Source organism: Streptomyces orinoci (genome assembly GCF_003121295.1).
Classification (GTDB): domain Bacteria; phylum Actinomycetota; class Actinomycetes; order Streptomycetales; family Streptomycetaceae; genus Streptomyces; species Streptomyces orinoci.
On sequence record NZ_PHNC01000021.1, the window covers coordinates 1 to 55,244 of the forward strand.

48 protein-coding genes and 1 pseudogene are annotated in these 55,244 nt (G+C 71.1%); 29 read left to right on the forward strand and 20 right to left on the reverse strand.

The window, feature by feature from the left end; all coding sequences use genetic code 11:
* From CV755_RS34675 to CV755_RS14090, 4 genes and pseudogenes are all read left to right on the forward strand, one after another.
* A pseudogene (locus CV755_RS34675) lies at positions 1 to 1,703 on the forward strand (hypothetical protein); the annotation flags it as partial.
* A complete protein-coding gene (locus tag CV755_RS14080) occupies positions 1,700 to 2,173 on the forward strand; it encodes a hypothetical protein (protein WP_109280578.1) in 474 nt (157 codons plus the stop codon). The pseudogene CV755_RS34675 and the gene CV755_RS14080, both read left to right, overlap by 4 nt.
* Before the next feature lie 29 nt (positions 2,174 to 2,202).
* Complete coding sequence (locus tag CV755_RS14085; protein WP_109280579.1) at positions 2,203 to 3,885, forward strand: translocation/assembly module TamB domain-containing protein; 1,683 nt, start codon at positions 2,203 to 2,205, stop codon at positions 3,883 to 3,885.
* Positions 3,886 to 4,291: 406 nt separating this feature from the next.
* Positions 4,292 to 5,512, forward strand: coding sequence for a hypothetical protein (locus CV755_RS14090; RefSeq protein WP_109280580.1), 1,221 nt, complete (start codon positions 4,292 to 4,294; stop codon positions 5,510 to 5,512).
* A gap of 31 nt (positions 5,513 to 5,543) precedes the next feature.
* Here CV755_RS14090 and CV755_RS14095 read toward each other — a convergent pair whose 3' ends face one another.
* The 3 genes from CV755_RS14095 to CV755_RS14105 form a co-directional block, all read right to left on the reverse strand.
* Positions 5,544 to 5,918 (reverse strand): VOC family protein, encoded by a 375-nt coding sequence (locus tag CV755_RS14095; RefSeq protein ID WP_161968693.1) that lies wholly within the window; start codon positions 5,916 to 5,918, stop codon positions 5,544 to 5,546.
* A 153-nt stretch (positions 5,919 to 6,071) separates the two neighbouring features.
* Positions 6,072 to 6,233 (reverse strand): P-loop NTPase family protein, encoded by a 162-nt coding sequence (locus CV755_RS14100; protein WP_338323656.1) that lies wholly within the window; start codon positions 6,231 to 6,233, stop codon positions 6,072 to 6,074.
* Positions 6,234 to 6,380: 147 nt separating this feature from the next.
* The gene (locus CV755_RS14105) at positions 6,381 to 7,004 is read right to left on the reverse strand and encodes a GyrI-like domain-containing protein (RefSeq protein ID WP_109280582.1); all 624 of its coding nucleotides are present in this window, start codon (positions 7,002 to 7,004) and stop codon (positions 6,381 to 6,383) included.
* 1,062 nt (positions 7,005 to 8,066) lie between these two features.
* Here CV755_RS14105 and CV755_RS36705 point away from each other — a divergent pair.
* From CV755_RS36705 to CV755_RS14120, 3 genes are all read left to right on the forward strand, one after another.
* Positions 8,067 to 8,201 carry a hypothetical protein gene (locus CV755_RS36705; RefSeq protein WP_277751811.1) on the forward strand — a complete coding sequence of 45 codons (135 nt, stop codon included), beginning with the start codon at positions 8,067 to 8,069 and terminating at the stop codon, positions 8,199 to 8,201.
* A 118-nt stretch (positions 8,202 to 8,319) separates the two neighbouring features.
* Complete coding sequence (locus CV755_RS14115; protein WP_109280583.1) at positions 8,320 to 9,555, forward strand: serine hydrolase domain-containing protein; 1,236 nt, start codon at positions 8,320 to 8,322, stop codon at positions 9,553 to 9,555.
* Complete coding sequence (locus CV755_RS14120; protein ID WP_193553405.1) at positions 9,552 to 11,159, forward strand: alpha/beta hydrolase; 1,608 nt, start codon at positions 9,552 to 9,554, stop codon at positions 11,157 to 11,159. The genes CV755_RS14115 and CV755_RS14120 overlap by 4 nt, the downstream gene beginning before the upstream one ends.
* 42 nt (positions 11,160 to 11,201) lie before the next feature.
* On the opposite strand, the gene CV755_RS14125 is transcribed toward CV755_RS14120, so the two are convergent.
* The gene (locus tag CV755_RS14125; RefSeq protein WP_109280584.1) at positions 11,202 to 11,636 is read right to left on the reverse strand and encodes a VOC family protein; all 435 of its coding nucleotides are present in this window, start codon (positions 11,634 to 11,636) and stop codon (positions 11,202 to 11,204) included.
* Between the two features lie 512 nt (positions 11,637 to 12,148).
* On the opposite strand from CV755_RS14125, the gene CV755_RS14135 reads away from it, so the two are divergent.
* Positions 12,149 to 13,435, forward strand: coding sequence for an RNA-guided endonuclease InsQ/TnpB family protein (locus CV755_RS14135; RefSeq protein WP_109280585.1), 1,287 nt, complete (start codon positions 12,149 to 12,151; stop codon positions 13,433 to 13,435).
* 445 nt (positions 13,436 to 13,880) lie between these two features.
* Positions 13,881 to 14,258 (forward strand): hypothetical protein, encoded by a 378-nt coding sequence (locus CV755_RS14140; RefSeq protein ID WP_109280586.1) that lies wholly within the window; start codon positions 13,881 to 13,883, stop codon positions 14,256 to 14,258.
* Here the strand turns inward: CV755_RS14140 and CV755_RS14145 are convergent.
* Positions 14,167 to 14,982 (reverse strand): helix-turn-helix transcriptional regulator, encoded by an 816-nt coding sequence (locus tag CV755_RS14145; RefSeq protein ID WP_109280587.1) that lies wholly within the window; start codon positions 14,980 to 14,982, stop codon positions 14,167 to 14,169. The genes CV755_RS14140 and CV755_RS14145 overlap by 92 nt on opposite strands.
* 10 nt (positions 14,983 to 14,992) lie before the next feature.
* Complete coding sequence (locus tag CV755_RS14150) at positions 14,993 to 15,931, reverse strand: alpha/beta hydrolase (RefSeq protein WP_109280619.1); 939 nt, start codon at positions 15,929 to 15,931, stop codon at positions 14,993 to 14,995.
* A 260-nt stretch (positions 15,932 to 16,191) separates the two neighbouring features.
* On the opposite strand from CV755_RS14150, the gene CV755_RS14155 reads away from it, so the two are divergent.
* Positions 16,192 to 16,530 carry a hypothetical protein gene (locus tag CV755_RS14155; RefSeq protein ID WP_109280588.1) on the forward strand — a complete coding sequence of 113 codons (339 nt, stop codon included), beginning with the start codon at positions 16,192 to 16,194 and terminating at the stop codon, positions 16,528 to 16,530.
* Here the strand turns inward: CV755_RS14155 and CV755_RS14160 are convergent.
* A complete protein-coding gene (locus CV755_RS14160; protein WP_109280589.1) occupies positions 16,502 to 17,518 on the reverse strand; it encodes an NAD-dependent epimerase/dehydratase family protein in 1,017 nt (338 codons plus the stop codon). The genes CV755_RS14155 and CV755_RS14160 overlap by 29 nt on opposite strands.
* Complete coding sequence (locus CV755_RS14165) at positions 17,515 to 18,453, reverse strand: alpha/beta fold hydrolase (protein WP_109280590.1); 939 nt, start codon at positions 18,451 to 18,453, stop codon at positions 17,515 to 17,517. Before CV755_RS14165 ends, CV755_RS14160 begins: the two co-directional genes overlap by 4 nt.
* Before the next feature lie 175 nt (positions 18,454 to 18,628).
* Here CV755_RS14165 and CV755_RS14170 point away from each other — a divergent pair, with 175 nt between their 5' ends.
* Positions 18,629 to 20,284 carry an AMP-binding protein gene (locus CV755_RS14170; protein WP_109280591.1) on the forward strand — a complete coding sequence of 552 codons (1,656 nt, stop codon included), beginning with the start codon at positions 18,629 to 18,631 and terminating at the stop codon, positions 20,282 to 20,284.
* Here the strand turns inward: CV755_RS14170 and CV755_RS14175 are convergent.
* A complete protein-coding gene (locus CV755_RS14175) occupies positions 20,267 to 27,661 on the reverse strand; it encodes a type I polyketide synthase (protein ID WP_109280592.1) in 7,395 nt (2,464 codons plus the stop codon). The two genes, CV755_RS14170 and CV755_RS14175, sit on opposite strands and share 18 nt — an antisense overlap.
* A gap of 200 nt (positions 27,662 to 27,861) precedes the next feature.
* Between CV755_RS14175 and CV755_RS14180 the strand changes: the two genes are divergently transcribed.
* From CV755_RS14180 to CV755_RS14215, 8 genes are all read left to right on the forward strand, one after another.
* Entirely contained in the window at positions 27,862 to 28,890 is a 1,029-nt protein-coding gene (locus CV755_RS14180; protein ID WP_109280593.1) for a 3-oxoacyl-ACP synthase III family protein, read from the forward strand.
* A 351-nt stretch (positions 28,891 to 29,241) separates the two neighbouring features.
* Positions 29,242 to 30,081, forward strand: a complete 840-nt coding sequence (gene ppk2, locus CV755_RS14185) for a polyphosphate kinase 2 (RefSeq protein ID WP_109280594.1) — start codon at positions 29,242 to 29,244, stop codon at positions 30,079 to 30,081.
* 226 nt (positions 30,082 to 30,307) lie between these two features.
* Positions 30,308 to 30,991, forward strand: a complete 684-nt coding sequence (locus tag CV755_RS14190) for a DJ-1/PfpI family protein (RefSeq protein ID WP_109280595.1) — start codon at positions 30,308 to 30,310, stop codon at positions 30,989 to 30,991.
* Positions 30,988 to 31,455 carry a hypothetical protein gene (locus CV755_RS14195; RefSeq protein WP_109280596.1) on the forward strand — a complete coding sequence of 156 codons (468 nt, stop codon included), beginning with the start codon at positions 30,988 to 30,990 and terminating at the stop codon, positions 31,453 to 31,455. The genes CV755_RS14190 and CV755_RS14195 overlap by 4 nt, the downstream gene beginning before the upstream one ends.
* A 3-nt stretch (positions 31,456 to 31,458) precedes the next feature.
* Positions 31,459 to 31,776 carry a hypothetical protein gene (locus CV755_RS14200; protein WP_164503290.1) on the forward strand — a complete coding sequence of 106 codons (318 nt, stop codon included), beginning with the start codon at positions 31,459 to 31,461 and terminating at the stop codon, positions 31,774 to 31,776.
* Positions 31,773 to 32,516 carry a DUF3159 domain-containing protein gene (locus CV755_RS14205; protein WP_109280597.1) on the forward strand — a complete coding sequence of 248 codons (744 nt, stop codon included), beginning with the start codon at positions 31,773 to 31,775 and terminating at the stop codon, positions 32,514 to 32,516. Before CV755_RS14200 ends, CV755_RS14205 begins: the two co-directional genes overlap by 4 nt.
* A 231-nt stretch (positions 32,517 to 32,747) precedes the next feature.
* The gene (locus CV755_RS14210) at positions 32,748 to 33,956 is read left to right on the forward strand and encodes a SpoIIE family protein phosphatase (RefSeq protein WP_109280598.1); all 1,209 of its coding nucleotides are present in this window, start codon (positions 32,748 to 32,750) and stop codon (positions 33,954 to 33,956) included.
* A gap of 191 nt (positions 33,957 to 34,147) precedes the next feature.
* Positions 34,148 to 35,038 carry a universal stress protein gene (locus CV755_RS14215; RefSeq protein WP_109280599.1) on the forward strand — a complete coding sequence of 297 codons (891 nt, stop codon included), beginning with the start codon at positions 34,148 to 34,150 and terminating at the stop codon, positions 35,036 to 35,038.
* 49 nt (positions 35,039 to 35,087) lie between these two features.
* On the opposite strand, the gene CV755_RS14220 is transcribed toward CV755_RS14215, so the two are convergent.
* On the reverse strand, positions 35,088 to 35,348 hold the full coding sequence (locus CV755_RS14220) for a hypothetical protein (RefSeq protein ID WP_109280600.1): 261 nt from the start codon (positions 35,346 to 35,348) through the stop codon (positions 35,088 to 35,090).
* The gene (locus tag CV755_RS14225; RefSeq protein ID WP_241561207.1) at positions 35,341 to 35,673 is read right to left on the reverse strand and encodes a DUF6247 family protein; all 333 of its coding nucleotides are present in this window, start codon (positions 35,671 to 35,673) and stop codon (positions 35,341 to 35,343) included. The genes CV755_RS14220 and CV755_RS14225 overlap by 8 nt, the downstream gene beginning before the upstream one ends.
* Before the next feature lie 206 nt (positions 35,674 to 35,879).
* On the opposite strand from CV755_RS14225, the gene CV755_RS14230 reads away from it, so the two are divergent.
* The 3 genes from CV755_RS14230 to CV755_RS14240 all read left to right on the forward strand — a co-directional run bounded on the left by CV755_RS14230 (position 35,880) and on the right by CV755_RS14240 (position 41,064).
* The gene (locus tag CV755_RS14230; protein WP_109280602.1) at positions 35,880 to 36,260 is read left to right on the forward strand and encodes a CU044_2847 family protein; all 381 of its coding nucleotides are present in this window, start codon (positions 35,880 to 35,882) and stop codon (positions 36,258 to 36,260) included.
* A 62-nt stretch (positions 36,261 to 36,322) separates the two neighbouring features.
* Positions 36,323 to 40,540, forward strand: coding sequence for an nSTAND1 domain-containing NTPase (locus CV755_RS14235; protein WP_109280603.1), 4,218 nt, complete (start codon positions 36,323 to 36,325; stop codon positions 40,538 to 40,540).
* Positions 40,522 to 41,064: an LppP/LprE family lipoprotein gene (locus CV755_RS14240; protein WP_109280604.1), complete on the forward strand. Its 543-nt coding sequence runs from the start codon at positions 40,522 to 40,524 to the stop codon at positions 41,062 to 41,064. The genes CV755_RS14235 and CV755_RS14240 overlap by 19 nt, the downstream gene beginning before the upstream one ends.
* A gap of 28 nt (positions 41,065 to 41,092) precedes the next feature.
* Here CV755_RS14240 and CV755_RS14245 read toward each other — a convergent pair whose 3' ends face one another.
* Positions 41,093 to 41,500, reverse strand: coding sequence for a VOC family protein (locus CV755_RS14245; RefSeq protein WP_109280605.1), 408 nt, complete (start codon positions 41,498 to 41,500; stop codon positions 41,093 to 41,095).
* 57 nt (positions 41,501 to 41,557) lie between these two features.
* Between CV755_RS14245 and CV755_RS14250 the strand changes: the two genes are divergently transcribed.
* The 5 genes from CV755_RS14250 (at position 41,558) to CV755_RS14270 (ending at position 45,704) form a co-directional block, all read left to right on the forward strand.
* Complete coding sequence (locus tag CV755_RS14250; protein WP_109280606.1) at positions 41,558 to 42,016, forward strand: MarR family winged helix-turn-helix transcriptional regulator; 459 nt, start codon at positions 41,558 to 41,560, stop codon at positions 42,014 to 42,016.
* A gap of 92 nt (positions 42,017 to 42,108) precedes the next feature.
* A complete protein-coding gene (locus CV755_RS14255; RefSeq protein ID WP_109280607.1) occupies positions 42,109 to 42,738 on the forward strand; it encodes a hypothetical protein in 630 nt (209 codons plus the stop codon).
* 25 nt (positions 42,739 to 42,763) lie between these two features.
* A complete protein-coding gene (locus tag CV755_RS14260; RefSeq protein ID WP_109280608.1) occupies positions 42,764 to 43,204 on the forward strand; it encodes a VOC family protein in 441 nt (146 codons plus the stop codon).
* Positions 43,205 to 43,369: 165 nt separating this feature from the next.
* Positions 43,370 to 44,554, forward strand: a complete 1,185-nt coding sequence (locus CV755_RS14265; RefSeq protein ID WP_109280621.1) for an acyl-CoA dehydrogenase family protein — start codon at positions 43,370 to 43,372, stop codon at positions 44,552 to 44,554.
* 154 nt (positions 44,555 to 44,708) lie between these two features.
* Positions 44,709 to 45,704 carry a PI-PLC domain-containing protein gene (locus CV755_RS14270; protein WP_241561208.1) on the forward strand — a complete coding sequence of 332 codons (996 nt, stop codon included), beginning with the start codon at positions 44,709 to 44,711 and terminating at the stop codon, positions 45,702 to 45,704.
* Between the two features lie 16 nt (positions 45,705 to 45,720).
* On the opposite strand, the gene CV755_RS14275 is transcribed toward CV755_RS14270, so the two are convergent.
* From CV755_RS14275 to CV755_RS14310, 8 genes are all read right to left on the reverse strand, one after another.
* A complete protein-coding gene (locus CV755_RS14275; protein WP_109280610.1) occupies positions 45,721 to 46,980 on the reverse strand; it encodes a Gfo/Idh/MocA family protein in 1,260 nt (419 codons plus the stop codon).
* Positions 46,981 to 47,066: 86 nt separating this feature from the next.
* Entirely contained in the window at positions 47,067 to 47,543 is a 477-nt protein-coding gene (locus CV755_RS14280; protein WP_241561209.1) for a Fur family transcriptional regulator, read from the reverse strand.
* Between the two features lie 44 nt (positions 47,544 to 47,587).
* A complete protein-coding gene (locus tag CV755_RS14285) occupies positions 47,588 to 48,457 on the reverse strand; it encodes a metal ABC transporter permease (RefSeq protein ID WP_109280611.1) in 870 nt (289 codons plus the stop codon).
* Complete coding sequence (locus tag CV755_RS14290; protein ID WP_109280612.1) at positions 48,454 to 49,341, reverse strand: metal ABC transporter permease; 888 nt, start codon at positions 49,339 to 49,341, stop codon at positions 48,454 to 48,456. Before CV755_RS14290 ends, CV755_RS14285 begins: the two co-directional genes overlap by 4 nt.
* Positions 49,325 to 50,191 (reverse strand): metal ABC transporter ATP-binding protein, encoded by an 867-nt coding sequence (locus CV755_RS14295; RefSeq protein WP_109280613.1) that lies wholly within the window; start codon positions 50,189 to 50,191, stop codon positions 49,325 to 49,327. Before CV755_RS14295 ends, CV755_RS14290 begins: the two co-directional genes overlap by 17 nt.
* 8 nt (positions 50,192 to 50,199) lie before the next feature.
* Positions 50,200 to 51,183, reverse strand: a complete 984-nt coding sequence (locus CV755_RS14300; protein WP_109280614.1) for a metal ABC transporter solute-binding protein, Zn/Mn family — start codon at positions 51,181 to 51,183, stop codon at positions 50,200 to 50,202.
* Between the two features lie 143 nt (positions 51,184 to 51,326).
* A complete protein-coding gene (locus CV755_RS14305; protein WP_109280615.1) occupies positions 51,327 to 52,199 on the reverse strand; it encodes an NmrA/HSCARG family protein in 873 nt (290 codons plus the stop codon).
* A 70-nt stretch (positions 52,200 to 52,269) separates the two neighbouring features.
* Entirely contained in the window at positions 52,270 to 53,229 is a 960-nt protein-coding gene (locus CV755_RS14310) for an EamA family transporter (protein WP_109280616.1), read from the reverse strand.
* An 80-nt stretch (positions 53,230 to 53,309) separates the two neighbouring features.
* On the opposite strand from CV755_RS14310, the gene CV755_RS14315 reads away from it, so the two are divergent.
* Together CV755_RS14315 and CV755_RS14320 are read left to right on the forward strand one after the other, a co-directional pair.
* On the forward strand, positions 53,310 to 54,197 hold the full coding sequence (locus CV755_RS14315) for a LysR family transcriptional regulator (RefSeq protein ID WP_109280623.1): 888 nt from the start codon (positions 53,310 to 53,312) through the stop codon (positions 54,195 to 54,197).
* A 296-nt stretch (positions 54,198 to 54,493) separates the two neighbouring features.
* The gene (locus tag CV755_RS14320; protein WP_109280617.1) at positions 54,494 to 55,144 is read left to right on the forward strand and encodes a hypothetical protein; all 651 of its coding nucleotides are present in this window, start codon (positions 54,494 to 54,496) and stop codon (positions 55,142 to 55,144) included.
* The last annotated feature ends 100 nt before the right edge of the window (positions 55,145 to 55,244 follow it).

A 55,244-nucleotide genomic window follows, 5' to 3' on the forward strand; every position in this document is an offset into this window, starting at 1 on the left:
GCGACGGCACGGGCGGCCGGCGCTGGACCGCGTTCGGCGGACGGGCCTTCCTCACCCCGGCCACCCGCCATGTGCTGCGCGAGCAGGCCCGGCGCCTCGCCGACAACGCCCCCGCCGAACTGGCCGCCCCGCTGCGGGCCTTGCGTGGTGCACTGACCGAGGTGGATGTGCTCTCCCAGTCGCTGGACGGCTTCCATGACTGGCTCATCCAGCAGGACGGCGCCGCCCAGGCCGTCACCGACCCGGCCGTGGTGGCCCAGGTGGGCCAGACCAACCATGTGCCCGACGGCGCCGAGGACCGTCGTCGGCAGCGCTTCCAGCCGGTGCGCGGCGGGCAGTTCCACTTCGTCGAGCTGGTCATCATCGACCGCTTCGGCCGCGAGTGCCGTCTGGTGGAACCGGTGGACTCCCAGATCGTCCAGTTCGCCCCGGTCCGGGCGGACAGCGTGCGGCCGGACGCCGAGCTGTACCAGGGCGTGGCGGGCCCGCAGCGGTTCATCCAACTGCCGCCGCGCATCATCCAGCCGGCCAGGCTCCGGCTGGAGACGGTGGCCCCGGCCGCCTCCCAGCCCCCCAGGGGCCTGGAGGCCACCGGCGATCCCGCGGATTCCCCGGTGATCGGCTGGCTGCTGGTCAACCACCTCGACCGCACGCTGCTCGTCCACGGCCCGGACGGCGAACCACTCGGCGAACTACGGGTGATCCATGACGCGCACAACACCCCACGCACCGCCTGGAACCCGCTGCCGCACGCCCCCTTCCCACACCCGGACGACCCCGGCTTCGCCGCCGCCCACCCCCATCTCGTCATGTTCGCCCGCGAGTTGCTCGCCCACGCCCCTGACGCCTTTGAGGCGCTGACCGCCACCATCGACACCGCCCTCGACCACATCGTGGAGCCGTCACCGGCCGAGGACCGCTCCCCGGCCCGGCTCATCGGCCGCCCCCTCGCCCTCATCCGGACCCGGCTGGGCCTGGACCTTCAGGGTGCCCCGCTCACCAACCCCGCCTGGGACCACGCCCTCAACCCGCCCGAGGAGGACTACCCCGACCACCGCTGGACGGTCCGGCTCGGCGACCCCGACCGCCTCGCGGACGGCCTGATCGGCTACTTCGCCGCCGACGACCATGACCAGCCCACCGACTACACCCGTCTGCACGCCGTGGAACCGGCCGGCCCGGCCAGCCCGTACATCACCGCCGTCGGCACCGGCGCCCACCTCACCCTCCCGGCCCGCCCCGCGGACCGGCCCGCCACGCACCACCTCACCCTGCTGGCCTGCCCGCACACCGCCGTCCACGCGACCACCGACATCCTGCCCGTCGCCGAGCTGGCCCTGGACGCCGACGCCACCCACCGCGCCCTCGCCCGCATCCGCGCCTCCTTCCGCCTCAACCCCCTCCTCGCACCGGACGGTTTCCCGGACAAGGAGGAGGCGGGGGCCCGCGCTGGAGTCGCTCCGGTACCACCTGTCGCCATGCCCAGGCCCGCCGCCCGGCACGGCAGTTGGACCTGGGCCGAGCCACTGGCCGTGGCCGGCATCACCGCCGGAGCGCTTCCGGCCTGGACCGAGCACGACATCCAGCAGGCCGACCACCTCTACCACCCGGACGTGCCCGTGCCCGCCGCCCGTTCCGGCTACCTCCAGCTGCACCCGGCCGGCCAGGCGGCCGCCCCCGCCGCCGAAGGAGCCCGGCCATGACCGACCTGCTGCTCCCCTACACCCTGACGACCTCCCCGGCCGCACCGGCGCATACCGGCGAACTGTCGCTGCACCACCTTCAATTGGCGGTCGGCTCCACCACCCGGGACAGCGCCGCGCCAACCGTTCGCTGCTCGCGCCTCACCCTCACCCTGCCCACCGCCCCGGCCGTACGGATGCCCATGGGCGAACCGGTGATCCTGCGTACCAAGGTAGAGGCCGAGCGCGGCCCCCGGCGCGGGCGGCAGTGGACGGCCGAAGCCATCACCACCGACCCGGCCGCCACCGTCATCGTCCTGGAACCCGTCGAGCCCGCCGACTTCGACGGCACCTGGACGCTCACCCTCACGGTGTCCATCAGCACCCCGCTCGACGGCACCGTCCGCATCACGGAGGACACCACCCTCGTCACCGACACCGGCGCCGGGCCGACCCCCCGTACCGGCACCGTCAGTTCCTCCGCAGCCTGAAGCCTTCTCCCCAGGAGACACCACCCGCCATGTCCACCCCCGCCGAACCGGCCTCCTCCGGCATGCTGCTGCTCCCGCAGCTGACCACCAACCCCAATCCGCTGCGGGTTTCGACCTTCGCCAGACCGGAATACGCCGAACTGACCTTCGTCTACGGCAGGTCAAAGGCTCCATCGGTCAACTGGCCTGTCCACTCCCGCAAGTTCGTCATCCGCATCCCCACCGGCCGCCAGGCCACCGCCCTGACCGGCGAGCCCGCGCTGATCCGATATGAGCTCACCGTCCCGGACGGCAAACGCCAATGGGTTGTGCAGGCAGACACCAGGAACCCCAACGAGACCGTCTTCACCTGTGAGCCGGACGACCTGCGCCCCGCCGCCTTCGATGGCACCTGGGGCATCCAACTGCGACTCTGGGGCATCGAGACCAACGGCAGCCCCGGCCCGGTGACCATCGGCTGGGAGGAGGAGACCTCCAACAACGGCGCCGATTTCGTCCTGCGCACGGGGCGCGGCGAGGTCAGCAAGCGCGACGACTCCTTCTACTTCGACAGCTTCCACCCGGCTACCGTGGCCATCGCCCGCAACTCCACCGTGCAGCTCAACTGGAAGGGCACGGAGCAGGCCACCTACCGCATGTACTACCGGGACCAGGACGGCACCGAGAAGAACGTCGCGGTCAGCGGCGGCAGTTGGACCTCGCCCAGGCTCGTGGACAGCACGGATTTCCGGCTCAAGGCCACCTTCGACGGCCGCGATTACTACCTGACCGCTCATGTGCGGGTGAACAAGCCCGATATCGCCGTCACAAGCATCGCCGCACCGAGCGCTGACGGCACCGTTGGCGTCAAGAACACCCTTCAGTTCCAGGACAAGGCGGGCATCGAGATCCCTCGGTACGGCGGCCGGATCACCGTCTACGGCGCGCTCACCGCCCAGGCCGGTGACAACGTCGGCGAGGGGGCACTCACCGCCAACGGCCCCCTGACAGCCAACAAAACCATCACCGCCAAGGGCGAGGTCACCACTGAGGCGGACGTGCCTCTGACCGCCAACGGACCGATCAACGCAAACAAGAACATCTTCGTCGCCGCGGGCCCTGCCGGGACGTACTACGGAGTACACACCGCCCGTATCTGGGCACTGAGCGGAACGTCAGACGGAACCGTGACCCTGAAGAGCAAGCTCACGCTCGAACAACCGCTCACCGCCAACGGCACGATCGACGCCAACAATGACCTCACCGTCGCCGCGACCAAGACTTTCAAAGCGATGTGGATCAACCCGACTACGACCAACGGCACCATCACGGTGCGCGGAGATTTGAGCATGGCCAGCGGCAAGGTCCTCACAGCCGGAACCCTCAACACGGCCGGCATTACCGCAAGTGGGCTCATCTCCGCGAACGGAGGCCTGAACGTGCCAACCGGAAAGTCGCTGAACTACGAGGGCAAACGCGTCCTTCGCACAGGGGACAGCGTGACGCTCAGAACAAGGTGGGCCAACAATGGCTACCTCTGGGACGATGACGGCAACGCCAATAAAGACCGGGGAAATGTCGTGCGCAAGCGGGACAACAATCCCCCTGGCAACTTGCGGTCGTGGTGGACGCTGGGATGGAGAGCATCGAACCAGGCCACCGGCCTGGAAACCGACACTGATCTCAAGGGCTGCGCCGAAGCCGAGGAGCAACCTGGAACAGCCCAGGAATGACCGCATCGAGTGGCCGCGGCAGAGCCGACCCGCCGGACCCGGCGCAATGCTGATTGCTCTCACCCGGCCTTGAAGCCGACGTTCGGCTGGGCCTGTCTGTTCGTATCTCGGGAGTAGGCAGGTCAGCCGGTCGATGTTTATACAGGACCCGTTCCGCAGGGCGGCCTCCAGGGGGGTGGTTGGTAAGCGCGGAACCCGCCCAGGGGAACCAGCGGCTGCTGTCCTTTGCCGCGCCGCAGACCGCCGGGACAACTCCGGCTGAAGCCAGCCCGGTCGGAAGAAGCGGCGCCACGCCATGCGTTCACCGCCAACACTGGCCGACGGTTGAGCCGTCGCCGTGCCGGCACCGTTCTCTACACTGCGCTCGGGCGCCTCCGGCTCCCGGACGCTGAACCCAGGAGCACGGATGGAACGACTGACCGGCCGAGAACTGCTCGCCCTCCGGCGGGCGCTGCGCGATCCCGCCACGCCGGGTCTCGAACGGTGGGAAGCGGCGCGGCGGCTCGGGGCGACCGGGGAGGCGCAGCAGGAGTTCGCGGCGTCGGTGGTTCTGGGCTCCGACTTCCCGATGTCGGTGGCATCGCACATCGCCGAGGCGCTGTCCGGGTTCGCCCCGCGCTACCGGGAGCAGTTGGCCGACCGGCTGCGCGGTCCGGCCGCGATGCCGGGCGAGTTCGACGAGGACCGTATCTGGGCCGCGCAGGCCCTGGCCGCGCTGGGCCCCGAGTACCGGGACGAGGCCGTCGCCGCGCTGCGTGCCACCATCGCGGACCCGCTGCCGGGCCGGTGGCAGCGCTGCCGGGTCGCCCAGCTGCGGTGGATGGCCGCCGTCACCCTGGCGGAGATCGATCCGTCCCTGCGGGAGGAGGCCGCCGAGACCATCCGGCGGGACGACATCTCCAACGACGGCTGGGAGAACGAGCTGGCTCGGGCGAACCACTTGCGTGACATCGGCGGCGAATACGCCGAGGAGGCCACCCGCATGCTGCTGGAACTGCGGGCGGAGGTGGACGAGGAGTTCCGCCACGATGTGGACGAAGCGCTGGGGGATTCGGCCGACGGTATCGACTGCGCCCCGCCCCAAGAAGCTCCCGCCGCAGGCGAGACCGTGCCGCCCGAGGTGCCGCCCGAGGTGCGCTCGGCGCTGGCGGGCCTCGCGCAGCTCGGCATACCGACAAAGCTGGACGAATTCGAGACGGCTCTGGCGACCACCCCGCCCGACCAGGTCGAGGCTCTCGCCGCCCAGTACCGCGCCTACGTCCGGCACGCCACCGCCCCCGAGGCGGTCGCCGCACTGACCATGCCGGTTGACGTTTCGGCCGCCCAACTGCGCCGGAAAATGCCGGAAGGCGGCGGGACCAGGGCGTTCGTCGGCTACTCCGTCCAGGCCGAGCAGCAGCTGCGGGAGCTGAACGCCGACGAGTCGCGAACCGCGTCCGCGATTCACCGCGAGTTGGAGTGGTGGCCACAACTGGGATTGCACCGCCCGAACCGTGACGACCGGACCGAGGACTATGTGCTGGAGTTCTGCCCCGCCGGGGCCGGCCGCCGCCGGCTCACCATGGTCAACCGGTTCCATCCGGAGCTCAACGCCGTATTGGTGACCTGGTTGCTCATCGGGCCCTGACCAACCGCGGGCACCGTCCTGCGCAAGGGCCTCAGTGGAGGCAGAGACAGAACGGATGGCCCGCCGGGTCCGCGTACACCCGCCAGTTGGCCCCCGGGCGGATCCGGTCCGTTCGCTCCAGTACGGTCGCGCCGAGGGCGAGCGCTCGTTTCTCCTCCCCTTCGAGGTCGTCCACGTCGAAGTCCAGGTGCAGCTGCTGCGGGTGCTGCCGGCCCGGCCATTCGGGCGGCCGGTAGCCGTCCACCCGCTGGCAGGCCAGCGGCGTCCCCTCGAACCCATGCACCTCTACCCAGCCAGGATTCTCCGGGTCCGCGACCACCCGGCCGCCGAGCAACTCCGCGTAGAACTCGGCGAGCCGTACCGGATCGGCACAGTCCAGCGCGACCGCCTGCAGCTTTCTAATCACGTCCAACACCCCTCGTTCCTGAGTCACTTCCGCAACGCCCTGGTACGAGAGGGCTCGTACCCGCCGCCGTTGGCGGGCATGCGCGGCCGTACGCCGGCAGACCCTGGCAACGGCTGGTGCGCCCCGGCAGCGGCTCATCGACGGAACCTTCCCTCAAGTCGTCGCACTCCGAATGCCGTTGTCGCGGTCCGCCATGGCAGCGAGCCCGGATTCCCGCATCACCCGCTCCACGGTCTCGGCCAAGGAGCTGTCCGCCGGGATGACGGTCTCGACGCCCCCGGGCAGCAGGTCGTGCGGCCGGTACCAGGAGCGCAATTCCGCTTCTCCGACCTCGGCGGCGGTCGGGCTCGTGAACCGGGCCGCCACCACATGACGTCGTCGGACATCCTCATACCGAACGCCCGAAGCACGTGGTCAGCAACGGCAGGGGGTGCACGGCGTGCCGCACCCGGGCACCAGGGCCTACCTGTCGAGGTCCTCGACTGGCTGGCGCAGGATGGTCTTCAGCTTCTCGGGAGCGGTCTTGCGGGGGTCGCTGAGGTAGATCTCGTGGTGCAGGCCCGTTGGCCGCAGGCCGTTGGCGGAGAGGTAAGTGTGGTGGAGTTCGCGGAGCACGGGTGCCTCGTCGTCGTAGGAGCCGATGTGCAGCACCTGGGCACTGGGGCCTTCGTGAAGGGTGAGGTGCCGGAGCTGGGAGATCGCGGGGTTCTTCTTCTTGGCCAGCGCGGTCTGCTGGGCGTCCTCGATCATCTTCCTGGTGATCCAGGAGGGCATGGTGATGAGCATGGTCCACTTCCAGGTGTCCTTGGCCCGGGTGGTGAAGGCTTCGGGCCGGTCCGCCCACCACAGCCCCTCCAGCGGAGCGACGACGAAGTCGCCGTCCGCCGTGTGCTTGCTGGCGAACTTGAGGGTGTAGGCGACCGCGTAGAGGGCCTCGACCGCGCTGACATAGGCGGGCGCCGTGTTGGGGTTGCCCCTACCGTCGATGGCGATGAACTGCTGTTCGGGAACGTCCACGACGGCCCACGCCGTGTTCTTGGGCGCGTAGAACTCTTTCCGTTCACGCTTGACGTCGTACGGTGCCATGGGTGTCTCACTTCCTAGGAGGTGTGCATCGTTCAGCGACCATGAGGGCCGCATCCCGCTGTCCGGGATCGTGTGGCCGGGCCGAATGCACGACCAGACCTGTGTGCGCAGCGAAGGCATCGCCGAGTAATTCCGTCAGCATCCCGGGGTAAAAGCCGAGGTCGACGATGGCTACCGGAGCCTGGCGAACGAGTTCCCCGATCAGGTCTCCGCCCCGCCGAAGAAGCCCGCCGACGACGCGCCAGCACCGCCCTGGTGCCCGTCCGCAGGACGGCCCGCTGAATCACCCACCAGCCGAACCCCCAGACCAGCCTGCCCTCAACTCAATTGCCCCCAAGATCGTAAGACCGATGTTGGCGCCGCCGGGCCTGTCCGGGTCCTTGAGAAGGACGCGGCGCAGGTGTCCTGTCCGACAATGGCAATGCCGCGGCCATAACGCCGGCGGATGCCTACGGCGGCCGAGGTCTTCCCGGAAACGGAGTGCCTCGCAGTACGATCAGCCGGGTTTCCGCCTTGCCGACCGGGCCGCGGGCGTACCGACCGGCCGTCTGGGGTTGGCTCGTCACCTTGCCGAGGATATCGGGTCGCGGTCGGCCACCGACGCTTGTCCAGCACAACCGGGTTGCCAACTCACCGCCGGGCCAGGGTCCTTGGTGGACCGAATGTCATCGTCCACCGGCCGCCATATGGTGGCCGGCCGCTACGGCGCCCTACGGGCCATGACTCTCCCCTGCTCGTAGCCATTGAAGCGCCACTGCGCAAATGCTGCCGCCACCTGTCCACTCCCGCTTCGTTTAACCGGAGGCAGACAGCACCCCCTCTCCCCTCAAATACAAGGAGTACTCACCGATGAACCTTCGCTCTCTCCCCGCAAAGGCAGGAGCCGCTCTCGCTACCGCCGCTCTCCTTGTACTGGCCGCCCCGGCCGTCTCGCACGCGGAGTCAGCCGACTGCCGTGTCTCCAGGTCGGCCGCCGCACCGTCGAAACTCACGGTGACCTGTGGCTCGCCGGGGCCCGAATTTCCCATCCTCAAGCAGGAAGTGGAGCGGGTTACCCGATTTATGACTCCCGCTCTGCAGAAGCGGCACAGCTGTGGCGAACTCACCCAGCGCGAGGCTTTCCTGCACTTCGAAGCCCGCGACAGATGCCCGGCCACCGCTCATTACCTCACCGTCAACGGTGACTTCTGGCGCTGACCCGGTGGGTGGGCGGGCGGTCGCGCTCCGGGAAGTCCCATGGTGGGGTTTTCCTCACCCCCGATAGACCTGCCAACCCGAGTGATCCACCAGCGGCCCGTCCCTAGCCTGCTGTCACATGCCGACCTTCTTACCGAACTCACCGAAGTCACCGAACTCCCGTCCCGGCAGACGCATCTGCCTCGCGGCCACGGTGGCGGCCCTGCTGCTGGCCGTCACCGGGCCGGTCTCGGCCGCCGCGCCGGCGCCGGTCCCGCACTCCACCGGCTCCTGCGGTACGCACCAGGAGGTACGCCGGGCACTGCGCGCTCTCACCGACCGCGACCGGATCGCCGGAGCCGGGGTCCTGGTCACCGACTCCAACCCGGGTGCGCCCTGCGGGCATTGGGCGGAGGCGGCCGGAGCGGCCGATCTGCGCACCGGCCGCAGGATGAACACCGCGGACCGGCTGCGTATCGGCAGCGTCACCAAGACCTTCACCGCGACGGTCGTCCTGCAGCTCGTCGCCGAGCACCGGCTCTCCCTGGATGACACCGTCGATCGCCATCTGCCGGGGCTCATCCGGCAGCATGGCCACGACGGCCGCCGGATCACCGTACGCCAACTGCTCCAGCACACCAGCGCCTTGCCCGACTACCTCGAGGCCCCCGAATGGGAGCATCCCGAACGGCTGCGCTACCGCCACTTCGAGCCGCGTGACCTCGTTGCCCGTGCCCTGGAACTGCCGCGCCCGCGCGGCAGCTGGCACTACGCCACCACCAACTACCTTGTCCTCGGCCTGATCGTCCGGCAGGTCACCGGCCGCACCCCCGAAGCGGAGATCAACCGCCGCATCATCGCTCCCCTCGGGCTGCGCGACACCTACTGGCCCGGCGACACCACCTCCATCCAAGGACCGCACTCGCACAGTTACTTCACCTCCGGTGACGGCCACCGTGTCGATGGCACCGACTGGAACACCACCTTCGGCGGTGTCGGCGGCGCTCTGGTCTCCACACCGGCCGACCTGACGCGGTTCGCCACCGCCCTGTTCGGCGGCCGTCTGCTGCCCCCGGCCCAACTGGCCCAGATGCGGCGGACGGTGGCCGCCGACCCCGACCGGCTATGGCCCGGCGCCCGCTATGGACTGGGGCTGATCGCCTCACCGTTGTCCTGCGGCGGCATGTGGTGGGGGCATGCGGGGACGGTGCCCGGGGGCCACCGGGCGCTGATCGCCGTCGGCCCCGGTGGCCGCAGCGTGGCCGCCGCCCTGAACGAAACACCGGCCACTCTCCAGGCCGAACAGGACTTCCTGGATGTCATCGACAAGTCCCTCTGCGAGGGCAGCGCTTATGAAAGGGCTACTACCGCATGACCGGCTTCACTCTCGCCGCCGCCGCGTCCCGCGCCCGCCGTTCCGCTTCCAGTGGTTTGCACCGGTTTGCGGCGCGTACCGCGATGGTGACGGCCCTGTGCCTCACCGGGGCGGTCGCCTTCGCCGCGCCGCCCGCCACCGCCCAGCCCGGTGACGGGGGCACCGGTCCCCTCGCCCGTTACCAGGGTCAGCACCTCACATGGAAGAGCTGTGTGCTCGGCCCGTCCGACGACACCGGCAAGGAGCTCCAGCGGGCGGGCGCCCAATGCGCCGATGTCACCGTCCCCTTGGACTACGCCGACCCCGGCGGCCGTACGATCACCGTCGCCCTCTCGCGGATCCGGGCCACCGACACCGCCCATCGCATCGGTGCGCTGCTGCTCAACAGCGGCGGCCCCGGCGGGCCGACGATCGGCGACCCGCCCTGGGTGCGCAAGGCCATGCGGCAGGTCGGCCAACGCTATGACGTGGTGGGCGTGGACCCCCGTTTCGTCGGCCGCAGCACCCCACTGGACTGCCACTGGCCCACCGGCACCTTCCTCCGCGGTGCGGGCAACGGCCGTGCCGCCTTCGACCGCTCGACGGCCTTCGCCAGGGAGCTCGCCCGCCGTTGCCGTGCCCATGAGGGGGCGGTGCTGCCCTTTGTCACCACTCGCAACACCGCACGCGATATGGACGTCATCCGCGCCGCGCTCGGCGAGCGCAGGATCTCCTACCTCGGCTACTCCTACGGCAGTTACCTGGGCGAGGTCTACGCCTCCATGTTCCCCGGCCGCACCGACCGCGTCGTCCTCGACGGCGTCATCGACCCGGCCCGTTACGGCCCACGGCTGATGCGCGGCATGGAACCGGCCAACCGGCACGCCCTCGAGGACTGGGCAGCCTGGGCGGCCGCCCATGACACCGCCTACGGTCTGGGCCGCACCCGAGCCACGGTGCTGGCGGTCATCGACCGCCTCCAGGCGACGGCCGGACGCACACCGCTGCGGGCCGGCGGCCACCGGGTGGACGATCAGGTGCTGCCCGTCATCGTCTTCAACGGCCTCTCCCAGGACAATGACGCGGCGTACGGAGACTTCGCCCAGGCCATACGGGACCTGCGGCGCGCCGCCGACGGCCGGCACATCACGCCCTCCCCATGGCTGGCCCGCACGCTCGATTCCCTGTTGACCGGCTCCGACTCCGCCTATGGCAGTGTCCAGTCGGCGATCCTGTGCGGTGATGTGGCCGCGCCCCGCGACCCTCGGACATACTGGCGCGATGTCCAACGGGCCCGTAAGCGGGACGCGTTGCTCGGCCCCGTCGCCAACAACATAGGCCCATGCGCGTTCTGGGACCCGCCGCGCGAGCGCCCGACCACCATCAGGAACGACCTGCCGGCCCTGCTGGTCAACGCCACCGGCGACCCGCGCACCGGCTACCAGGGCGCTCGGGAGGTGCGCCGGATGTGGCCCGCCTCCCGACTGGTCACCCTCCGCGGCGCGGACCAGCACGCGCTCTACGGGGTCTTCGGCAGCCGGTGTGTCGATGCGACGGTCAACGCCTACCTCGCCGGCGGTCGTCTGCCGTCCATGGACGTCACCTGCGAGCGACGCTCGGGATAGGGGCCCGGCTCATCGCGCCAGGGCACAGCCGGCGCCCTGCCCTCAGTCCAGGCAGAATTCGTTTCCCTCCGGGTCGGCCATCGCGATCATTCCCTCGTCGATGCCATTGGGCTCAAGCCGGTAGAGCCGCTTCGCGCCCAGCCCCTCCAGCCTGGTGGCCTCCTTCTCCAGCACGGCCATCCGCTCCTCCCCGGTCAGTCCGGGTGCCGCGCGCAGATCGAGGTGCACACGGTTCTTCGCGGTCTTTCCCTCCGGGACCTTCTGGAAGAACACCCGCGGCCCGTTGCCGTCCGGATCGGTGATGGCCGAGCGGTCGTTGTGGTGCTCGGGCGGCACGCCCCAGGCCATGAGCGCGGCCGTCCAGTCGGGGAAGCCCTCGGGCGGCGGCTGGACGCGATAGCCCAGTGCCTCGGCCCAGAAAGCCGCCTGTGCGCCCGGGTCGGCGCAGTCGTAAGTCACCTGGAATTCCTTGGCCATGCCGCCTCCGACCACTCGAAATCTGCCATGTCCTCGCCCCGGTCGTCTGCCGGTACGCGCCGTTATCCTCGCACCGCCCTCTGACAAGCGGCTCTCCGGGCCTCGTGGAGGGGCCACGTAACCAGCCCGCGGCAGCACTTGGCACATGCCTAATCCGGGTTCTCGCCCGGAAGGCCGGTGGAGAAGGTGGGCCGGCCCTGCACCGGGTCGGCCTGAGGTCGTGGGCCGGGACGGTCACGGCGCGCTCGACGATGGCACTCCGGGGATGAAACGCATCCCAGGACTGCACTGATCTGACCCGCAGGCTGGAGCGGACGTTTTTGCCCCTCGATGTACTGGCAGACGATCGCCCACGGCGCCCGCCGCATGAAACCGAGAAGTACGAAGGCGACCACAGGTGCCCGTGCATGCTGGCGTGGTTAACGCAGCCGGTGAACTCCTGGCGTATCCGGCGGGACGCACTTTAGTCGTTCTGCCCCTCCATAAGGCCAATCGTCGGTAGGGTCGTGGCTGTGCAGTTGCGCTACAACTACCGTTCCTATCCGGATACTTGTCAGCGTCGGGCGCTGGCGCGGGCGTTCGGGTGTGCCCGGGTGGTGTGGAACGACTGCCTGCGTGACCGTAAGGAGGCGCATGCGGCGGGGCTGCCGTATGTGACGTCGGCGGAGCTGTCCCGGCTGCGCATCACCCAGGCCAAGCGCACCGAGGAACGTGCCTGGCTCGCCGAGGTCTCGGCGGTTGTTCTGCAGCAGTCCCTGCGGGATCTGGACGCCGCGTACAAGAACTTCTTCGACAGCATCAGGGGCAAGCGGCAGGGCCACAAGGTGGGTCCGCCCCGCTACAAGTCGAAGAAGGACACCCGTCAGTCGATCCGCCTGACCACCAACGCCTTTTGTCTGAAGGACAACGGCACGGTGTACGTGGCCAAGGTCGGCAATCTCAAGGTCAGATGGTCCCGCAGGCTTCCGGCCGCGCCGACGTCCCTGACCGTCACCCAGGACAGCTGCGGTCGGTACTTCCTCAGCTTCGTCGTGGACACCGCACCCGACATCCTCCCCCGGGCACAGACTGACACCGGTATCGACCTGGGCCTGTCCGCCTTCGCCGTCCTCTCCGACGGCCGGAAGATCGACAGCCCGCGCTTCCTGCGCCGGGCGGAGAAGAAACTCAAGCGCCTTCAGCGGGAGCTGTCCCGCAAGGCCAAAGGGTCAAAGAACCGGGCGAAGGCTCGCATCAAGGTCGCGCGCCAGCATGCCAAGGTGGCCGACCGGCGCCGGGATTGGCACCACAAGGTATCCACACAGATCATTCGCGACAGCCAAGCAGTGTTTGTGGAAGACCTCGCGGTGTCCGGCCTCGGCCGCACCCGGCTGGCCAAGTCCGTGCATGACGCGGGATGGTCGGCGTTCGTGCGGATGCTGGCATACAAGGCGGCCAGGCACGGCCGCATCTTCGCCAAGGTGCACCGTGCCTTCCCGTCCTCGCAGATCTGCTCGGCCTGCGGATTCCGGGACGGCCCCAAACCCCTGCACATCCGTAAATGGACGTGCGGTGGGTGCGGCACCGTGCACGACCGCGACCACAACGCGGCCCGCAATATCCTCGTCGAAGGACGCCGCATCGTCGCCGCCGGACGGGCGGAGACCCTAAACGCCTCGTGGAGCGCCGGTAAGACCAGGGCGAAAGCCCCGGCACAGCGCGGTGAAGCAGGAAGCCCCCGGAAAGGTCAGCCGACCCAGGCCGGAACCCCTGAACCTCAGACTCAGGGAGCACGTCAAGCATGGTCCCCCTTGAGGTGACTGCCGTGTACATCGCTTGCCGGACCCTCACTTATGCGATCCGGCCATCAGCAAGCTAGGGAGACCACGCGTGACGCGCGACCCCCATGGGGGAGAATCGGCCAGTCTCGGCCGCCATCGGCAGCAATCACCCTTTGTCCCAAGGAGTGCTGCGCCGCGCAGCTCATACGTGTGGCATCGGGAACCGGGGCGGATTCCGTTTCAGCGGGCCACGGACCGCAAGGTGACCGAAACGTTTTGGACATGGTCGGGCGGTGCCCGGCCGGCCGGCCGCGGTGCGGCCGAGCGCGGACACCGGACCTCCACGGTCGCTGCCGGTGAAGCTCCGGCCGGTGCGTGAGGTGTGTCATCTCCGCTAACGTGCAAGCTCTGAGCAGCGAGCAGCCTGGAAGCCCGGGCATCACTGCGCCCTCTCAGGTTGCTGCTTCAAGGAGGTCGTGCACCGATGGACACCGTTGAGACTGCCCTGGAGAAGGCATTGGCGATCAGCGGAGCCACCGGAGTCGCGATAGTCGATTTCAAGCAGCGCAGGGTTCTGGGCTCGCTGGACCGCGGCAGCGGGCTGGATATGGACAAAGTCGCCTATGGGGACAGCGATGTCATGCGCGCCAAGCTGTACACCCTGGAGCTTCTCGGCTACCCCCCCGACAGCGTGGAGGACATCCTGATCACGCTGGACCGGGAATTGCATATGATCCGGCCCCTGCCCCGGCTGCGCGAGGGCGGTATCTTCATTTACCTCGTCCTGGACCGCGACCGGACCGTGGCGCTGGATGAGATCCGCCGCCAACTGCGTTCCCTGGAGCCTCTGTTGCCACTGTAGACACCGTGGTGCCGGGGGTGAGCGGAGCCAGCGTATCCGGGCGGACCGCACCCGCCGCGGCCGATCCATACAGCAGAGCGGTCAGGTCGCGGGGCTGCGCCCGCTCCATGGTGGGAACCGCCGCGGTGATGCGGTCGAACCGGAAGCCGCGGCCTGCCTGTCGGGTGCGGCACCAGGCGATCAGATACCACCGGCCGCCGGCGGTGAGCAGTCCGGCCGGTTCCACCACGCGTTCGCTCCGGCGCCCTGTCGCGTCGGTGTAGGACAGCCGCAGCACCGTGTTGGTGGTGATGGCCCGTTCCACCGTGGCACGAACCGTGGCGTCGGACGGCGAGGGCAGGGCAACGATCCGGGCGGCGAGTTTTCCGGCCGCCGCCGAGGCGTGGCCGGTCATCGAGGCCGCTATCTTCTGCGCCGCCGTACGGGCCGCTCCGGCGTAGAGGGCGGAGGCGTCGGCCGCGGCGAGAACGCCGACCAGGGCCGAGGCCTCCTCGGCGGTGAAATGGATGGGCGGCAGGGTCATTTCCGGATCGACCGACCAGCCCCCGCCCCGCCCGGTCGCACAGCGCACCGGGACACCGGCCTCCATCAGCGCCTGGAGGTCGCGCTGCACCGTGCGCTTACTCAGCTCGAATCGCGCGGCGAGCGCCGCGACCGTCAATGGCCGTGGCGCTGCCGCGCGCAACTCTTCCACCAGGGCATAGAGCCGGGTACTGCGGTTCATACCGGTGACGCTACCGTCCGGCGGCGGCCAGGAATTCCCGCTCGCGGCGCAGTTCGCGCTCGGTGACGGTCAGCGGGAACAAGGTGAAGCCATGCATCGCGCCCGCGACAACGCCGAGTTCCACCGGTGCGCCTGCCGCCTGCCATCGCTGGGCCAGGAAGAGCGAGTCGTCCAGCAGCGGGTCCTCGCTGCCGACGACCATCCGGGCGGGTGGCATACCGGAGAGGTCGGCGAACAACGGTGAGACCTCGGGGTCGCGGCGCTGCTCGGCCCCCATACCGGGGGTGAACAGTTCATAGGTCCGGCGCAGGCTGTCGGTGTTGCTCAGCAGCCGCTTGGCGCCGAATGACCGCTGGCTCGGTGTCATCGACAGGTCATAGGGGCCGAACATCAGGTGGGCCGCCCGGAAGGCGCCGGTGATGCCGTGCCGGTCGCGCAGGCGCAGCAAGGTCAGGACGCTCAGGTGGGCACCGGCCGATTCGCCGCCGATCAGCAGGCGTTCGGTGCCGAACTCGGCCGCGGTGTGGTCCACCAGCCACCGGGCGGCGGCTTCGCAGTCGTCGGGCCCGGCGGGGAACGGGTGTTCCGGCGCGAGGCGGTAATCCACGCTGACCACGGCCAGCCGTGCGTGTTCGGCGATCCGCCACAGTTTGTCGTCCTGCCCATCCGCGGAGCCGAATGACCAGCCGCCGCCGTGTATGTGCAAATACACGCCTTCGACCCGGTCGGGCACGAATACCCGGGCTCTCGGTCCATCGGCGAGAACGCGGTCCTGGCCGTGCGGCAGCCGCTCCGGTGGAGCGTCGCCACCGAGCCGGTTGCGCCGCAGGGCGGCCATCGTGGCTGCGTCCGGCGCCCCCTCCCGGGCCGGGCGGCTCGCGGCGGCGGCCGCGAATTCCTGGTTGAAGGCAAGGGTTTCGGCGAGGCAGTCCTGATCAGTGATCGTCATGCCATGGAGCATCGCAGACGTGTGCGACAACGCCCTGTCACCCTTTACCGGTGAGCTGCATCACAGGAGGCCTGCGCAGAGCCCGCGCTCCGGGGTAGCGCTGGTCGCTTGAAACCGGCACGATCCCAGCCTGGATCAGCAGTCGAAACGGACAACGCGGCGCTTCCCGGCCAACTCCGTTTGCCGCACTACCGGGTGCTCCCCTCTCCCGGTAGCGTCCCGGTCCGCATCGATCGAGCACGGCATCGACAGGAGGGCACATGAGAATCCGCTATCGCGCCGCGGCCACCGCCCTGTTCCTCGCCCTCGCGGGCGGAGGCGCGGTGAGTGCCGCGTCGCCCGCGGCCGCGGCTTCCGCTTCCGGCACCCCCCGCACATCCTCGTTCTCCTGTGACGCCTGGCGGTATCTGAGGGGCGCCAACGGCCATGGTGCGTCGATCACTTGCCATGGCAGTCCTTTCAGGGAGTACGTCATCTGTCACCGGCCCGACGGCCACCTGTACTTCCGTCTCGGCAACCGCGCGCTGTCGGGTGGCACCTCCACCGCCTGGTGCGACCGGAGCGGGGAGGTCATCGAGGCGGGCGCCTTCCCCTTCTGACGGCGGCCTCATGGTGCCTCCGCAGGCGTTCCAGCCCTTCCGGAGTACTGACCCGCGGGGTGTATCCCAGGTGGGTCCGGGCGGCGGTGATGTCGAACCAGTTGGCGTAGGCGGCCCCCGCCACCAGGCAGCGGTCCAGGGGTGGCCGTCCGGGGAGGCGGAGGAGGCGCCATCCGTCCTCGCAGAGCCCGGCCGCCGCGCGGGCGGCCGGGATGGGGACGGGTTGCAGGCGCGGGCTGCGGCCCAGCGCGCGGAAGAAGACGGTCAGAGTCCGGGCGAAGCCGCACGGCCTGCCCTGGGTGATGAAGTACGGCCGGCCCGCCGCCGGGGACCCGGGCCGCACCCGGTCCAGGGCCAGCAGATGGGCATGGGCGGCGTTGTCCACATAGACGGTGTCAATGCGTTTGTGACCGCCGCCCGCCAGGGGGAGGACACCGAAACGGGCGGCACGCAGCAGCCGGGGGGCGAAGTGCGGGTCGCCCGGCCCCCAGACGCAGTGCGGGCGCAGGGCGACGGTGCCCAGCTCCGGCCCATTGGCGGCCAGGACCAGGCGTTCGGCGGCCAGCTTGGTGGCGGAGTAGGGGCCGAGGGGCCGGCGCGGATAGGGCAGGGATTCATCGCCGCCGTCGATATCGGTGTTGTCGAAGACAACGCTGGGGCTGGAGGTGTGGACCAGAGTGGCGATGCCATGGCGCCGGCAGGCGTCCAGGATGTGACGGGTGCCGGTGACATTGACCTCGCGGTACGGCACCGGGTCCCCGGAGGTGCCGACGCGGGCCGCGGTGTGCACCACCGCCTCGCAGCCGGCGGTGGCGCGGCGCACGGCGTCCGGATCGCGGATGTCGCCCAGACGCTGATCGACGCCCAGTACGGCCAGGGGCTCGCTGAAGCGGCGGTGCAGCGACCTGACGTGGTGTCCGGCCGCGGCCAGCTGCCGGCACACGGCGCTGCCCAGAAAGCCGCTTCCCCCGGTGACCAGGACGTTCATCTGCGCTCTCCGGTGCTGTCGAGGAACTGTCGGATGGCCGGGATGAGTTGGGCGCGGGCGTCCTCCAGGACATAGTGGCCCGCCCGGGGGTAGCGCAGCACCCGGGCGTGCGGGAAGCGCCGCTGCCAGGCGTCGGCCAGGACGGGCCGGAGGACCGGGTCGCGCATGCCCCAGCCGACCAGCATGGGTTTCCGTTCCAGGGCGGGCAGCATCCGTTCGACGACGGTCAGCAGCGCCCAGCCGGGGTCGCGGCGGGTGAGCGGGACATCGCGGAGGAAGCGGGCCGGCGCGGCGCGGTCCCGCGGGCGGCGATAGGGGGCGGTGAAGGCCCGGCGGACCGGCGGGGGCAGCGGAGTGGTGACCCCCAGGCGGACGGCGCCCTGGACCCAGCCCGGGGTGTGGTGGGCGGCCAGGGTGCTGATGACGGGCAGCCGCAGCAGACGGAACCACCAGGGCGGCAGGCCCTGTTGGGGAAAGCGGAACACGGCGGTGTTCAGCACCACCACACGGTCCACCAGCTCCGCGTTCAGGCAGGCCCAGGCCAGCGCGATGGGTCCGCCCCAGTCATGGGCCACCACCGTCCAACCATGCCGCGGCACTTGGTGTTCGCCGGTCAGATGGCGGACCAGGTCGTCGAGTGCGGCGATCTGGTATCCGGCCAGAAGGGCGGGCAGCGGCCGGGCGAGGCGGTCGGAGAGGCCCATGCCGAGCAGGTCCGGGGCGATGCACCGGTAGGCATCGCGCAGTTCCGCTATCAGATGGCGCCAGACAAAGCTCCAGGAGGGGTTGCCGTGCACCATGAGGACCGGGGGGCCGGTGCCCTCGTCCACATAGTGCTGCCGGCCCTCGGCGTGGGTGAACCACCGTGCGGTGAAGGGGTAGTCGGGCCAGTGGGAGCGGTCTGCTGCGGCTGCGTACACGGGGTGGCCTTTCATGCGGTGATCAATGGCAGTGATCAAGAGTGATGCCAACCACGCTTATCCGACGGGGAGTTCATGCCCGGCGGCCGATCGCCCCGCGCCGGGGCGTGCCCGAATCACTCATGTAGGTGATGCCGTGGTGGCGGCGCCGTCCTCATGCTCATAAGGGTCGGCCCCCACCGCCCCGGAGGTGTCCGCCGTGGCCCCGCTGGCCCGTACCGTCCTGCGCGCGCTGCGGGACGCGCCCGACGGCGCCTGTCTGCGCTATCCGCGGGGGCGGCGGGAGTTCGCGACGCTCACCAATGCCCAGGCCGCCGCGCTGAGTCTGACCACGGCCGCGGCGCTGTGGCATGCCGGGATCCGGCCCGGGCACCGGGTGGCCGTGCTGACCCGGGACCCGGTGGAACTGGGCACCTGTGTGCTGACGCTGACCGGCATGGGTGCCGTGCCGGTGCTGGTCGATGGGTCGCTGCCGGTGCGGATGATGGGACGCTGTCTGACGGCCGCGGCGCCGGACGCCCTGCTGGCCGAGCCGCTCGCCCATCTCGCCGGGCGGCTGCTGGGCTGGGGCGGGGATGCCGTGCGGCACCGTCTGGTGGCGGGAGGGCCGCTGTGGCCCGGCCGGACCCTGCGACGGCTGCGGCAATCCGCGGTCCCCTGGCGGGAGATGACCGTGATGCCGGACGAGGCCCCGGCGATGGTGGTGTTCACCTCCGGTGCGACGGGGCCGCCCAAGGGGGTCCTCTACCGGCATGGCACGGTGCAGGCTCAGCTCCGGACGCTGCCGGAGAGCCTGGCCCTGGCCGGGCGGACCGTTGTCGCCGCCTTTGTGCCGGCCGCGGTGCTCGGCCCGTTCTGCGGCGCCACCACGGTGGTCCCCCGGCTCCACCTCACTCGTCCCACCCGGGTCCGGGCCCGCGACCTGGCGCGGGCCGTGAACGGCACGGGTGCCGGGGTGCTGCTGGGCTCGCCCGCGCTGCTGGACCGTCTGGCGCGGTACTGCCTGCGTACGCTGACGCCCCTGCCGACGCTGCGGCAGGTGCTGTCCTTCGGTGCGTCCCTGCCCTATCCGGTTCTGGACCGGCTGCGGGTGTGCCTGCCCGCCGAGGCCGTGGTGGGCACTGTGTACGGGGCCACCGAGGCGCTGCCGGTGAGCATGGCCGACCACCGGGAGCTGCTGCCGCTGCGGGCGGCCACGCTCGCGGGGCGGGGCGTCTGCCTGGGCCGCCCGCTGCCGGGCGTCACGGTGCGCGTGCTGCCGCTGGACGCGGACGGTGCGGACCACCCCCACGGTACGGTTGGTGAACTCGCCGTCTCGGGGCCCAATGTCAGCCCCGCCTATCTGGATCCGGCGGACACTCTGGCGGCCAAGCCGGTGATGGCGGACGGTGTGGCCGGGCATCGCATGGGCGATGTGGGCCGGCTGGACGCACAGGGCCGTATCTGGTTCTACGGACGGCTGGCGCACCGGCTGTGTACGCCGCAGGGCCCGCTCTGCACCGAGCAGGTGGAACCGGCCCTCGATACCGTGCCCGGGGTGCGCCGCAGCGCGCTGGTGGGGGTGGGTCCGGCTGCCGCGCAACAACCGGTGCTGGTCGTGGAGTTGGAGCGCGGGGTGTCCCGGGCCGGCCGCGCGGCCGTGCGCCGGGCCATCGCGGAGGTGCTGGACGGTCTGGAGCTGCCGGTGACGGGGGCGGCGCCGGTGCTCTTCCACCGGTCGCTGCCGGTGGACCACCGCCACGCGGCGAAGATCGACCGTGCCCGGCTGGCCGGCTGGGCCGCGGCGCGGCTCAACCGGCCCTGGGCGGAAGGGAAGCCGGTGACCGCGTCACCGCGGCGCGGGTGAGGCTCCGCCCTGGGCATGGATGCCCAGGCGCTGATGGATCAGGCGGGCGAAGTGGGTCAGGGTGCGTCCGCTGCCCATGAGTTCACCGGGCGGGATATGGATGCCGAAGTATTCGCGGGCCTGCAGGATGAACTCGGCGCCCATCAGGGAGTCCACGCCGAAGTCCTCCAGGCCGCGGTCGGGGTCCAGTTCGGAGGGGTCGATATGCAGGACGCCGGCCAGGTGCCGGGCCAGGGCGTCGGTGATGGCGCGGACGGCGTCCTCGGGACTCATCGCGGCCAGGGAGCGCAGCAGTTCCTCCCGGCTCTCGTCCGCGTCCGTCATACCGGCGGCGGGGACGAGGCCGCTGTAGCGCGGGGTGGCCAGGGCGGGCAGCAGTCGGCGGGCGCGCCCCCACCGGTAGCGGCCGACGCCCGCGACATCGGTGCCGGTGGCGAGGAGGTGGCCGGCGGCGGTGAACGCCTCGGCGGAGGTGATGGGTTCAAAGCCGAGGCCGGTCATGGTGGCTCCCAGGCCGGTGCGGGCGACATAGCCGGTGTCGGCGACCGGCCCCCAGGCGAGCGCCGTGCCGGGGCGTCCGGCGCGGCGGCGGGCCCGGGTGAGGGCTTCCAGGTAGGCGTTGGCGGCGACATAGGGGGCCTGGGCGAGGTTGCCGGTGGCCGCGGTGACCGAGGAGTAGAGCAGGAACAGGTCGATTTGCCGGCCGGCGGTGAGGCGGTCCAGGACGTCGGCCCCGGCGGCCTTGGGGGCGAATACGGCGGCGAACCGCTCGTCGGTGAGGGCGGCCAGCGGTGCGTCGTCCAGGTGCATGGCGCAGTGGGCCACTCCGCGCAGCGGATGCCCGGTGGCGTCCACGGCGGCGATCACCTGGCGCATGGCGGTCTCATCGGTGACGTCGGCGGCGTGGGCGGTGGCCCGCACCCCGCGTCCGGCGAGCCGCTGGAGGACGTCCGGGGCCTCCGGGGCCTCGGCGCCCCGGCGGCTGACCAGGGCGAGGTGGCGGGCGCCGAGGTCGGCGAGCCAGTGGGCGGTGGCGGCGCCGAAGCCGCCCAGCCCGCCGGTGATCAGATAGGTGCCCTCCGGGTCCAACTCGGGTACCTGCGGGGCGGGTTCGACCGGTACCGGTTCGTCCAGCGGGTCGAGGGCGACCACCACCTTGCCGACATGGCGGGAGTGCTGGAGCAGCCGGAATGCCTCGTCCACCCGGGCCGCGGGGTGGACGGTGTGCGGCAGCGGCCGGTACTGCCCGGTGGCCGCCCGCGCCGCGGTTTCCAGCAGCAGGCGGGGGCCGCGGACGGGGTCGAAGATGATGCTGTCGAGGTTGAAGCCGATAAAGGTGATGCTGCGGTGGAACGGGCGCAGCAGCAGCGGGTTGTTGAGGAAGATGTCGCGTTTGCCGAGTTCAATGAAGCGGCCGTTGGGGCGCAGCAGGTCCAGGCTCTGTGCGATGGCCTCGCCGCTGAGGGAGTTGATGACGATATCGACGCCCCGGCCATCGGTGAGTTGGCGTACCCGGGGGGCGAAGTCCAGGCTGCGGGAGTCCAGGACGTGTTCCACGCCGAGGGTGCGCAGCAGATCGCGTTTGGTCTCGGTGCCGGCGGTGGCGATGACGCGCAGTCCCAGGGTCCGGGCGCACTGCAGGGCGGCCAGGCCGACGGCTCCGGCTCCGCCGTGCACCAGCAGGGTTTCGCCGGGCATCGGCCTGGCTTCGTCGGCCAGGGTGCGGTGGACGGTGAGGTAGGCGACCGGGAAGGTGGCCGCCTCGGCGAATGTCATCCCGTCGGGGATGGGGCCGAGGGTGGCGGCCCTGGTCAGGGCGTGGGAGGCCAGTCCGGCGGCCATCAGTCCGCTGACCCGGTCGCCGACGGTGTATTCGGTGACTCCGGGGCCGACCGCGCTGACGACGCCTGCGGCGTCGGTGCCCAGTCCGCGGCTGAGCGGAGTGCCTTCGACGGCCTCCGGGGGCAGCAGTCCATTGGCGCGCATGGGGTCGCGGAAGTTCAGCGCCACGGCCCGTACCTCCACCACGATTTCGCCGGGGCCCGGCCGGAGGGGTGCGGTCTGCCGCCACACCAGGCGGCGGGTGAAGCCGGGGTCCCTCACCTCCAGGACGAAGGGGGTGTGTGCGGGGGCGGCGGCGGGCCGGTCGGCCGGGCGCTGGGTTTCGCGGGGGACGAACCGGCCGCCCCGGGTGAGGACGATCTCGTCCTCCTCGGTGGGGGTGAGCAGTTCGCGGGCGAGGCGGCGGGCGTCGGCGGCCGGGTCGTCGGCGGTGTGCTCCAGGGAGATCCGGCACAGGCGCAGACCGGGCTGTTCATTGGCCAGGGTGCGGGCCGTTGCCCAGGCGGCCGCGTCCAGCGGGTGGCCGGGGCGCTCGGGGGCGGGGAAAAGGCCGGTGGGGCGGGTGACCAGCCACACCCGGGGGCGGGTGTGCGGGGCCCGTTCGGCGCAGGCGGCGGCCAGGGCCCGTAGCACGGCGGCGCGGCGTGTGGTGCGGGTGACGGTCTCCTCGGGGCCGACGGTCTCCTCGGGGCCGCGGGGCTCGCCCAGGAGGCAGACAATGCCCACGGCGCCGGCGGGCAGTGCGCCGGCCCAGGCGGCGGAGTCGTCGGTGGCGGCGATGATCCGGGCGGTGCCCAGCAGGCCGGCCAGCGCCTGGGCCGGCGGGTTCTCCTCGTCCGTCTCGGTGGCGAGGAGCCAGGTGGTGTCCGGTTCCGGCGTGGGGAGCGGGGGCTCGGCGGCCGGGGAGCGGTCGGCGGCGGCCAGGAGGACGGAGCAGTCGTCGGTGCCCGTCCGCACGGTGCCGGTGAAACCGCACTCCCGCAGCAGCGGCGGCCACCGGTCGGGCGGCAGCAGCACGGTGTCGGGGCGCAGGGTGCGGTCGTCGCGCTGCCAGAACTCCTCGGTGCCGCCGAGGAGGAGGGCCTGGTGCCAGGTGTCGTGTTCTTCGGTGGCGAGCAGGAGTCCGCCGGGGGCGAGCAGGGTGCGCGCCTGGCGCAGCGCCTGGGCCAGGTCGGCGGCGGTGTGCAGGGTGCCGTCGGCGACGACCAGGTCGAAGGCGCCGTCGCCGAGGCCCTGGGTGGTGGGTTCGGCGTTCCGGTCGAGCGTGCGGTACTCGGTGAAGTCATGGTCGGTAAACCGGTGTTGGGCCGCGACCAGGGCGCTTTCGGAGGTGTCGGTGCAGATGTAGCGGGTGCGGTCGGCGGGGAGCAGGGGCAGCAGGGCGGCGGTGAGGGCGTGGGGTGCGGCACCGAGTTCCAGCACGCGCAGGGGCCGGTCTCCGGGCCAGCGGCGGACGATCTCGGCGAGCAGGGTCTGGGCGACCCGGTGGGCGAAGCGGCGGATGGGCGCGGCGGCGTACATCTGCTCATAGGTGGTGGCGCCGGTGTCCAGGAGTTCCTGGTTGCCCGGGGTGTCGCGCAGGGTCGCGGGCAGCCGGCGCAGCCGGGCGTTGAGCTGGAGGCTCTCGGCGGCGAAGGCCGGATGGTCCTCGATCAGGGCCCTGAGGAGCTGTTGCGGGCGGGGTGCGGTGCCGGTGAGCTGCCAGCGGTCCTCGTCGGCGGGCCGGGCCAGCTGGTGCCGGGCGAGGAGCGGGAGCATCAGCCGTACCAGCCGCCGGTGGCGGGGCTGGAGCCCGCCGTTGAGGAGGTCGGGCAGGGCAAAGGGGGCTGCCGGGTGGTCGAGCAGTCCGGCCAGGGCCGCGGCCCAGCAGTGGGCGGCGGTTTCCCCGGCGGCGGCCCGGAAGCGGTCGTGGCCGCTGTCCCGCAGGGCGTGGTGCAGCCGCTCGATCCGGTCGCGGACGGCGCCCGCCAGCCCGGCCGGAGGCGGCAGGGGTGTGGGGGCGGCCGGGGTGCCGGGGTGCGGGGCGGCGCGCAGGACGGTGTGCTGGACGGTCAGCGGGGTCCGGTCGGTGTTGTATGCGCGCCGGGTGCGGAACCCCTCGATTTCGGCGGTGACGGTGCCGTCGGCGTCGGCGTAGGTGACGTCCCAGCAGAACTCGGTCTCGGTGAAGCTGCGTTGGCGCAGGTGGACGACGCCGGCCGGGGAGGGCGTGCGCCATACCCGTACCGAGTCGAAGGTTGACGGCAGATAGGCACGGCCGGCCCGCATCTGCTCCTCCACCAGGGCGACGGTGGCCTGGAAGGGGCCGTCGAGCAGCACCGGGTGCACGGTGTAGGCGTCGTGGGTGTGCTCATTGCGGTAGTCGGCCAGCAACTCCTCGTCGCCGACGCTTAGTTGGCTCAGCAGCTGGAAGGCGGGGCCGACCTGGAGGCCGACGCTGTGGCAGATGGTGTAGAAGTCCGGGCCGCTGACGGTGCGGGGGCAGCGCGCGCGGATTGCCCGGGGGTCGATGGGCGCGGGGGCGGTGCCGAGCAGGGTGCGGGCCTGGGCGCGGACGACGGGGTGGCAGGCGGTGCCCCGGCCCTCGCTGCTGCTGATGGTCACCACGCCGTCTTCTGTGGTGACGGCGGTCTGCAGCCGGGCGGTGCCGGGGTCGGGCCAGCTGACCGGCAGCGGGCTGGCGATGCCCAGGTGCCGGACCTCCACCGGCCGGTCCAGGGCCCGCCGGCCGGCCGACAGCGCCATCTCGACATAGGCCGCGGCGGGCATGAGCACGGATCCGGCGATGCGGTGGTCGCCCATCCAGGGCACCAGTTGGGGCTCGATGGCGCCCTCCCACACCGGGTGCGGTCCCGGGAGGCGTTCGCCGAGCAGGGGGTGGTCGAGCAGTCCGGTGCCGCTGGTGCGCAGCACCAGGTCCTGGGGAGCGCCGAGCCAGTGGCGTTCGCGCTGCCAGGGGTAGGCGGGGAGTTCGGCCACCCGGCCGGGGCGGGGGAAATGCGCCTGCCGGTCCATGGCCGCCCCGGCGGCGATCAGGGCGGCGACGGCGGCGGCGGTGTCGCGGGGGCCGTCGCCCTGGCGGTGCAGGGTGGGGACGTGGGTGGCGTCGGTGCGTTGCAGATAGGGGCGCAGCACCGGGTGCGGGCCGATCTCGGCGAGGATGCCGGCGTGGTCGGCGACAAGGCGGGTGACGGCCTGGTGGAAGCGCACCGGTTGGCGGACGTTGCGCCACCAGTAGCCGGCGGTCAGGGCCTCGCCGGGCAGTGCCGTGCCGGTGACGGTGGAGAGGAAGGGGATCCGGGTGGTGGTGGGTTCCAGCCCGGCCAGTGCGGTGCGCAGCGGGGCCTCGACGGGGTCCATGGCAAAGGTGTGGAAGGCGTAGTCCAGGTCGAGTTCCTGGAAGAAGATGTCGCGGGCCTTCAGCTGTGCGCCGAGGGCGGCCAGTGCTTCCGCGCTGCCCGCGATGGTGACATCGCGGTCGCTGTTGACGCCGGCGATCTCCAACTCTCCCGTGTAGGGCAGGAGTTCTTCGCGGGCCGCGGCTTCGGGCAGGCCGACGGCGGCCATCCGTCCGGTGCCCGCGGTGGGGCCCTGGGTGCGGCTGCGTTCGGCGATCACCCGGGCGGCCTGCTCCAGGGTCAGGGCCCCGGCAAGGTGGGCGGCGGCCACTTCGCCGACGCTGTGCCCGGCCACGGCTACGGGGCGCAGTCCATGCGCCGCCAGTACGGCCGCCAGCCCCACCTGCACCGCGAACAGGGCGGGCTGGGCGACCTCGGTGCGCCGCCAGCGGGCCGCTTCCGGCTCGGCCAGTTCCTTGGCCACCGACCAGCCCAGGTGCCGGGCGAGCGCGGCGTCAACCTCTTCGAGGGCCGTACGGAAGGCGGGATCGGCGGCCGGCAAGCCGACGGCCATGCCGGGCCATTGGGAGGCGTTGCCGGAGAACACATAGGCCACGGTGTCCCGTTGGGCCTTGCGGGCCCTGGCGCCATGGGTGGGTTCGCCCGCGAAGAGCCGCTCCAGCCGGTCGGCGGCCTGCCGGGGGCTGTCGGCCAGGACGGCGGCGCGGTGCGGGTGGGCGCTGCGGCGGAGGGTGGTGGTGTGGGCGAGGTCGTAGAAGTCCTCGGGCGCGGTCTGCCCGAGGTGTGCCGCGACGCGGGCGGCCAGTTCCCGCAGCGCCTTGGCCGAGCGGGCGGAGACCACCACGGGCAGGATGCCGGACGGGGGGTCCTCCCGGCGGGGCGGGGCCGGCGGGGTGGTGAGGATGGCATGGGCGTTGGCCCCGCCGAAACCGAAGGAGTTGACTCCGACGGCCGCCCGCCCCGGGCGCGGGAGCCGGACGGGTTCGACGGTGGGTGCCAGGCCCAGCCCGGGGAAGTCGATGTCCGGGTTGAGGTTGTGGGCGTGCAGGGTGGCGGGGGCCACGCCGTGCCGGAGCACAAGCATGGCCTTGAACAGACTCGGCATGGCGGAAGCCGGTTCCAGATGGCCCAGGTTGGACTTGACGGAGCCGATGGGCAGCGGCCCCACGGTGCGGCACTGCCCCAGGGCCCGTCCGACGGCCTGTGCCTCGGCCGGGTCCCCGGCGGGCGTTCCGGTGCCATGGGCCTCGAAGTACACCAGCTCGTCCGGGTCCACCCCGGCCCGCTGGTAGACGGTGCGCAGCAGCGCTTCCTGGGTCCGGGGGCTGGGCAGGGCCATCCCGCGGGTGCGGCCGTCGCAGTTGGTGCCGGTGCCGGCGATCACCGCATGGACGCGGTCGCCGTCGGCCAGCGCGTCGGCGAGCCGTTTGAGGACGACCACTCCCCCGCCCTCGGCCCGGACGAATCCGTCGGCCTCGGCGGAGAAGGCGGCACAGCGTCCGCTGGGCGAGAGCATGCCGGCGTGCGAGAAGCCGGCGAAGGCGTAGGGGTGGCCGAGCACATTGACGCCGCCGGCCAGGGCGGTGCGGCTGGTGCCGTCCAGCAGGGTGCGGCAGGCGCGGTCCACGGCCACCAGGGCGGAGGAGCAGGCGGTGTCGATCGCCATGCTGGGGCCGTGCAGGTCAAAGCAGTACGAGACCCGGTTGGCGGCGATGGACAGGGTGGACCCGCTCATGGTGTAGGGGTTGGCGTACTGCTCGATGGTTCCCTGGACCGTTCCATAGAAGGGATCGGAGATCCCGATGAACACACAGGTATCGGATCCGGCCAGCGACTCGGCGGGGATCCCGGCGTCGTCCAGGGCTTCCACGGCCATTTCCAGCACCAGCCGCTGCTGGGGGTCCATGGCCTCGGCCTCTTTGGGGGCAATGCCGAAGTAGGCGGCGTCGAAGCCGGTCACATCGTCCAGGAAGCCCCCGGCGGCGGTGTAGCTGCGGCAGGCGCGCACGCCGCCGGGGTCCACAAAGCGGTTCTTGTCGAACCGGTCCGGTGGTATCTCCCCTACCGCGTCCCGCCCTTCGGACAGGGCCTCCCACAGCTTCCGCAGATCGGTGATGCCGCCGGGCAGCCGGCAACCGGCGCCCACGACGGCCACGGCACGGTCGTCGCACTCCATCGTCAGCCCCCGTCCGGTTCCTCAACGCGGCCTGTGCTGGCGCAGGTTGTCATGCCTACCCCGCGCGGAGGCCGGTCAGCGTGGAGACAATGAGTTGGTTCTGCGCAGATCGCCGCCAAAAGCGCGGAAAACATGGACAGTTGGTGATTGTCCGCCGATGGCGAGGCCATCCCCCCACGCCCCCGTCGTACGCTCAACAGGTGCCGCCTTCCCGTCGTGCCCGGCTGCTGTCCAACGCCGTGCATCTGCCGCCGCGGTACCGGACCATGGAACAGATCCGGGCGGGCATGATCGCGGCGGGGAGCCCCTTTGTTCCCCCGCCCGGCACACTGGAGAACCTCACCGGGGTCCGGGGCGTATACGTCAGAGCCGATGACGTGCAGGCCTCCGACCTCGCGGTGGCGGCCGCCCGCAAGGCGCTGGGGATGGCGCAGATGAGCGCCGATGAGATGGATCTGCTGCTGTTCGCCTCCACCTCCCAGGACCTGGTGGAACCCGCCACCGGCCATATCGTGGCGGCGAAACTCGGCGCGGTGTGCCCGGTGTTCGATGTGAAGAACGCCTGCAACAGCGTGCTCAACGCGGTGGAGACGGCGGCGGCCTTCATCGAGACGGGCCGGCACCGCACCGTACTGATCGCCTGCGGGGAGACCGCCACGCTCACCACCCGCTGGCATGCGCCCGACCAGGAGACCTTTATGCGTCACCTGCCCGGCTACACCGTCTCCGATGCGGGCGCCGCCCTGGTGCTGACCGCCGGTCCGGCGGGCCCGCGCGATCCCGGTGTGCTGCACGCGGTGTTCGCCGCCGACTCCTCCGCCTGGGAGGCGTGCACGGTGAAGGCCGGCGGCTCGATGTACCCGCGTTCCACCGACGACGACCACTACTGTCTCCGGCTCAATGAGAACCAACTCTCCCGGACCGGCCATGAGATGGCCCGGATGGTGCTGGAGCATGCGCCGCGGGAGATGGCCCTGGTGCGCCAGAGCGCCTTCGTCGCCGTCCACCAGATCTCCATGCCGCAGTTCCACGAGGCCTGCGCCCTGCTCGGCCTGCCGCCGAGCCGTTTCCTGGCCACGGTGGACCGGTACGGCAATGCGGCCTCCGCCTCCCTCCCGCTGCAACTGGCCCTGGCCCAGCGGTCGGACCGCCTGATGCCCGGTGACCTGGTCGCCCTGATCGGGCTGGCCAGCGGCTTCAGCATGGGGCTGGTGCTGATCCGGCTGTGACCGCGGCGCGGCCGCCGCGGCGCCCGCCGCCGCTCGGGGCCGCTTGGCGGCCGAAACAGAGCCGTTCGGCCCTCTCGCTCACCCAAGTACCGGGCGTGGACTGGCGGTTCGGGGCCCGGGGAGGCACGCCCGTGCCCATGGGCTGGCCGTGGATGTCGTATGGCCGTCCGGTGCCGCCCGCGCACGGCAACCCCGCCACCCGGGCACCGGCTCCGGCCGTCCGGCCGGAGCCGTCCGCTGACGAGCCCGGCCCCTCACCCGGCCGCCGGGGCGTCCCCGGCGGCACGCCGGGCGGACCGTCCGCTTACACCCGCGTCCCGGGCCCCGGGGGCCCGTACGCTGTGCCGAGGCATGGGAGGAGACGGAGCGGTGACCGACGGCCATGGACAGCGGCGGCTCCCCGGCGCCGTATACCGGCAGGAGCTGCTGCGGCTCCAGACCGAACTGGTGAAGCTTCAGGAGTGGGTGCGCGCCGAGGGCGAGCGGCTGGTCGTGGTCTTCGAGGGCCGTGACGCGGCGGGCAAGGGCGGCGTCATCAAGCAGGTGACCGAGCGCCTGAACCCACGGGTCGCCCGGGTCGCCGCGCTGCCGGTACCGACCGAACGGGAGCGCACCCAGTGGTACTTCCAGCGGTATACGGCCCATCTGCCCGCGGCGGGCGAGATCGTCCTGTTCGACCGCAGCTGGTACAACCGGGCGGGAGTCGAGCATGTCATGGGCTTCTGCACCGAGGCGGAGCACCGGCGCTTCCTGGAGCAATGCCCGGTCTTCGAACGGCTGTTGACGGAGGACGGGATCCTGCTGCGCAAATACTGGTTCTCGGTGAGCGACACAGTGCAGGAGCAGCGGTTCCGTGACCGGCTGGCCGATCCCACCCGCAGCTGGAAGCTGTCGGCGATGGACCTGGAGTCCATCACGCGCTGGGAGGCGTACTCCCGGGCGAAGGACGAGATGTTCCAGCACACCGACACCCGGCATGCGCCGTGGTACGTGGTGGAGAGCGACGACAAACGGTCGGCACGTATCAATATGATCGCCCACCTGTTGTCCACCGTGCCGTACCACGACGTACCAGGGCCCGCCCTGCAACTGCCGCCCCGCCCGCCCGCCACCGGCTACCGCAGGCCACCGCGGGACCGCCAACGCCATGTGCCGGACCATGCGGCGGGGCTGGGGGGCGCGGGAGGCTGACCGCCGGTGTGCGGCCGTCCGTATGTGCCTCTGGTGACGGACCGGTCCTGGTCGCCTGGCCGACCGGCCCATACCCGGCGGGTCCAGAAGTTGAGGGTCGCAAAAGCACTGGTCAGCGAAGTGGCGAGAACTCGTTGGGTTCTGTCATTCCAGCCCATGGTTGGGGTCTGCCGTGCCGCCTAGCGTGAGCGCGGCAGTCATGAACCGAGGGAAATGAGAGTCGCCGATGCTGGCACAGTTCGTCCTCTTCGATGGATTCGACCCGTTGGATGTCATCGCTCCGTTCGAGGTCTTCAGCGCCGCCCGGACCTTCACCGATGGGGTGACCGTCGAACTGGCCAGTGCGGAAGGAGCCAGGCAGGTACCGAGCGGAATACCCGGCGTCGCGCTGACGGCTGCCGCTCGTCTCGCCCCGGACCGCGCGGACCTGGTCGTTGTGCCGGGCGCGGCCGGCAGGCTGCCCGGGCAGGGCGCGGACGACTCTGCCGAGGAACAGATTCCCGTGATCCTCAGCCGCGCGCTGACCACGGAGCTCCCGAAAATGCTCGCCGAAGCGCTGGCCGCAGCGGGCACCACGGTGGCCACGGTCTGTGGCGGGTCGCTGGTGCTGTCCATGGCCGGGCTTGTGCGGGGCCGCCATGCCACCACCCATCACCAGGGTCTGGACCTGCTGGGCGCGGGCGGTGTGCACGTCGTCCCGGGCCGGGTCGTCGATGACGGCGACCTGGTCACCGCCGGCGGCGTCACCTCCGGCCTGGATCTGGGCCTGTATCTGCTGGAACGGGAGACCGGGCCGAAAGTCGCGCTCGCCGTGGAGCAGCTCTTCGCCCACGAGCGCCGTGGCGTCGTCTGGCGCGACCAGGGGCCCGCACCGCTGTCCGCCGCCGGCGCTGCGGAGCAGCCGCGGTGACCAAGCTCCTGCTCATCCTGCACGTCCTCGCGGCGATCGTCGCCATCGGCCCGGTGACCGTGGCGGGCAGCATGTTTCCCGCCGCGGCCCGCCGTGCCGCCGGCACGCCCGGGACACTCGCCACGGTACGGATGCTGCACCGCGTCTGCCGGGTCTACGCCGGCCTCGGCCTGGCCGTTCCCGTCCTCGGCTTCGCCACCGCGAGCCAGCTGCATGTCCTGGGCAGCCCCTGGCTGATCACCTCGATCGTGCTGACGGGTGCGGCCGCATCGGTGCTGGCGCTGCTGGTACTGCCGGCCCAGGAACGCCTCCTCGCCCAGCTGGCCGAGTCCGCGGCCGGGACGGCGGCCGTCGAGCGCGCGCAGACCGCGCGCCTGGCCATGCTGACCGGCGCCTTCAACCTGCTCTGGGCGACGGTCACCGTCCTGATGATTCTCCGCCCCGGCTCCACCACGGGAGTGTGACCCATGACCGCCGACTCCGTACCCGCGCCACGGCTCGCACGCAGGCCGCTGCGCGCTTCGGCAACCATCGAACTGGTCAGCCTCGCCGTGTTGTTGGTCAACATCGCCACAGGGAACGCCCGGGAGATCGCTGCGTTGTTCGGCCCCGTACACGGGGTCGCCTGGCTCTTCGGCATCCTGGCCACCCGGCGCGACCCGCGGCGCAGCACCGGCGCCACGCTGCGCGCCATCATCCCCGGCATCGGGGGCCTGCTCGCGCTCCGTGCCCTGGAGCAGGCCGACGCACAGGCCGCTCCGGACACCGGATCGGGGGCACGATGACAGCCCGTCTTCCCGGGCTCGCGGCCACGGCGGCGCCGACCCTGGTGTTTGTGACCGCCTATGGTGCCGACGGGCTGCGGACCGCCCTTGTGGCGGCCACCGTGGCCGGTGTAATGGTCCTCGCCTGTGGTCTGTTGACCCGCCGGTACCTCCGGCATGCGGCGGTGGGCGCGCTGCTGGCGGTGACCTGCGCGGCCGTGGCGGTCGGTACCGGGCAGGCACGGGGCTTCTTCCTGCTGCCCATGCTGCTGCCCGCGGCATCCTCGGCGGCCTGCCTGCTGTCGGTGCCCGCCGGCCGTCCCCTGGCCGGCCTGGTGGCGAACCGGGTCGTGGGCGGCCCACCGCACTGGCGGTCGCACCGGCCGCTGCACCGTTTCTACCGTTGGATGACGGTGGGCATCGGCCTGGTGTGCCTGGCGAGTCTGGCCGCGCAGGCCGTCCTCTACAGCCGTGCGGAGGTCGCCTGGCTCGGTGTCCTCCACATCGTCATGGGAGCACTGTGGCCCGGGATCACCGCCGCCACGCTGGCTCTGTCGCGCCTGGCCGTGGCCCGTCACCGCGAGCCGGCGTACGGCGCGACGCCGCCGTCTGCGGACTTGCCGCGACCTCCGCCGATGCAGCCCCGCAGCTCACCGCCGCGCATACGCCCTGCCCTCACCAGGATCGTCACTCCTCCTCATGGAGATGGCAGGTCCGCCGCCAACATCACCGCCTCCTGCGCAAGCGTGAAGTTCGACTGAGTCTGGACACACGCTGGGCGCCGGGCGTCAGATGACGACCGTTCGCGGTCAGTTGTCCACAACGGGCTTATACAGATTCCCCATTGAGCGATAGGAGCGGTCAACTTCTGTCATTTGAAGACAACGGCGGAGCCTGTATATGCCATAGTCGCCTCGCGGTGATGGGGTCATGGCGCACAAGGCGCGAGCAGCGAGACCGCGAGGAACCGGCCACGCGGGAAAGGCGGGCGGATGACCAGTCGTACCGTTCTCGACGGACACGACCCCGTCGGCCGGGCGGCCTGCTCCTGCCGGGGCGGGGGCACCCCCGCCCCGGGGTCCGGAGCGGCGGGCGAACAGTTCCGGGCCCTGCTGGAGTCCGCTCCCGATGCCATGGTCATCGTGGACGACGCGGGTGTCATCCGCCTGGTCAACGCCCAGACCGAGGCGCTGTTCGGCTACGGACGGCAGGAGTTGCTGGGCCGCCCCGTGGAAGTCCTGGTACCCGTCCGCTTCCACGACCGGCACACCGTGCACCGCAAGGACTATGCGCACAACCAGCAGTTCCGCCCCATGGGCGCCGGGCTGGAGCTGTACGGACTCCGCCGGGACGGGCGGGAGTTCCCGGTGGAGATCAGTCTCAGCCCCCTTCGGACGCCCGACGGGCTGCTGTTCTCCGCTGCGGTCCGTGACGTCACCGAACGCAAGGCCGCGGAGGCCGAACTCACCAGGCTCTATGAGCAACAGCGGCATGTGGCGCTGACCTTGCAGCGCAGCCTTATGGGCACCCCGCCCGACCTTCCCGGTCTGTATACCGCCAGCCGCTATCTGCCCGCCACCCAGGGTGCGGGTGTCGGCGGTGACTGGTTCGATCTTGTGCTGCTGGAGAACGGCCGGGTCGGCGTTCTGATCGGCGATGTCATAGGCCGCGGGCTGGAAGCGGCCGCCGTCATGGGGCAGTTGCGCTCCGCCGCCAACGCCCTGGCCCGCACCGGTATGCCGCCCCGGCGGCTGATGGCGGTCCTGGACGCCGTGGTCGCCGACCTCCCCGACCAGATGGTCACCTGCTGCTATCTGCTCATCGACCCCGGCAGCGGAGAGATCACCCTGTGCTCCGCGGGGCACCTGCCCGTGCTGCTGGCCGCTCCGGGCCAAGAAATGCGGCCGCTGCCCGCACCCGTGAGCGTGCCCCTGGGCGTGGGCGGCATCGCCCATGAGCAGGTCACCCACACCGCACCACCCGGAACGACCCTCGCGCTGTACACCGACGGCCTGGTGGAGACGCCCCAGACCGATATCGAGGAGCAGATCACCGCTCTCGCCGCCGTGCTGGGCACCGCCCTGGACGCGGGGCGGGATCTGGAAGCGGTGGCCGACTCGGCCCTCGGGGCCCTGCTGCCGCCCGCGGCCGGCGATGACGATGTAACGCTACTGCTGGCCCAGTTGCCCTCCCGCGACTGAGACTTCACCGGGACTCCCGGCCGGGACCTACGGCAAAAGGCACCCCTGGTACGGAGACAGACGGTTGACGGCGGGCCACTCGTCCCCGGGGCGAGGGACCTGCGGCCCCTCCCCGCCCGGCGGGGCACCGGCGGAGGCTTGCCTCAGCAAGGAGGCGCACCATCCCCGCCGTTCCCACCCCGGAGGCTCTTATGCCCGGCACCATCACCGTCGGACTGGACGGAACCGATCACAGCCTCGCCGCGGCGGACTGGGCGGCGGCCGAGGCTTCGCGCCGCGGCATGGCGCTGCGGCTCGTCCATGCCCGGATGTCACCGCCACCGGACACCATTGTCGCCGCGGACGCGGAGGCGCAACAGCGGTGGGCGGCCGGCGTCCTTCATGAAGGGCGGGACCGGGTGACCTCCGCCTTCCCCGGCCTGACGGTCGGCACCGAGCTGCTCCCGGCCGGGGCCGTGCCGGCCCTGCTGGCCGAGGCGGCCCGGGCCGAGCTGCTGGTCCTCGGCTCGCGGGGCCATGGCGCGATGGCCGGCTACCTGCTCGGTTCCATTGGCCTGAGGGTGCTGCGCCAGGCGGTCCGGCCGGTGATCCTGGTGCGCCCGCCGCGCCGGGAGGAGCCCGCGCAGCCGGTCAGCTCCGCGCAGCCGGTCAACGAGGTGGTCGTGGGGGTGCAGCAGGAGGACCAGGCGGGCGCGCCGGTGCTGGAGTTCGCCTTCGCCGCCGCGGCGGCGCGTGCTGCGCGGGTCCGGGCCGTACGCGCCTGGGCCATTCCCCCGGCGCTCGCCTGGAGCCCCGGCTCGATGTATCTGGCCTATGAGGCCGACGGCCTGGAGCCATTGGAGCGCAAGGGGCTGGCCGAGGCCCTGGCTCCCTGGCGGGAGAAGTATCCGCGGGTCGAGGTCGTGGAGCAGATCGAGACCGGCAACGCGGCCGAGGCGCTGCTGAACGGCTGCGCGGGCGCCGCCCTCCTGGTGGTGGGGCGCCGTCTCCCCGGGCCCCATGGCCTGCGGCGTATCGGCTCGGTCACCCATGCCGCGCTGCACCACGCGCACTGCCCCGTCGCCGTGGTCCCTCATCCGTGATCCCGCGCCGGTGGCGAGGGCGGCCCGCGCCCGGCCCCGATCGCGGTCCTCAGCCGAGCCAGACGATGTCGATGACGTAGAGCCGCCCGGCCTGGCGGTTGATGAAATAGACGGCGGTCAACTGCCCAACTGCGGCGGAGCGGACGTCCTCGCCGTCCGGATCGCGGCGGTCGAAGGCCGGAAAGGACCATGGGTCACGGGAGGCGATGTCCAGGACATCGCGCAGTATGCCGCGGGCATGGGCGGGAAGGGCGCCCAGCACATCCAGGGCCCTCGGCGACAGGCGGGCCCGCCATGGCGCGTCACTCATGGCCGGCCCCGAACGCGTCCTCGACGGCGATGCCATCGGAGTCGTCCCGGCCGGAGGCGAGAAACGCGTCCACCGCCGGGGCCGCGGCGAGGCGGGCCTGCCATAGGCGCACCACCTCATGGAGCGGGGTGAAGCTGTAGCTGTAGCGGGAGTCCTCCAAGGCCCTGGCCCAGTCCCGCTCAAAGGCCGGCACCCACTGCTCGGCTCGGGGGTCCGTACGGATCCGGGCGAGCAGCTGCGCGGCCGCCGTGGGAGCAGGGGCGGGTGGCGGTGCGGGCACATGGTCGCGCTGGGCGCTCATCGGCTGCTCCTCCAAGCGGGTCATAGCGTCACGGTAGCCGCCGGGCCACCGGCGGTTGAGGGTTTTGGCACTCATCACCCGGCACCCCCGCGAGCACACAGTACGGGCCCTCTACCATGCTCGCCCCGCACGCGGAGGGGGTTCCCCGAAGGCCGCCCCCGGCCCGTCCGCCCCCGCTAGCGTGCCCGGCACACTCCGCAACGGCGGAGCACGACCGGGGGGAGCAGCCGATGCCCAACTTGCTGAGGGTGCCGCTGGAGAGCGGTGGGTCCGTACTCGTGGAAATCGATGACGACCCTCAGGGGGTGGTCAGGGTCGCCCGCGGCAATGGGACGGTGCCGCGCGCCGTGGAGGCCCTGGAGCGCGGTCTGGACGGTGTGCGGGACGCCGCCCGTGCCGTCGTCGGCAGGCTGGCCGATCTGCCTCGTCAGCCGGACAAGGTCACCCTGGAGCTGGGGATGAGGTTCTCGGCGGAGGCCGGGGTCTTCCTCGCCAGGAGCGCCGGGGAGGCGTCACTGACCATCACGCTGGAGTGGGAACGGCAGCAGCCCGGCTCGCTCCCGGTCACCAGGGCCGTCGTCGCCAACGGAGCGCCCGTTACGGCCGGTTGACGGACGAGCCCGGTTGACGAGGAGCCGGTGAGAAGAGCCGGTGAGGAAGAGGGATATCGCCGATGCCCGGACCCGTACCCAATCCCGGCATCGCCCGGCTGTGGTCGAACGGCGCCCCACAGGGCGCCGGCTTTCTGGCCACCCCGCGCACGGTGCTGACCTGCGGCCATGTCGTCTCTGTGATCGCGGACGAGCCCGAGTCGGTGCCGCTGCGCCCGGGGCTGGCCGTCCGGCTCGACTTCCCGCTCGCCGGCCGGGCGGCCCGGCGGCAGACCGCCACCCTGGTCCGGCACATTCCGGTCGCCCCCGATGGCACCGGTGACATCGCCGTTCTCTCGCTCGCCGAGGACCCTCCGCCCGGAGTGGAACCGGTGCGCCTGCTGGATGTCGAAACGGTGCGGGACCACCCCTTCACCGCCTTCGGATTCCCGGCCGGCGGTGATGGCGACGGCGTCTGGTCCTCCGGAAGGATCGCCGGTGAACGCGGCCGGGGCTGGGTGCAGATCGAGAGCACCGGAGCCTGCGAGATCCTGCCGGGGTTCAGCGGCACCCCGCTGTGGGACGAGCAGCTCAAGGGCGTGGTCGGCATGGTGGTGGCCACCGACCGGCGCTTCCTGGGCCGGGCGGCCTATGCCATCACCGCCGAGGTGCTGATCGAAACCCACCCCGAGGTGCGCCGCCATGCCGCGCTGCCCTCCCCCTTCCGGGGACTGCTGCCGTTCCGGGAACAGGACGCCGAGCACTTCTTCGGGCGCTCCGCCCAGATCAGGGAACTGACCGAGGCGGTGACCACCTCCGCCGTCGTTCCCGTCATCGGGGCGTCCGGGGTCGGCAAGTCCTCGCTCGTCCACGCCGGGCTGGTGCCCGGGCTGCGGCGGCGCGGGGACTACAGCGTGGCCACGCTGGTCCCCGAACCGGCCGTCCGGGCCGAGCACATGCTCGCCGCGGCCCTTCTGCCGCTGCTCGACGTGCTCGGTGACCCCGTGGAGCAAGTGCACCGGCTCGCGCAGCGGTTGGGGGACGGCCCGGCGGCGGCCGCTGCCGTCAAGGAGGCCCTCAACCGTTCCGGCACCCGTCAACTCCTGCTGACCATCGACCAGTTCGAGGTCCTCTTCCGCTGCTCCCCCGATGCCGCGGACGCACTGGTGGAGCGCGTCACCGGTATGACCGAATGGCGGACCGTGGACGGCGGACCGCTGGTGCGCCTGGTCTTCACCCTGCGGCTGGACTTCCTCACCGCCATGAGCCGGTTCCCGGCACTTGAACGCGCCTGCGAGACCTCGGCGTTCTTCGTCAATATGCCGTCCACCGAGCAGCTTCGTGAGGTGGTGCTGTCCCCGCTGGGCTCCTTCCACGGTGCGGTGCGCTTCGAGGAGCGGCTGGCGGAGCGGCTGCTCTCCGATGCCGGGCGGAGCCCCGGAGCCCTGCCGCTGGTCGAGTTCGCCCTCACCCTGCTCTGGGAACGCCGACGGCAGGGGGTGCTCACCCATGCGTCCTATGAGGAGATCGGCCATGTTGCGGGCGCCCTGTCCACCCACGCGGAACGGGCCGTCAAGGAGCGGCTGGGCGACCTGTCGGACGACGTGCGCCGGCTGTTCGTACAGCTCGTCCGCCCGGGAGACGGCGCCAACGGTCACCCCGTGGACACCGGACGCACCGCCCGCCGGACCGAACTGCCGCCGGAATGCTGGAAGGCCGCCCAACTGCTGGCCATTCAGCGCCTGGTTCACCTGGACACCGCGTCGGACGGTGTGGAGACCGTTTCGCTGGCCCATGAGGCACTGCTGGAGCACTGGCCCACGCTGGGGATATGGGCCGGCATGGACCGGGATTTCCGCGGCTGGCAGGAGCATCTGCGGACGCGCGTCAGCCGCTGGGAACTGAGCGGTCATGACCGGGCGTTGCTGATGCGGGGCTCGGAGCTGAGCACGGCCGAGCGGTGGCTGGGCCGGCGGCAGGACGACATCTGCGAGGGCGAGCGCCGCTATATCCGGGCCGGTGTGGAGGGGCGGCGGCGCAGAAGGTTCCGTGCCGCGCTGGTGGCGACGGCCGTCCTCACGGCGATGACGGGCCTGGCCGCGGCCAGTCTCACCTCCGTATATGACAACCGGGCCGCCGAGCTGGCGAGCGGCCTGGTGCAGGAGGCCCAGCGCCAGGCGAACTCCCATCTGGAACCGGCGGCCCTGCTGTCCGTCGCCGCGTGGCATACGGCATCGACCCAGCAGGCCCGTGACAACCTCTTCGACCGCTATCTGGCGGCCGCCCGCTTCGACGCCATCCTGCCGGCGAATGGAGCGGTGGCCGAAACGGCCTTGGACGATGCCGGTCGGGTGCTGGCCGTCCGGACCGATGCCGGGAAGCTGACGGTCTGGCGCCTGACGGACGGACCACCCGGGGAGCGGGCCAGGCCGCGGGTGGTCCTGCGGCTGGACAAGGTGTCGGCCGTGGCGGTGAGCCCGGACGGCAGGCGGCTGGCGCTCGGCGGTGACGGCAACCGCATCAGCGTCCGGGACCTGTCCGGCGGCAGGCCGGCGCTGACGCTCCAGGGCGCCGCGAGCACCAACAGCCTGGACCGGGCGGTCGATCAGCTGGCCTTCGACCGCACCGGGCGTCGCCTGATCTCGCACCCTCCGCAGCAGACCACGGCGCAGGTGTGGGACCTCGACCGGCCCGCCGCGCCCGCAGTCACCCTGCGGTCTCCCGCCCGGACCGAGGGCGAGGCATGGGCGTTCGCCTTCGACGCGGGCGGCACGCATGTGGTGGCGGACCATATGGGCTCGCCCATCGCCTGGGAGGCCCGCACCGGACGAGCGCTGCCGGCCAATGAACCGGCGAGCGGCCCGGGTTCGCCGGCCGTGTGGTTTGTCCATGGGCCCCACCCGGTGGTGGCCCAGTGCCGCGACGGCCGGTGGCACCTCACCGAACCGGCCGACGGCGGCGGCACCGATGCGCGACTGGCCCAGAACGTCCCCTGCGCCACCGGTGATGAACTGGCCGGAGTATCCGACCAATTGCTGCTGGGCCGCCGTAAGGACACGGTGACGGCCTATGACGCGCACAGCGGGCAGCCGCTGGGGGAATTCACCGAGGACGCCGCCTCGGGCGGCCGGTACACCCGGTATTACCTGTCCAATGGTGCCCGGACATTCGCCTTTGCCCGCGGCACCGAGGTCCTTGCCATGTCCGTCCCCGCTCCCGGTTCGCTGGGCACCGTCAGCGGAATCAACGGTGCCGCGCCCGCCGGTGCGGAAGGCGATGCGGAGCGGGCGCAGTTCTCGCCCTCCGGCCGCTGTCTGGTGACCGTGGGCGTGGGAGGCCCGGTCGCCGTATGGGACCCGGCGACGGGCCGCCGGCTGTCGGCGGACGGCTCCGGGAAGGGCGGAAACCCGCTGCACGCGGTTTTCGACCCGGCGGAAAAGACCCTCGCCGTAAGCGATATGACCGAGCCGGCCGTGACGCTCTACAGCCTGCCCGGCCTCCGGGTTCTCCACCGGTTGCGCATCGAACTCCCCCAGGGGACCACACCGGGCGCCGCATCGGTCACCGGTCTGGGATTCGGCCCCCAGGGACGCTTGACCACCCTGGCGGGCGGCGCGGTCTCCCAATGGGATGTCACCACCGGACACCGGATCGGACAACCGCTGCTGTTCGGGCGCGACAAAGCCGCCGAACATATGGCGATGGCGGTGGACCCGCACTCCGGCTCGGTCGCCCTGACCACCCCGGACCGCCGTGGAGTCGAGACCTGGGACATATCCGCCCGGCGCCGCCTCAAGGTCCTGGTCCCCCGCTTCAACTCCCCACTCCTGGACTGGTACCGGGCGGTGCGCTACAGCACGGACGGCAAACGTCTGATGCTGGTCGGGCAGGACGGGGAAACCGAGGTCCAGGAGGCGGACACCGGACACCGGCTGATCACCGTCCCAGCCGCCCCGTCCCGCTATACGGCCTTTCTCGCCCACTCCGGCCAGGTCGTGAGCACACGCTCCGACACCCTTGAGACCTGGGGCCCGGAAGGGCTGGTCACCCGGACCCGGATTCCGCCAACCGCCCGGGTACGAGCGGTCATTCCCGCACCCGACGGCCGCCGGCTTCTCCTGACCACCGGCGATGAACTGGTTGTGAGATTCCTTCTGACTCCGGCGTCCCCCGACGCCTGGGCCGCGAGCCTGTGCTCGCGGGTCACCCGCGACATTTCACGGAGCGATATGGGCACGGTGCACTACGGAATCCTGGAGCGCTATCTCCTCGGGGTGACGGCATGCTCCGCCCAGGGGTAGCGGCGCGCGGGGCAACGGCCGCCGTCTGCCTGCTCCTTACGACCGCCTGCATATCGACCGGCCCCGGTGCCCGCCCGGCCCGGTCTCCCGCCCTATGGAATCCCTCGCTGACCCGCCCTTCACAGCCCTCGGCAGCCAACGGCCCATTCGATGTCGATGCGGCACTGCTCAGAATCCAGCAGTCGGGATACACCACCGACACCGATCCGGCCCAGCTCAAGGCCCTCAAAGGCCCGCTCCGCGCCATTCCCAGCCATTGCACCGGCACCACGGACGGTCATTGCGTCATGGTGCACTTCTTCTACGGCAACAACTACGCGGGCTATGACGCGCAGGGCGTCGGCGAATCCAGCATCCTGTCCCAGGACGGCACCATGGTCACCCTCTCGTATCCCGTCTTCAAGCCCACCGACCCGATGTGCTGCGCATCGGGCGGCACACGGGAGTTCCGGGCGAGCTGGGACGGCGGGAAGGTGGTCTTCTCACCGCCGATGACGGGAAATCCCAATGAGGCGGGCGGTTGACCGGAACTCGCCGCCGGCGCCGGAACCCTCAGTAGGACTGGAATTCCAGCAAGTTGCCCTCGGGATCCCGGACATGAGCCGTGCGACAGGTCGGCCCCCATTCGGGCCGGTCCGTCGGTCCGGCCACATCCTGACCTCCATGGGCCAGGGCCAGGGCATGGGCCGCCGCCACCTCATCGACGCGGCAGACCAGCATCAGCGCGTCCTGCGCGGGCGGCCGTTGCCCGGCCAGATCCAGGGTGCCCGCGATGGCGGCCATGGCGGCCCGGTCCAGGAGCGAGATCACTCCCTGCTCCCCCAGATCCCAGTTGGCGTACGGGCCTTGTTCATCGCCCTTCATGCGATGGGCGCCGATCAGCTTCGGCAGGACGGCGTCATAGAAGCGGAAACAGTCACCGAAGCGGGAAACGAGCAGGCGCGGATAGAGCGCGTCCATGGGAAACCTCCAACAGTAGGAGTACACCAATGATTGGCAGCGCCCTAGCATAGACCGGTGACCTCGACCCCGCCCACCCTCACCTCGCTCACCACCTATCTGCTGGCCAAGACCGGCCGGAACGCCCGCGCTCGGCTGGCCGAACGGCTGGCGGCCCGGGAGTTCCGCCTCTGGCACCTGTCCACGCTGGCCGCCCTCGCCGGCTCCGGCCCCCAGTCCCAGCGGGAGTTGGCCCAGCGGCTGGCCGTACACCCCAGCGATATGGCCAAGCTGCTGGACGAGCTCGGCGGGCGCGGCCTGGTCGCCCGGGAACGCGATCCGGCCGACCGGCGCCGGGTCCTGGTCACCCTCACCGAGGACGGCCATGCCGCACTCGCCGAGTTGATGACCGAGGCGGCGGCCGTACAGGACACCGTCCTGTCCCCCCTGACCGCACCCGAACGCACCCTGCTGCACGGCCTGTTGCTGCGCTTGTACAACGCGGACGACCCCGGCAAGCGCAATGGCCAACCCTGACCGGGGCCGGGTGCCGCTCCCTGGCACCGCCGCCGCGGGAGAAACTCATCTGGACAGTGGATGACGAGAGGGAAGCCGATGGAAGGGGAATCTTGGCGAGACCTGCCGTAGGTGCGGCTCTGCGCCGCTGCCCCGAATGCGGCGGATACGAGTACAGCGGTGCGCCTGCCTGTGCCTCCTGCCGTGAGCTGGTGGACCGCATCGTGGAAGACGAATGGTCCGCCTTTCTGCACAACTGGGGCGCCGCCGGCGACCAGGAAGCCACGCTGGCCGGGATGGTGGCGGACGAACCCGACCGCCACGACTGGCGGGTGGTGGATGCCGCGCTCGACAGACTGACCTGCCCCGGCTGCGGTGACCGGCTCGGCCGCGGCCCCGTCGGCTGCTCCGACTGCGACCTGGCCCATGGCTTCCGCTATGCCGCGATCGAGACGGACCGGCCGGGCGTCCCATGGGGCAATGAACACGCCATCCGGGTCAATGTCTCGGTGCTCCGCCGGCCGCAGATCACCTCGGAGAATGAACTCCTCGCGCGACGCCTGACGCTGCCCCTCGTACTGGCGGGATTCATGCCGAGCACGGCCGAGGCCCAGCGGATCAGCGCATTGATCAAGACAAGCCCGCCGGCCCTCAAGGCCGGGCTGGTCGAGCAGGCCATCGAGGACGCGCTCCGGCACCGGCTCCCACGGGCATCGCCGCACCTGTGGACGCCATCATCATGACCCTGCACAACGAAGGAGGCCCCCTATGACGGTCCAGCGCATGGACAACGTCCTTATCGTCGTCAACGACCTTGATGCCGCTATCGCGTTCTTCATCGAACTCGGCATGGAACTGGAGGGCAGGCGCCCACTCGAAGGGCGCTGGGTGGAACGGGTCATCGGGCTTGATGACGTCCGGACGGAGATCGCCATGCTGCGGACCCCGGACGGCCATGGGCGGGTGGAGCTGACGAAGTTCCACGAGCCGGCGGCCATCGCCCCCGTACCGGAAGCCGCACCGGTGAACACCCTGGGCCTGCGTCGCATCATGTTCGCGGTCGAAAACCTCGATGAGGTCATTGCCCGGCTGCGCGCCCATGGGGCGCAACTCATGGGCGAAGTGGAGCAGTACGAGAACATCTACCGGCTCTGCTACCTCCGCGGACCCGAGGGCATCATCGTCGGACTCGCCGAGGAGCTCGGCTGACGGCGAGGAAGGGCGCGCCTGCCGCGGACACCGGCGGCGGCCGGCCGCGTCACTTGGCCCGGCAGCCGCCCGCCCCTTTCCCCGCCCCGCCGTGATCGACCATGCTGCCCCGTGATGTGCGCCAACAGCGCACTGTCCCGGTACCGCGACGCGGAAGGCATCGTCATGACGACCAGCACCAGAAGCCAGACGCTGACCGAGCGGGCCGCCGCGCTCGTCGGTCTGCTGCGCCGCAACGCCGCGAAGACCGAGGACGACCGGCGGGTCGCCGAGGAGAACATCCAAGCCCTGGCCGAGGCCGGCCTGTTCCGCATCACCGTGCCCGCGCGCTTCGGCGGCCACCAGGCGAGCGTCCGCACGCTGCTGGAGGTGAGCGCCGAACTCGGCCGCGGCTGCGGGTCCACCGCCTGGAACACCACGCTGATCAACGTCTGCGCCTGGCTCATCAGCCTCTACCCGGAACGCACCCAGCGCGAGGTATTCGCCACGGATCCCGGGGCCCGCGCCTGTGCCGTCCTCACCCCCGGCGGAACCAGCCGGCCGGCGAGCGGAGGGCATGTCATCACCGGGCGGTGGCCGTTCGCGTCAAGCTGTCTGCACGCCCAGTGGGCGCTCCTCGGCACGCCGGTCACCGGCGCTTCCGGCGAGCCGCTGGACCGGGGGCTGGCGCTCGTCCCCATGGAGGAGCTGACAATCGAGGACACCTGGCACACCGCCGGGATGCGCGGCACCGGCAGCCACACCCTGGTGGCCGAGGAGGTGTACATACCCGCGCATCGCATCCTTTCGGTGACAAGAGCGCTGCAGGGCGAGTACCCCACCGAGTTCACGGATGAGAGCCTGTACCGCTCGGCGTTTGTACCGGTGCTGGCCTCGATCCTGGCGGCCCCCCAACTCGGCCTGGCCCGCGCCGGATTGGAGCTGGTGATGACATCCCTCGCCAAGGGGCGCGCCATTTCCCACACCTTCTATGAGCAGGCGCGGGAAGCGTCTTCCACGCAGATGCAGATCGCCGAGGCGGCGCAGCTGATCGACACCGCCGCACTGCATCTGATGCGGGCGGCGGACGACATCGACAACTGGGCGGTGCGGGGCCTGCCCATGCCGCTGCTCGACCGGGCGCGGGTGCGCATGGACACTGCCACGGCCGTCCGCCGCTCACGGGAGGCGCTGGACATCCTGCTGAACGTCCATGGCGCCGGAAGCTTTGCCGAGGCCAATCCCTTGCAGCGCATCTGGCGCGACCTGGAGACCGCCGGCCGGCATGCCATGACCAACCCCGCCATTGCCGGTGAACTCTACGGCCGGGCCCTGCTCGGCATCGAGGAGCAGATCACCCCGCTGATCTGAGGCTTGGGCGCACCTTCGACGGGTACCCGACGCCGCCGAACCGGCACCGCGCCGCGGCGGCGCCCAAGCGGAGTTCGTTTATCGCTCATTGACAAACCGTCAAGGCGTGGTTGATGGGATCGGCCATGTACCTCCGGAACATCGGCATCAAGGAGTGCTTGTCTTGACCACGCACCTTCGGCAGGGCACCGGCCTGCGCACATTACTGGCCCTGGTGGCGGCGTTATGCGGGCTCGGCGCCACGGCGCTGGGTACCACCCCGGCCGCAGCGGCCGACCACCGTCAGGCGGTCTATGCCATCGCCCACCGGGTGGACACTCTCGACGGCGTGGACGCCGCGCTCAAGCACGGCGCCAACGGCATTGAGATCGACGTCTGCGCCTGGTGGAAGCCCAATGAATGGCGCGCTTATCACGACTGTTCCTCGGCCGGTGACAACCGGCGCGGCCCCAGCTTCGACAGCATGATCGACCGCATTGTCTCCCACGCCAAGGCGGGGCATCGGCTGGCACTGGTCTGGCTGGACATCAAGGACCCCAACTACTGCGGAGAAGCGCCCAATCGTGGGTGCAGCGTCGCCGGACTGCATGACAAGGCGCAGCGGCTGACCGCTGCCGGGATCCAGGTGCTCTACGGTTTCTATGAGTACCACGGCGGCAACACCCCGGACGTCGGCGGCAGGGGCTGGAAGAGCCTGCAGGGCAGGCTCGGCCGTCTGGAGGGCATTACCACGACCGGGTCGCGGGACAAGGTGATGAGCGCCTACGACCAGTTCGGTTCCGGCCTTCCGGCGGGTCACCGGGCGATGGATTACGGCGACACCAATATCGCCAATGGATTCGGCAACTGCACGGAAGCCACCTGGAATACCTGCACGGAGCTGAAGAAGGGCGCCAAGGACCGTGCCGCCGGCCGGCTCGCGGCCACGCTGTCCTGGACGACCACCTACAACGACCCGTGGTACGTGGACAAACTGCTGGGCGAGGCCCGGGTGGACGGCATCATCGCGGGCTATGGGGCCTTCACCGGAGTGCGCGAATACGACGACAACTGGAAGTGCGCCAATGCCATCAAGCTGGTCCATGACTGGGTGAGCCGCCACGGCGCCACTCATCGCATGGCCACCAGTGGTGACCGTATGTTCAGGTAACAGACGGCGGTTGTGCTCAGCGCCAGGCCGGAACCGTTTCCACCGTGCCGTTCAGCCGTGCTCGCTCGGCTGCGAGAACCGCAAGATGGCCGGCGAGGGAGTCACGCGGGCCTGACCGGATCGATGCCGGATCCCCGGTTGCCACGGCCTCGACAAAGGCGTCCATAAGGCCCGCGTCTCCCCCGTTATGGCCGCCTGCCGCACCCGGCTCCCCTCGCCGCACAGGAGTGATTTCCGCTGCGCGGCGGGTCAGGAAGTCGTGGATCCGCAGGGTCTCGCCATCGCCGTACAACTCCCCGCGGGTGCCGAAGATCCGGGTCTTGCGGTCGGCGGCCTCATTGAACGCGGTCATGGTGAAAGTCGCGGTGGCTCCCCCGGCGAACTCCATCGCGACCACCTGGTGATCGACCACATCGTTGTCGCAGGCGTATACGCACCGGCCGTAGGGTCCGGTGCGCAGGGCCCGGTCGAGTGCCCGGGGCGTAAAGTCGTCCACAACGACGCTCAGCGGCCAGTGGTGTTCGCCGCGCTCGAGCATCCCGCCGTAGAAGTGCGTGGCCGAATAAGGGCAGTTCCGGGCGACCGGGCACTCCGGGCATCGGTCAGCCGCCTCGGCGGGGCGGTTGGCGGGGGTGAAGTGTGAGAGGCCGCCGAAGCTGGAGACCCGCTTGGGCGGTTGTCCCACGATGTACTGCAACCAGTCCAGATCATGGCAGGACTTGGCCATCAGCATAAATGTCGCCCCGTCCGCGCGGCGCCAGTTGCCGCGGACAAAGGAGTGCGCCTGATGCCAGAAGCCGACCGGCTCCAGGTGCTGGATGCTGATGATGTCGCCGAGCCGCCCGGAGTCCACCATGGCCTTGAGCGCTTGGGTGTAGGGGGTGTAGCGCAGGACATGGCCCACGGCCAGCATGACCCCGGTCTTCTCGACCGCGGCCACGACGCGTTGACAGGACTCCTCCTCCACGGCCATCGGCTTTTCCAGCAGGATGTGGTAGCCGAGGGCGGCGAAGGCCTCGACGGGTGCGAGGTGTTCGCGGTCGAGGGTGCAGATCAGCACGGCGTCGGCGATCCTGCCGCGGGCGGCGAACTCCTTCCAGTGCGAAACCGCGTTCCCGGGCGCGATGCCGTGTGCTTCGGCAAGCCGGGCGCGGCGCACGGCCCGTGGCTCGGCCACACCGACGACGGTCGCCCGGTCGGGATGCTCCAGGACCCAGTTGGCATATCCGGTGCCTCGCTCGCCGGCGCCGATGACGAGGAGAGAGACAGGCAGCATGCGGCAACCCTAGGGGAAGGGGAGTTGGGCGCCCAGGGGCAGGCCCGGGCGAAGGCGGCCGCCGGCCTTCACGCCCGCGGCGGCCTTCACACCCCCGGCGGCCTCCGCGCCCCCTGCTCCTCGCCGCCGCAGTCCGGGCAGACGCCCGAGAGCTCGACCGCGTGCCGGACGTCGGTGAACCCCGAGGCCCGGGCGATCCGTTGGACCCATTTCTCCACCAGGCCGGATTCCACGGGCAGGCTGAGCCCGCACTCGGTGCACAGCAGATAGTGGCGGTGGTCGGGGCCCGGGCGGTGCCGGAAGAGCCGTTCGCCCCTGGTGTCGCGGACCACATCCGCACAACCCGCCCCGGCCAGCGCCGTCAAGGTGCGGTAGACGGTGGAGAGACCCACCGGCGAGCCCGCGGCCAGCAGGCGCTTGTGCAGGGCCTGGGCACTGACGAAACCTTCCGCCACCACCAGCGCGTCCAGCACCAGGGCGCGCTGCTGTGTGGCGCGTCCGATCGGCGCCCCGTCCATCGGTACGGTCCGCCGTGCGGTGGTGTGCGGTCGTTTGCTCACCATGCGCGCTGCCTTCCCTCGGTTGGGCCCGGTCCAGGAGCCTTGTCTCAGGCCCCCGTGGGGGCCGCTGGGCGGATGCGGGGGCGACGGGCGGGGCGCCGTATGAGAAAGGCCGCGGCGTAGACGACAGTCGCGGCGGCCATGATGGCGAAGCTCGGCGGCATCCTGGGGACGGCGTAGGAGGCGAACAGCCCCGCCCACATCTCCGCCACGGCCAGGCCGGCCGAGAGGGCCAGGGCCGGGTAGGGGCGGTCGGTCAGCCGGATCGCGGCCCCGGCGGGGGCGGCGAGCAGGCCGAGCAGCAGCAGTGAGCCGACGGCCTGGGTGGCCTCGGCGGCGCTGACACCGGCCAGGGCGAGGAAGCCATAGCCGAGCAGGCGGACCGGTACCCCGCGGGCCGAGGCCACGGCCTCGTCGATGGTGGCGAACAGCAGCGGCCGGGCGGCCAGCAGCATTGCCAGGCAGACGCCCGCGCCGAGCAGCGCGGCCGTGGTGGCCTGGCCTTCGGACAGGCCGAAGACCGAACCGAACAGCACGCTGACCCCGGCCGTGCCGTCGGCGGTGCTGCGGGAGGTGGTGTAGAGGGTGACAAAGAACGCGCCCAGGCCCAGGATCCAGGAGAAGACGCTCCCTATGACGACATCGTCCGGGCGGGCCCGGCGGCCGAGGGTGCCGAAGAGCACCGCGATGGCCACCGTCGCGGCCAGCAGCCCCAGGCGCAGGTCGCCGCCGAGGGCGAGCGCGGCCATGGCTCCGGTGAAGGCGACATGGCTCAGCGCGTCGGCGGTGAAGACCTGGGCACGCAGCACCAGGAAGTAGCCGACCAGCCCGCAGGCGGCCGCGATCAGTGTTCCGCCCAGCAGGGCGTGCTGGAAGAAGGGCTGGGTCAGCGGCGCGGACGCCGACAGCACGGTCATGCGGCAACTCCCCTTCCGGGCAAGGCGCCATGCAGTGCGCGCAGGCCCAGGGCGAGGACATATCCGGAGAAGGCGAAGGAGGTCACAAAGAAGCCCAGGGGGTAGGGCGCGTAGTAGGCGGCGATCAGCCCCGCCCAGGTGGCCGTGAAGGAGAAGAGCACGGCCAGGAGGAGGCTGATGCCGGGGCGGGCGGTGATGGTCCGGGCGGTGGCGGCGGGGATCACCATCAGGGCGAAGACCAGCAGGGTGCCGGTGATCTGGCTCGCCTCGGCGGTCGCCGCGCCCAGCAGCACCAGAAAGGCGGTGGACAGCGCCCGTACCGGCACTCCCCGCGCGGCGGCGACCCTCGGGTCCACGGAGGCGAACAGCAGCGGCCGGCCGATGAGGGCCAGTACCGCGAGTACGGCCGCGCCGGCGCACAGCAGCACGGTCACCTGGGTGGTGGTGATGCCGAGAAAGGTGCCGAAGAGGATCGTCTGCGGCCCCTCCAGCAGTCCCTTGTAGAGGGCGACAAAGAGAAAGCCGCAGGCCAGCAGGAACGCCTGGACGGTCCCGGTGAGCGCGGACTCCGCGCCCTCGCCATCGCCCCGAGCGGCGGCGATGACCAGGGCCGCGGCGACACAGAGCGTGAAGTACCCATAGACCGCGCCGAATCCGAGCAGCACGGCCCCGGCGGCTCCGGGAAAGGCCACGGCCGAGACGGTATGGGCGGCGAAGGTCTGCCGCCGCAGCACCACAAACCATCCGACCGCCGCCGCGACCACGGCCACGATGGCTCCGGCGCGGAAGGCGTTGACCATAAAGGGGTAGGCCCACATCTGCTGGAAGTCCGCGAGGAGATTCCAGGACCAGGGCGGCGAGGCGACGTCAGCGGAGAGCACCATGGCCGCCTCCGGTCGTCTCCGGCCGGCCGACCACGACCAGCCGTCCGTCGGAGGCACGCAGCACCTCCACGCGTGTGCCATAGAGCCGGGTCAGGGTGGCGGAGGTGATGACCTCCTCCGGCGTCCCGCCCGCGGACCCGCCCTCCGCCAGATACAGCACCTGGTCGAGATGGTGCAGTATCGGGTTGACGTCGTGTGCCACCATCACCACGGCCACGCCCTCCTGATGGCAGATGCGCCCTATCAGCGCGGCCACCCCGCCTTGGTGGGAGAGGTCGAGGCTGTCCAAGGGCTCGTCCAGCAGCAGCAGTTGAGGGCGGCGGACCAGCGCCTGGGCGATCAGCAGCCGCTGCTGCTCGCCGCCCGAGCACTGCCCGATGGGCCGGTGGGCATAGGCGCTCGCGCCCACCAACTCCACGGCCTCGGCCACGCGTTGGCGGGCGTCCCGGTGGCGCGGGCCGCCGAACGGCAGCGGTACGCCCCAGCGGTCGCCGTCCAGCCCCAGGCGGACCACGTCGATGCCGCGGATCCGCATGGAGGCGTCGAAGCTGCGGCGCTGCGGCAGATAGCCGATGCGGTGGTTGGCCTGACCGGGCCGGGCCCCGAGTACCCGTACCTCGCCCGCGGCGACGGGCGCGGCGCCGAGCAGCATCTTGACAAGGGTGGACTTGCCGGCCCCATTGGGTCCCAGAACGGCGGTGAACTCTCCTTCCCTCACTGTGAGTTCGACTCCGGACCACAGGGTGCGGCCGCCTCTGCGCGCGGCGGCGGCGCGCAGTTCGAGCACCGGGCCGCTCTCCGCCCTCGGGGCGGGCAGGCGCGGCCCGTCCACCGCCCTCGGCCGGGTCATGCCCCTGCTCATCGCCCGGTGGCCTTGGCCAGGGCCTCCGCGATGCCCTTCAGCTGGGCGGTCTGCCACTGCTGGAAGGTGGCGCCGGCGGGGGTGAGGGTCTCGGTGACGGTGGCGACCGGGATGCCGGCGTCCTTGGCCTCCTTGACCTGGGCCCGCACATCCGGGGTGGAGTTCTGGGAGTTGTAGACATAGACCTTGATCTGCTGGTGCTTGATCTGGTCGTCGATGGCGGCCTTGTCCTTGGCCGTGGGGTCGGCGCCCTCGCTCATGGCGTCGAGGAAGGACTCGGGGGTGAGCATCTTCAGCCCCAGGCCCTCGGAGAGCGGGGTGACGATGGATTCGGAGGCGCCGATCGGAGTGCCCGCGTACTTGCTCTTTATCTGCGATATGAGCGTGGTGTAGCCGGCCAGGTCCTTGCTCTCGAAGTCCTTTTTGCGCTGGGCGAAGTAGGCGGCGTCGGCCGGGTCGGCCTGCTGGTAGTCGGCGGTGATCCGCTCGATCACCTTGTGCACATCGTCCGGCGAGTACCAGCGGTGCGGGTTGCCGCCGGGCTTGACGCCCACCAGATCGCCGACCTTGAGCTCGGTGCGCCCGCTGCCCGGGTTGGCGGCGATGAGCTTGTCGGCCCAGGCGTCGTAGCCGATGCCATTGACGATGACATACCGGGCGGCGGCCATGGTGCGGGCGTCGGCGGCCTTGGGCTCGTAGTCGTGGGGGTCGGTGTCGGGGTTGGTGATGACGCTGGTGACATGCGCGTGGTCGCCGCCGAGCTGGGCGGCGATGCTGCCCCAGAAGTTCTCGGCGGCCACCACCTCGATCTTCCTGCCCGGGCCGGAGCCGCTTGCGGCCGGGGTGCCGCCGTCCTTGGAGCCGGAGGAGGACGCGGTGGAGCAGGCGGTGGCGGTGACGGCCGTCAGGGCCGCCATGGCGGTGACCAGGGCGGCCCGTGCGGATGGCCGGGAAAGTCGGGGCAGGGCGGCAGTGGGCATCAGGGGCTCCCTCGGGTGGTGCCGGTGGCGCTGCGGCCTGCTCCGGCGTGCGGTTTCACCCAAGAACCTAGATGGAAACGATTTTCATATCAACGCTAGATGAAAACCATTGCCATCTTTTGACTGGAGCGCAACCATCCGGGCTAGACCATGGACCGGTCCTGATCAGGCAGGCGCAGCCAGGCCTCCAGGGTCAGCAGCCGCGGATGGCGCTCGCGCAGGGCCGCGAGGTCGGCCCGGAACCCCTCCCGGTTGAGCCAGTCGAACATATTGGCCAACTCCTCGGAGGCCGACCTGAGTTGACCGTCCGCTTGCCGCTCAAAGCGCGTCGGGATGCCGTCGGCCCTGGTGAACGTCTCGGCGATCTGCCGCACGGTCAGCTCATCACCGGCGATCTCGGTCTTCGCGCCGATGAACTCGGCCGGGTTGCCGAATGCCTCGGCGGCGATCCGTCCGATGTCGCTCACCGCGATCATCTGCAGCGGTGTCTCCGCGTCCAGCGCGAGGGCACCCACCCGCTCGCCGTTCTCCGGCTGCGGCACCATATAGCGCCAGTTCTCCATGAAGAACACCGGCCGCAGCATCGTCGCCGGCACCCCGGTGGCGTCGATATGCGCCTCGATCTCCGCCTTGGTCGCAAAGTGCGCCACACCCGAGTCGCGCCCGACGGCGGCGACGGAGCTGTAGACCAGGTGCGCGACGCCCGCGGCCTTGGCGGCGTCGGCGATGTTCCTGCCCCGCCGCACCTCGGCCCCGGGGTCGGGGCGGGTCAAGTCGGCGGGCACCACGCCGAATACGCCGTACGCGCCCTGCGCCGCGGCACGCAGCGACCGGGGGTCGTCGAGGTCGCCGGTGACCAACTGGGCGCCGAGCGCCTGGAGTTCGGTGGCGCGGCGCTCCCCGGGATCGCGGACGAGGGCGCGCACCGCCCAGCCGCGGTCGAGCAGCCTGCGGGCAACGGCGCCGCCCTGGACGCCGGTTGCGCCCGTGACCAGGACGGTCTTGTTGTCGGACACTGCGTGATCCTTTCCATCGATGTCTGACGCAGCCGGTTTCCCGGGAGCGTCGGGTCAGGTTTCCGGGAAGTCAGGAGGAGGCCGGGTCCCCCGGCTCGCGGGTGGGCCGGCGACCGGTGAGCCGGGCCGGTGCGGGCAGCTGCCCCGCGACGATCGCGGCCAGGGAAAGGCCGAAGCCCAGAAGCTGGACGGGGCCAAGGGTCTGGCCGAGTACGACCGCGCCGAGCACCGCGGCGACCAGCGGCGAGAGCAGGACCAGCACGGCGACCGAGGCGACGGGCAGGGTGGTGATGCCGCGGAACCACAGAACATAGGCGACCAGGCCGCCCACCAGGCCCAGCCAGAGATAGCCGAGGGCGGCGGAGGCGTCGATCGCGGGAGGCGGCCCCTCGGCGAGGAAGGTCACCGGCACCAGGAACAGTCCGCCGGCGGTGAGCTGCCAGCCCGCGACCGCGGTGGGGCCGGTCCCGGCCGGGCGCCCCCAGCGCTTGGTGAGGGTCACCCCCAGGGCCATCGAGGCCGCGCTCCCCAGACCCGCCATGACTCCGGCCATGTCGAGTGCCGCGTCCGGCCCGATCACCACCAGGCCGACGCCCAGCACGCCCACCGCGCCCCAGCACAGGCGCCAGACGGACAGCGCCTCACGGAGGACCGCCACCGCCAGGACGGCGACGACCAGCGGCTGGGCGGCCGCCAAGGTGGCGGCCACCCCTCCCGGCAACCGCTCGGCGGCGATGAACAGCAGCGGGAAGCACAGGCCGATGTTCAGCACACCGAGCACCGCGGCCTTCCCCCACCAGGCGCCGCGCGGCAGCGTCCGAGTGACCGCCAGCGCGATCAGACCGGCGGGCAGCGCCCGTAGCAGAGCGGCGAACAGCGGGTGGGCCGGCGGGAGCAGCTGGGTGGTGACGACATAGGTGGTGCCCCACACCATGGGCGTGATGGCCGTCAGCAGGGTCCGCGACAGATTTCCCCGGGGAACACCGCTGGCGGTTCCGCCGGAGGCCCTCGGTATGGCTGGACTTGTCATGTCCTGGAGTCTCGCCCTGGAGTCATCCATGAGTCCAACACATGTTCGTCACGCCATCCATCTCGATTTACGATCGATCCATGGAGCTCCAGCAGATGCGCTATGTCGTCGCCGTCGCCGAGACCAACAGCTTCACCCGGGCCGCCGAGCGGTGCCTGGTCGTCCAGTCCGCCCTCAGCCACCAAATAGCCCGGCTGGAAAAGGAGTTGGGCGCGCGGCTCTTTGAGCGCACCAGCCGCCGGGTGCGGCTGACACCGGCCGGGCAGGCGTTTCTGCCCGCCGCCCGCCAGTGCCTGGCCGCCGCCGAACGAGCCGCCGCGGAGGTGGCGGCGGCCGTGGGAGAGGTACGCGGACGGCTCACGGTGGGCCTGATCCCCACGGTCACCGCGGTGGACATCCCGGCCGCGCTGCGCGACTTCCGCCGGCGGTATCCGCGGGTGCGCATCGGCCTGCGGGTCGGCGCCAGCGACGAGCTCATCGAACAGGTCAGGGAAGGGGTCCTGGACATGGCCTTCCTCGGGCTGCCCACCACCGCCTGCCCCCAGGGAGTGGCCGCCCGGGAACTCGCCCGCGACCGGCTGGTCGCCGTGGTCGCGCCCGGCCATCCCCTCGCCGCCGAAGCGGCCGTCGATCTCCGCAGACTCTCCGCCGAGGTCTTTGTGGACCTCCCGGCCGGGACCGCCGGACGCCTCCAGTCCGACCAGGCCTTCTCCGCCGCGGGCCTGAGCCGGGACGTCGCCTTCGAAGTGACCAGCGCCGACTACATCGCCCGGCTCGTCGCCCAGGATCTCGCCATCGCCATGCTCCCCGCCGCCTATGCGCCGCAGCTCGCCGGAATCACCACCGTCGAGGTCACCGACGCGCCGGTCCGGGTCGAATACCTGGTCTGCAACCGCACCGGCCGCACGCCCGCGGCGACCGCCTTCCTCTCCCTGCTCGGCATCCCCGCCGCGCCCGGCATGGAGTGAATCCGCGGGGGCCTATGCTCCATGTCCCCCTATGTCCGTTATGCGCGTATCGAGATACCGGGAGTAACACCTGGAGGCCCTTATGCCGCTGTAGAGAGAGCAAGACCCACACCACCGGTCCGGAAGGGAATCACATGGGCTTCACTGAGCCGAATCCGCACGGTCAGGGCGTACCCCTCGGGCAGCCGGGCACCGGCTACCCGCCTCCGGCAGGGCCCTTGGACGCCGATGACCCACAGCCGCGGCACGGTGGCAGAAACAAGAGGATCGGGTGGACGATAGGCACCCTCGCCGTAGTGGGCGCCCTCGGCGGCGGTGCCTATCTGTTCCTCTACAGCGGCGGTGACGGCGAAGTGAAGCCCTACACCATTGCGTTCCCGGACAAACTGCTCGACGGGCAGTATGCGAAACGGACGACGCCGCTGGCGGACGAGACCGCGAAGGCGGCCGACGCCCAGGCCAAGAGCGCCGGTATCTCCCATGGCACGGCGGTGGCCGCTCTCTATGGCGACGACAAACAAGGAATCACCGTCTCGGGCATTTACGGCACCATCGCCGACCCCCGCAAGGCAGTTGACGACTACGCCTCCCACCTGGACGACCAACAGAAGATCTACGCGGAGAAGGTCAGCAAGAACCCCGCCGGCGTGAAGGTCACCACGGTCACCCCGCTCACCGAGTTCCATCCGGACGGATTCGACGGCGCGGTCATCAAGTGCAAGGCCACGGCATTCACTTCGACGGTCGCCAGCAATACGGCGAAGTTTGACGTCACCACCTGCGTCTGGGGCGATTCCAGCGCCGTGGGAATCGTCCAGAACACGGTCAGCAAGAACGACGCCCCGGTCGGCATCGGCAACAGCGACATCTCACCGGATGTGATGTCCACGCAGGACTTGTCCGAGGCGACGGTGAAGGTGCGCAACGAAGTCCGCAAGGCGAAGTAGCCGCACCGGCCCTGGAGTACCGGCGGACCGCACCATCGACGGGTGCGGTTCCGCCGGTGAGCGGCCTCACGCCCCGGTTACCCGTCGCGCACGGGCCGCA

What these genes read in the sequence shown, in the direction of transcription:
- CV755_RS14295 (WP_109280613.1), bottom strand. Translation starts at nt 50,191, where the DNA reads ATGACCCGGCCGAGGGCGGTGGACGGGCCGCGCCTGCCCGCCCCGAGG.
- CV755_RS14275 (WP_109280610.1), bottom strand. Translation starts at nt 46,980, where the DNA reads ATGCTGCCTGTCTCTCTCCTCGTCATCGGCGCCGGCGAGCGAGGCACC.
- CV755_RS14200 (WP_164503290.1), top strand. Translation starts at nt 31,459, where the DNA reads ATGACCGCCGACTCCGTACCCGCGCCACGGCTCGCACGCAGGCCGCTG.
- CV755_RS14190 (WP_109280595.1), top strand. Translation starts at nt 30,308, where the DNA reads ATGCTGGCACAGTTCGTCCTCTTCGATGGATTCGACCCGTTGGATGTC.
- CV755_RS14105 (WP_109280582.1), bottom strand. Translation starts at nt 7,004, where the DNA reads ATGGCACCGTACGACGTCAAGCGTGAACGGAAAGAGTTCTACGCGCCC.
- CV755_RS14125 (WP_109280584.1), bottom strand. Translation starts at nt 11,636, where the DNA reads ATGGCCAAGGAATTCCAGGTGACTTACGACTGCGCCGACCCGGGCGCA.
- CV755_RS14240 (WP_109280604.1), top strand. Translation starts at nt 40,522, where the DNA reads ATGCTCCGCCCAGGGGTAGCGGCGCGCGGGGCAACGGCCGCCGTCTGC.
- ppk2 (WP_109280594.1), top strand. Translation starts at nt 29,242, where the DNA reads ATGGGAGGAGACGGAGCGGTGACCGACGGCCATGGACAGCGGCGGCTC.
- CV755_RS14155 (WP_109280588.1), top strand. Translation starts at nt 16,192, where the DNA reads ATGAGAATCCGCTATCGCGCCGCGGCCACCGCCCTGTTCCTCGCCCTC.
- CV755_RS14120 (WP_193553405.1), top strand. Translation starts at nt 9,552, where the DNA reads ATGACCGGCTTCACTCTCGCCGCCGCCGCGTCCCGCGCCCGCCGTTCC.
- CV755_RS14235 (WP_109280603.1), top strand. Translation starts at nt 36,323, where the DNA reads ATGCCCGGACCCGTACCCAATCCCGGCATCGCCCGGCTGTGGTCGAAC.
- CV755_RS14260 (WP_109280608.1), top strand. Translation starts at nt 42,764, where the DNA reads ATGACGGTCCAGCGCATGGACAACGTCCTTATCGTCGTCAACGACCTT.
- CV755_RS14160 (WP_109280589.1), bottom strand. Translation starts at nt 17,518, where the DNA reads ATGAACGTCCTGGTCACCGGGGGAAGCGGCTTTCTGGGCAGCGCCGTG.
- CV755_RS14085 (WP_109280579.1), top strand. Translation starts at nt 2,203, where the DNA reads ATGTCCACCCCCGCCGAACCGGCCTCCTCCGGCATGCTGCTGCTCCCG.
- CV755_RS14230 (WP_109280602.1), top strand. Translation starts at nt 35,880, where the DNA reads ATGCCCAACTTGCTGAGGGTGCCGCTGGAGAGCGGTGGGTCCGTACTC.
- CV755_RS14220 (WP_109280600.1), bottom strand. Translation starts at nt 35,348, where the DNA reads ATGAGTGACGCGCCATGGCGGGCCCGCCTGTCGCCGAGGGCCCTGGAT.
- CV755_RS14310 (WP_109280616.1), bottom strand. Translation starts at nt 53,229, where the DNA reads ATGACAAGTCCAGCCATACCGAGGGCCTCCGGCGGAACCGCCAGCGGT.
- CV755_RS14215 (WP_109280599.1), top strand. Translation starts at nt 34,148, where the DNA reads ATGCCCGGCACCATCACCGTCGGACTGGACGGAACCGATCACAGCCTC.
- CV755_RS14225 (WP_241561207.1), bottom strand. Translation starts at nt 35,673, where the DNA reads ATGACCCGCTTGGAGGAGCAGCCGATGAGCGCCCAGCGCGACCATGTG.
- CV755_RS14080 (WP_109280578.1), top strand. Translation starts at nt 1,700, where the DNA reads ATGACCGACCTGCTGCTCCCCTACACCCTGACGACCTCCCCGGCCGCA.
- CV755_RS14210 (WP_109280598.1), top strand. Translation starts at nt 32,748, where the DNA reads ATGACCAGTCGTACCGTTCTCGACGGACACGACCCCGTCGGCCGGGCG.
- CV755_RS14140 (WP_109280586.1), top strand. Translation starts at nt 13,881, where the DNA reads ATGGACACCGTTGAGACTGCCCTGGAGAAGGCATTGGCGATCAGCGGA.
- CV755_RS14090 (WP_109280580.1), top strand. Translation starts at nt 4,292, where the DNA reads ATGGAACGACTGACCGGCCGAGAACTGCTCGCCCTCCGGCGGGCGCTG.
- CV755_RS14280 (WP_241561209.1), bottom strand. Translation starts at nt 47,543, where the DNA reads ATGGTGAGCAAACGACCGCACACCACCGCACGGCGGACCGTACCGATG.
- CV755_RS14285 (WP_109280611.1), bottom strand. Translation starts at nt 48,457, where the DNA reads ATGACCGTGCTGTCGGCGTCCGCGCCGCTGACCCAGCCCTTCTTCCAG.
- CV755_RS14245 (WP_109280605.1), bottom strand. Translation starts at nt 41,500, where the DNA reads ATGGACGCGCTCTATCCGCGCCTGCTCGTTTCCCGCTTCGGTGACTGT.
- CV755_RS14205 (WP_109280597.1), top strand. Translation starts at nt 31,773, where the DNA reads ATGACAGCCCGTCTTCCCGGGCTCGCGGCCACGGCGGCGCCGACCCTG.
- CV755_RS14115 (WP_109280583.1), top strand. Translation starts at nt 8,320, where the DNA reads ATGCCGACCTTCTTACCGAACTCACCGAAGTCACCGAACTCCCGTCCC.
- CV755_RS14300 (WP_109280614.1), bottom strand. Translation starts at nt 51,183, where the DNA reads ATGCCCACTGCCGCCCTGCCCCGACTTTCCCGGCCATCCGCACGGGCC.
- CV755_RS14265 (WP_109280621.1), top strand. Translation starts at nt 43,370, where the DNA reads ATGACGACCAGCACCAGAAGCCAGACGCTGACCGAGCGGGCCGCCGCG.
- CV755_RS14290 (WP_109280612.1), bottom strand. Translation starts at nt 49,341, where the DNA reads ATGGTGCTCTCCGCTGACGTCGCCTCGCCGCCCTGGTCCTGGAATCTC.
- CV755_RS36705 (WP_277751811.1), top strand. Translation starts at nt 8,067, where the DNA reads ATGACTCCCGCTCTGCAGAAGCGGCACAGCTGTGGCGAACTCACCCAG.
- CV755_RS14175 (WP_109280592.1), bottom strand. Translation starts at nt 27,661, where the DNA reads ATGGAGTGCGACGACCGTGCCGTGGCCGTCGTGGGCGCCGGTTGCCGG.
- CV755_RS14315 (WP_109280623.1), top strand. Translation starts at nt 53,310, where the DNA reads ATGGAGCTCCAGCAGATGCGCTATGTCGTCGCCGTCGCCGAGACCAAC.
- CV755_RS14165 (WP_109280590.1), bottom strand. Translation starts at nt 18,453, where the DNA reads ATGAAAGGCCACCCCGTGTACGCAGCCGCAGCAGACCGCTCCCACTGG.
- CV755_RS14145 (WP_109280587.1), bottom strand. Translation starts at nt 14,982, where the DNA reads ATGAACCGCAGTACCCGGCTCTATGCCCTGGTGGAAGAGTTGCGCGCG.
- CV755_RS14150 (WP_109280619.1), bottom strand. Translation starts at nt 15,931, where the DNA reads ATGACGATCACTGATCAGGACTGCCTCGCCGAAACCCTTGCCTTCAAC.